Annotated in this window: 39 protein-coding genes (1 of these 39 cut by a window edge); 32 read left to right on the plus strand and 7 right to left on the minus strand. The window is 67.2% G+C overall.

Going from position 1 to position 45,750, the window contains the following annotated elements; genetic code table 11:
• Window positions 1–533, minus strand: the start of a protein-coding gene (locus tag LF262_RS14235; RefSeq protein WP_235781061.1) for an MFS transporter. 808 nt of this gene lie to the left of the window's left edge; the window shows 533 of its 1,341 coding nt (coding positions 1–533); the start codon lies at window positions 531–533; the stop codon falls past the left edge of the window.
• A 163-nt stretch (window positions 534–696) separates the two neighbouring features.
• Here LF262_RS14235 and LF262_RS14240 point away from each other — a divergent pair, with 163 nt between their 5' ends.
• Both LF262_RS14240 and LF262_RS14245 read left to right on the plus strand, forming a co-directional pair.
• On the plus strand, window positions 697–1,602 hold the full coding sequence (locus LF262_RS14240; protein ID WP_235781062.1) for a PaaX family transcriptional regulator: 906 nt from the start codon (window positions 697–699) through the stop codon (window positions 1,600–1,602).
• 693 nt (window positions 1,603–2,295) lie between these two features.
• Window positions 2,296–3,696 (plus strand): sodium:solute symporter family protein, encoded by a 1,401-nt coding sequence (locus LF262_RS14245; protein WP_235781063.1) that lies wholly within the window; start codon window positions 2,296–2,298, stop codon window positions 3,694–3,696.
• A 496-nt stretch (window positions 3,697–4,192) separates the two neighbouring features.
• Here the strand turns inward: LF262_RS14245 and LF262_RS14250 are convergent, their stop codons facing one another.
• A complete protein-coding gene (locus tag LF262_RS14250) occupies window positions 4,193–5,356 on the minus strand; it encodes an XdhC family protein (RefSeq protein ID WP_235781064.1) in 1,164 nt (387 codons plus the stop codon).
• Entirely contained in the window at window positions 5,353–5,937 is a 585-nt protein-coding gene (locus tag LF262_RS14255; RefSeq protein ID WP_235781065.1) for a PadR family transcriptional regulator, read from the minus strand. The genes LF262_RS14250 and LF262_RS14255 overlap by 4 nt, the downstream gene beginning before the upstream one ends.
• A 109-nt stretch (window positions 5,938–6,046) precedes the next feature.
• Here LF262_RS14255 and LF262_RS14260 point away from each other — a divergent pair, with 109 nt between their 5' ends.
• The 12 genes from LF262_RS14260 to LF262_RS14315 all read left to right on the plus strand — a co-directional run bounded on the left by LF262_RS14260 (window position 6,047) and on the right by LF262_RS14315 (window position 20,743).
• A complete protein-coding gene (locus LF262_RS14260) occupies window positions 6,047–7,594 on the plus strand; it encodes a class I adenylate-forming enzyme family protein (RefSeq protein ID WP_235781066.1) in 1,548 nt (515 codons plus the stop codon).
• The gene (locus LF262_RS14265; protein ID WP_235781067.1) at window positions 7,591–9,996 is read left to right on the plus strand and encodes a xanthine dehydrogenase family protein molybdopterin-binding subunit; all 2,406 of its coding nucleotides are present in this window, start codon (window positions 7,591–7,593) and stop codon (window positions 9,994–9,996) included. Before LF262_RS14260 ends, LF262_RS14265 begins: the two co-directional genes overlap by 4 nt.
• 1 nt (window position 9,997) lies before the next feature.
• A complete protein-coding gene (locus tag LF262_RS14270; RefSeq protein ID WP_235781068.1) occupies window positions 9,998–10,777 on the plus strand; it encodes an enoyl-CoA hydratase/isomerase family protein in 780 nt (259 codons plus the stop codon).
• An 11-nt stretch (window positions 10,778–10,788) separates the two neighbouring features.
• The gene (locus LF262_RS14275; RefSeq protein ID WP_235781069.1) at window positions 10,789–11,715 is read left to right on the plus strand and encodes an FAD binding domain-containing protein; all 927 of its coding nucleotides are present in this window, start codon (window positions 10,789–10,791) and stop codon (window positions 11,713–11,715) included.
• Window positions 11,712–12,965, plus strand: coding sequence for a 2Fe-2S iron-sulfur cluster-binding protein (locus tag LF262_RS14280; RefSeq protein WP_235781070.1), 1,254 nt, complete (start codon window positions 11,712–11,714; stop codon window positions 12,963–12,965). The genes LF262_RS14275 and LF262_RS14280 overlap by 4 nt, the downstream gene beginning before the upstream one ends.
• A 52-nt stretch (window positions 12,966–13,017) precedes the next feature.
• A complete protein-coding gene (locus tag LF262_RS14285) occupies window positions 13,018–14,376 on the plus strand; it encodes an MFS transporter (protein WP_235781071.1) in 1,359 nt (452 codons plus the stop codon).
• Window positions 14,373–15,155: an SDR family NAD(P)-dependent oxidoreductase gene (locus LF262_RS14290; protein ID WP_235781072.1), complete on the plus strand. Its 783-nt coding sequence runs from the start codon at window positions 14,373–14,375 to the stop codon at window positions 15,153–15,155. The genes LF262_RS14285 and LF262_RS14290 overlap by 4 nt, the downstream gene beginning before the upstream one ends.
• Window positions 15,155–16,531 carry an aldehyde dehydrogenase family protein gene (locus LF262_RS14295; RefSeq protein WP_235781073.1) on the plus strand — a complete coding sequence of 459 codons (1,377 nt, stop codon included), beginning with the start codon at window positions 15,155–15,157 and terminating at the stop codon, window positions 16,529–16,531. The genes LF262_RS14290 and LF262_RS14295 overlap by 1 nt, the downstream gene beginning before the upstream one ends.
• A 129-nt stretch (window positions 16,532–16,660) precedes the next feature.
• The gene (locus LF262_RS14300) at window positions 16,661–18,109 is read left to right on the plus strand and encodes a UbiD family decarboxylase (protein ID WP_235781074.1); all 1,449 of its coding nucleotides are present in this window, start codon (window positions 16,661–16,663) and stop codon (window positions 18,107–18,109) included.
• A gap of 92 nt (window positions 18,110–18,201) precedes the next feature.
• A complete protein-coding gene (locus tag LF262_RS14305; RefSeq protein ID WP_308190541.1) occupies window positions 18,202–18,897 on the plus strand; it encodes a UbiX family flavin prenyltransferase in 696 nt (231 codons plus the stop codon).
• Window positions 18,898–19,165: 268 nt separating this feature from the next.
• Window positions 19,166–19,792 carry a nucleotidyltransferase family protein gene (locus tag LF262_RS14310; protein ID WP_235781075.1) on the plus strand — a complete coding sequence of 209 codons (627 nt, stop codon included), beginning with the start codon at window positions 19,166–19,168 and terminating at the stop codon, window positions 19,790–19,792.
• Between the two features lie 615 nt (window positions 19,793–20,407).
• Entirely contained in the window at window positions 20,408–20,743 is a 336-nt protein-coding gene (locus LF262_RS14315; RefSeq protein WP_235781076.1) for a tyrosine-type recombinase/integrase, read from the plus strand.
• A 671-nt stretch (window positions 20,744–21,414) separates the two neighbouring features.
• Here LF262_RS14315 and LF262_RS14320 read toward each other — a convergent pair.
• Both LF262_RS14320 and LF262_RS14325 read right to left on the minus strand, forming a co-directional pair.
• Window positions 21,415–22,389 (minus strand): YhfZ family protein, encoded by a 975-nt coding sequence (locus LF262_RS14320; RefSeq protein WP_235781077.1) that lies wholly within the window; start codon window positions 22,387–22,389, stop codon window positions 21,415–21,417.
• 6 nt (window positions 22,390–22,395) lie between these two features.
• On the minus strand, window positions 22,396–23,739 hold the full coding sequence (locus LF262_RS14325) for an MFS transporter (RefSeq protein WP_235781078.1): 1,344 nt from the start codon (window positions 23,737–23,739) through the stop codon (window positions 22,396–22,398).
• 79 nt (window positions 23,740–23,818) lie between these two features.
• On the opposite strand from LF262_RS14325, the gene LF262_RS14330 reads away from it, so the two are divergent.
• The 12 genes from LF262_RS14330 (at window position 23,819) to LF262_RS14385 (ending at window position 38,357) form a co-directional block, all read left to right on the plus strand.
• The gene (locus LF262_RS14330; protein WP_235781079.1) at window positions 23,819–25,279 is read left to right on the plus strand and encodes an FAD-binding oxidoreductase; all 1,461 of its coding nucleotides are present in this window, start codon (window positions 23,819–23,821) and stop codon (window positions 25,277–25,279) included.
• Window positions 25,276–26,274 carry a 4-hydroxythreonine-4-phosphate dehydrogenase PdxA gene (gene pdxA, locus LF262_RS14335; protein WP_235781080.1) on the plus strand — a complete coding sequence of 333 codons (999 nt, stop codon included), beginning with the start codon at window positions 25,276–25,278 and terminating at the stop codon, window positions 26,272–26,274. The genes LF262_RS14330 and pdxA overlap by 4 nt, the downstream gene beginning before the upstream one ends.
• Entirely contained in the window at window positions 26,271–27,545 is a 1,275-nt protein-coding gene (locus tag LF262_RS14340; protein ID WP_235781081.1) for a four-carbon acid sugar kinase family protein, read from the plus strand. Before pdxA ends, LF262_RS14340 begins: the two co-directional genes overlap by 4 nt.
• Window positions 27,546–27,633: 88 nt before the next feature.
• A complete protein-coding gene (locus tag LF262_RS14345; RefSeq protein WP_235781082.1) occupies window positions 27,634–28,410 on the plus strand; it encodes an SDR family NAD(P)-dependent oxidoreductase in 777 nt (258 codons plus the stop codon).
• 37 nt (window positions 28,411–28,447) lie between these two features.
• Window positions 28,448–29,350, plus strand: coding sequence for an NAD(P)-dependent oxidoreductase (locus tag LF262_RS14350; RefSeq protein WP_235781083.1), 903 nt, complete (start codon window positions 28,448–28,450; stop codon window positions 29,348–29,350).
• A 168-nt stretch (window positions 29,351–29,518) separates the two neighbouring features.
• Window positions 29,519–30,460, plus strand: a complete 942-nt coding sequence (locus LF262_RS14355) for an NAD-dependent epimerase/dehydratase family protein (protein ID WP_235781084.1) — start codon at window positions 29,519–29,521, stop codon at window positions 30,458–30,460.
• Window positions 30,461–30,829: 369 nt separating this feature from the next.
• Entirely contained in the window at window positions 30,830–31,996 is a 1,167-nt protein-coding gene (locus LF262_RS14360) for a mandelate racemase/muconate lactonizing enzyme family protein (RefSeq protein WP_235781085.1), read from the plus strand.
• A 703-nt stretch (window positions 31,997–32,699) separates the two neighbouring features.
• Window positions 32,700–33,758: an alcohol dehydrogenase catalytic domain-containing protein gene (locus LF262_RS14365; RefSeq protein WP_235781086.1), complete on the plus strand. Its 1,059-nt coding sequence runs from the start codon at window positions 32,700–32,702 to the stop codon at window positions 33,756–33,758.
• An 81-nt stretch (window positions 33,759–33,839) separates the two neighbouring features.
• Window positions 33,840–35,174: an MFS transporter gene (locus tag LF262_RS14370; RefSeq protein WP_235781087.1), complete on the plus strand. Its 1,335-nt coding sequence runs from the start codon at window positions 33,840–33,842 to the stop codon at window positions 35,172–35,174.
• Entirely contained in the window at window positions 35,171–36,100 is a 930-nt protein-coding gene (locus LF262_RS14375; protein ID WP_235781088.1) for an NAD(P)-dependent oxidoreductase, read from the plus strand. Before LF262_RS14370 ends, LF262_RS14375 begins: the two co-directional genes overlap by 4 nt.
• A complete protein-coding gene (locus LF262_RS14380; RefSeq protein ID WP_235781089.1) occupies window positions 36,097–37,341 on the plus strand; it encodes a four-carbon acid sugar kinase family protein in 1,245 nt (414 codons plus the stop codon). Before LF262_RS14375 ends, LF262_RS14380 begins: the two co-directional genes overlap by 4 nt.
• Window positions 37,338–38,357: a PdxA family dehydrogenase gene (locus LF262_RS14385; protein ID WP_235781090.1), complete on the plus strand. Its 1,020-nt coding sequence runs from the start codon at window positions 37,338–37,340 to the stop codon at window positions 38,355–38,357. Before LF262_RS14380 ends, LF262_RS14385 begins: the two co-directional genes overlap by 4 nt.
• Window positions 38,358–38,440: 83 nt before the next feature.
• Here LF262_RS14385 and LF262_RS14390 read toward each other — a convergent pair whose 3' ends face one another.
• Both LF262_RS14390 and LF262_RS14395 read right to left on the minus strand, forming a co-directional pair.
• Window positions 38,441–39,259 carry an HpcH/HpaI aldolase/citrate lyase family protein gene (locus LF262_RS14390; protein WP_235781091.1) on the minus strand — a complete coding sequence of 273 codons (819 nt, stop codon included), beginning with the start codon at window positions 39,257–39,259 and terminating at the stop codon, window positions 38,441–38,443.
• Window positions 39,259–39,933 carry a GntR family transcriptional regulator gene (locus LF262_RS14395; RefSeq protein ID WP_235781092.1) on the minus strand — a complete coding sequence of 225 codons (675 nt, stop codon included), beginning with the start codon at window positions 39,931–39,933 and terminating at the stop codon, window positions 39,259–39,261. The genes LF262_RS14390 and LF262_RS14395 overlap by 1 nt, the downstream gene beginning before the upstream one ends.
• Window positions 39,934–40,107: 174 nt before the next feature.
• On the opposite strand from LF262_RS14395, the gene LF262_RS14400 reads away from it, so the two are divergent.
• From LF262_RS14400 to LF262_RS14425, 6 genes are read left to right on the plus strand one after another with little or no spacing between them, the layout of a single operon-like run.
• A complete protein-coding gene (locus LF262_RS14400; protein ID WP_235781093.1) occupies window positions 40,108–41,124 on the plus strand; it encodes an MBL fold metallo-hydrolase in 1,017 nt (338 codons plus the stop codon).
• Entirely contained in the window at window positions 41,121–42,149 is a 1,029-nt protein-coding gene (locus LF262_RS14405; RefSeq protein ID WP_235781094.1) for an alcohol dehydrogenase catalytic domain-containing protein, read from the plus strand. Before LF262_RS14400 ends, LF262_RS14405 begins: the two co-directional genes overlap by 4 nt.
• A gap of 28 nt (window positions 42,150–42,177) precedes the next feature.
• Window positions 42,178–42,729 carry a cupin domain-containing protein gene (locus LF262_RS14410; protein ID WP_235781095.1) on the plus strand — a complete coding sequence of 184 codons (552 nt, stop codon included), beginning with the start codon at window positions 42,178–42,180 and terminating at the stop codon, window positions 42,727–42,729.
• Window positions 42,726–43,880, plus strand: a complete 1,155-nt coding sequence (locus LF262_RS14415; RefSeq protein WP_235781096.1) for a CaiB/BaiF CoA transferase family protein — start codon at window positions 42,726–42,728, stop codon at window positions 43,878–43,880. Before LF262_RS14410 ends, LF262_RS14415 begins: the two co-directional genes overlap by 4 nt.
• Before the next feature lie 44 nt (window positions 43,881–43,924).
• Window positions 43,925–44,785: an MFS transporter gene (locus tag LF262_RS14420; RefSeq protein ID WP_235781097.1), complete on the plus strand. Its 861-nt coding sequence runs from the start codon at window positions 43,925–43,927 to the stop codon at window positions 44,783–44,785.
• A 44-nt stretch (window positions 44,786–44,829) separates the two neighbouring features.
• Complete coding sequence (locus tag LF262_RS14425; RefSeq protein ID WP_235781102.1) at window positions 44,830–45,267, plus strand: MFS transporter; 438 nt, start codon at window positions 44,830–44,832, stop codon at window positions 45,265–45,267.
• The last annotated feature ends 483 nt before the right edge of the window (window positions 45,268–45,750 follow it).

Genomic DNA, 45,750 nt, shown 5'->3' on the forward strand with positions numbered 1-45,750 from the left:
GAGGCAAGCATGATGCCGGCCGCAGCGCCGGTGTTGACCCAGCTCGCGAAGAAGGCGCGACGGCGCGAGGGCGCGTGCTCGAGGGAGAGCGTGACGGCACCGACCGACTCGCCCGCGGCCGAGATGTCCTGGAGCACCCGCAGGAGCACGAGGATCACGGGCGCGGCCGCGCCGATCATGGCCGTCGGCGGCAGGCAGCCGATGAGGAACGTCGCCAGACCCATGGAGACCAGCGTGAAGACGAGCATCTGCTTCCGCCCGACGCGGTCGCCGAAGTGGCCGATGAACGCCGCTGCCAATGGACGCACCACGTAGCCGATCCCGAGCGTCGCCATGGACAGGAACTGTCCAAGGAGCGGGTCGATCCCCGGGAAGAAGATCTTGTTGAAGACTAGCGCCGAGGCCGATCCGTAGATGAAGAAGTCGTAGTACTCGAGCGTGCTGCCGACGAAACTTGCGACGGCCGCCTTTCGGGCGTGGCGTCCGGGCGGCGCGACGACGGCAGAGGCCGTCGTGTCGAAACCAGCGGTCATTGCGGAACTCCTGGTGTTGGGGCGGGTAGGGCCGAGCGCGCTCCCGTTGACCTCGTCGTCTGTCCATTCTGTGGCGTGCGCCACTCGGCAGTTCTATGTTTGCGTTAAGTACGGCGTACGTCAATAAATATGCAAAGTTTTTTCGGGCTGAGAAGATGGCCTCGTGCGCTACGACGGAGACGCGCGGGCCGGTGCGGCCGCGGTCGACTTCCCGAGACCCCAGCGAGGGGGCACGAGTCAGCACCTCCTCGTCACGATGCTCGCCGAGTTCTGGCGGTACACAGACCTATGGCTCCCCACTCGCGCGATCGTCCGCCTCGCGGAAGACATCGGGCTGACCCGGTCTGCGGTCACGACAGCTCTGAGCCGACTCAGCACACGGGGGGTCCTCGAGAACGACGGCGGCGGAAGGGCTTCGCGCTATCGCTTCACCGCAGCCGCCCGGGCCAGGCTTGTGATCGGCACGGCTCAGGTTGCCCAGTTCGGCGATCCGAGCGTGGCATGGGACCGGCGCTGGACAGCAGTCGCGTTCTCCATCCCCGAGAAGTCGCGCGACGTCCGCGAGGCCTTCCGCGCCCGCCTAAAGTGGCTCGGCTTCGCGCCTGTCTACGACGCACTCTGGTTCTCGCCTCGGGAGCGCCGGGAACAGGTTCAGGAAATTGCCGAGGGCTATGGCGTTGAGGATTTCATGGCCTTCCGGGTCGAGGACGACGCCTTCGAGGGCCGCCGCCCCGCCATTGTCGACATGACGGAGCTGCCGCGGCGCTACGAGGAGTTTGCCGACGCAACCGAGGAACGCCTCCGCCATCTCCGCGCGGGAAGGCTTGCGCTGCGGGAAGGTTTCCGGGCCCGGATCGAGGTCCTGGACGACTGGCGCGCGTTCCCATGGAACGATCCCGGAATGCCCTACGAACTCCTGCCCGAGGACTGGCCGCTCCTGCGCGCCCGGGAGGCATACGTCGCTGTCTTCGAGGCAACCGCTCCACTCGCCGAACGCCATGTCCTCGAGGTCCTCGGCGAGCTCGCGCCAGAGGCACGAGCCGGCGTCGTCGTCCCGTCGAAGCCGTGAGCGACACGAAGAGGAACCCGGCACCTCCCGATCCCACGTTCACCCGCTACGCCGCTACACCGCTACATCCCGGTGATCACGCGGAGGACGACGGGAACCCCCGCCGCTACACAGCCGCTACAGGCGCTCAACGTTATGCACGGCCGTCCGCCGACGCCAAAGGGGCACCCGCGGAGGTCGCCGGCCGATAGGACAGCGACCCGTCCGCGACGCCGGCGAATGCAAGGGGCGCCCAATACTCCAGCAGGCTGCTGGACGATTACCCGCTCCATTTCTGGCCACCGCGAGGGACCGATCTGCCTGGGAGGCGTCACATGACTCTTCTCCCCCAGGGCACCTGATGGCCAGCAGAACTGCCAAGTGATGGCCAATAGATCTGCCCACCACTGCCATGGAGAGCATGCGGCTGGCGCTCCTGGACAGCTCCGACTAGCACCCCAAGGACCTGAACCCACAAGCGACGGCTGGGACAGGAAAAGGGCCGGGGCGGCCTCGTAGAACCTCTCGTGCTCGGCGACTGCCAGCACCTAGCGGAGCCGGCACAGCTGCACGGGCGCCTTTCGAAACTGGTCGTTGACACCTCTTCCGAGCCTATTCTACTGTTGCGATCATCTGTTTCGTACGATCCACTCCATACTGCGACCGCACTTTTCGTAACGTACCGCTGAGATTCCGGTTCTAGGAGATGACGCAATGAGTTCTGTGTGGGTGGTGCTGGTGATGGTGGCTGGCTACATGGCTTTGCTGGCAGGGATCAGCTACGTCGTTCGAAGGTCGTCGAAGACTGCCGAGGGCTTCACCAACGGCGGGAAGTCCTTCCCCGCCTTCCTCATCGGCTTCCTGCTGATGTCCGAGTTCATCGGCACATCCGCCACCATCGGCACCGCCCAGGCCGCGTACAAGGTCGGAATCTCCGCCGCCTGGAACGTTGTCGCACTCGCGATCGGGTTCGTGCTGTTCGGACTGTTCATCGCCAAGCGGTTCAGAAAACTCGGTCACAACACCATCTCCGGTGCACTGGCGCACACGTACGGCGACGGCACCAGGCTTGCGACGTCGGTTCTGATGACGGTCGCCCTGCTCATCGTGGCGGTCGCGATCTACGCTGCCGGCGGCGCGATCCTGCACGAGCTACTAGACATCAGCCAGAGTTGGGCCACGGTCATCATCGGCGTGCTCGCCACCTTGTACGTGGTCATTGGCGGCATGCGTTCAGTCGTGTACACCAACGTCCTCCACGCGCTCCTGAAGCTGGGCACCGTCGCGCTGCTGGTCTTTGTGGGTCTGCACCGTGTCGGGGGCCTGGACCAGCTCAGCAGGAAACTCCCAGCAACCGCCTTCTCACTCGACGGTGTTGGCTGGGCACAAATCGTCGCCTGGCTGATCGCCGGGATCGGCGCGATCTTCGCCACGCAGTACGTCGTCCAGGCCGTCGTCAACGTCGACTCACCCCAGCGGGCCCAACAGGCGTCCTTCTACTCCGCGCTGCTGCTGATCCCGTTCGGCATCCTCGCCGCGGTGGTGGGCATGTGCAGCACGATCCTGTACCCGAAGATCAAATCCATCGACGCCCTGCCGGCGCTTGCCGTGGACATGGACCCTGTGGCGACCGGTTTCGTGATGTGCGGCCTCACCGGCGCGATCCTGGGCAGCATCGCGGCGCTGATCCTCGGCACATCGACGCTGATGATGCGTGACTTCTACCGTCCGTACTTCAACCGCAGCGGTGACGACCGCAAGGACCTCGTCTTCCTTCGGATCGCCACCTTCGCTGCCGGTGTGATCCCCATCCTGCTGGCGCTCTACGCCAGCGACATCCTGTCGGTCACCTTCCTGGCCAAGTCCCTCCGCGCCTCCTTGGCGGTGCTCGTCGTGCTGATGTTCTTCAAGCCGAGCTACGGCAGCAAGAAGGCGGCCATGTGGTCGATCATCCTGGCCGTCCCCGCCACAATCGGCTGGTTTCTGGCCGGTGACCCGTTCGGCGTGGACAACGCCTACATCGCTGTCGCCACGCCGCTCGTGGTGATGACCATCGGTCACCTGGTGCGCGGATCGCAGCCCGAGGCAGCAAGGGCTCACGCCACGGAGGCATAGGCGACCGCCTCGAATGCCAGCTGGCCACGGAGTAGGCCACGCCGCGGCTGCGGAGGGCCTCCCCCGATTGCGGTCGTTCCCCGAGCGGCCCTGAGAACTGCAGCGAGCGGGATCCGTCGACGGAGGGGAGCCATGAACGTCGCAGCGCCGAGCTTTCAGGACTTCTCGCCGGCCGAGCGGGACCGCAAGTGGGACGACGCCGCGGAAACGGGTACACGGAGGACGAGCCGAACGAGAAAGTACGGCGTACGCCGATCAGACGTGCCTTCTCCATCTCCGCCGCCGCATCCCTGAACCACACCTCCGCGGAGCGCGCACATTCAGGGCAAAGGCACGGGCAGACTGTCTTCTCCCTTGCAGGAACCGGCTGCATGATCCTGTTCACCATGCTCCACGCCGCACCTTCTACCAGTGGCCAACAGCCTCAGCGGCTTGGCCAACACGTGGTGGCGTCTTCTTGGCTAACCAATGATCCAGGCCCGTCTCTTGGCCCGAATCAAGGCTCACTTCTCATCAGATGACCTGCTGGGACGGCGGGCCTTGGTACGGGAGAGTCTCCGCCTCGGCGTCTGTGGATGGGCGCGGAGAGACTACTCAGCCGCTGACCGGTGCCGCCCCAGGTGCAGGCGATGATCTCGGCAGCGATAGAGACGGCGGTCTCCTCCGGGGTGCAGGCCCCCAGGTCGAGGCCGATGGGTGATGAGAGCCGGCGCAGGTCGGTCTCGCTCGTGCCCAATTCGCGCAGCCGGGCCATTCGGTCTTCATGGGTCCGTCTGCTTCCCATGGCGCCGATGTATGCGGCCTCGGTTCGAAGAGCTGTCCGGAGCAGTGGGATGTCGAACTTCGGATCATGGGTCAACACGCAGATCGCGGTGCGGGCGTCGACAGGGGTGCTGGAGAGGTATTCGTGGGGCCAAGCGACAATTACCTCATCGGCTTCGGGGAAGCGGCTCGAGGTCGCGAACACGGGGCGCGCGTCGCAGAGGGTCACGTCATACCCGAGGAACTTGCCGATGCGGACCATCGCACCGGCGAAGTCGATGGCCCCGAAGACGAGCATCCGGGGAGGGGGGGCGAACGAGGCGACAAAGACGGTGAGGTCCTCGTTCCGGCTCTCACCGTCGCGTCCCAGACGGATCGCCCCTGTTCGGCCGGACTTCAGGAATCCCCGCGCTTGGACCGACACGGCGGCGTTGAGGCGCTCGGGCCCGAGGGACCCCAGGGCGGATCGGCCGTTCACGACCAGATGGCGCCCTGCCCTTGCATCGCAGCCGACGACAGTCGCCGTGCTAACCGGTTCACGCGCCTTTATTGCTGATGCGAGCCTGGGGAATTCGGGGAACGTCCGAGGGTCGATGAGCTCGACGAATACCTCGATGGTGCCCCCGCAGGTCAGGCCCACCGCGAAAGCGCTGTCGTCCTGCACCCCGTAGGTTTCCGTCGCCGGCTCGCCGGTGTCGAGGACCTGGCGGGCCAGCTCGTACACCGCGCCTTCGACACACCCGCCTGAAACGCTCCCTACCACCTCTCCCGTCGCCGACACGGCCATCGCCGCTCCCGCGGGGCGCGGGGAGGACTGCCAGGTCCTGACCACCGTCGCCAGTGCGAACGGCTCCCCCTGCCTGAACCAGGAGTCGCACTGCTCGATGACCTCCCTCATCGGCCCTTCCTCCCCGTCCTGCTGCCTTCGCCTGCGCTCCCGCCGGAGGAGGCGGCCGACTGCTCGGCCTCGAAATCCTGCCAGAACAGCAAGGCGGCACGCTCGAGCTCGAGCCCGAGGCGCAGCGGGATCATTCTGGCGGCGACATCGGCACGGTCTCCAAACCGGTCCTCCATGTCCTCGTACACGCGGATGCGCTCCCGGTGCTGGACCACTTGGTCCTTGGCCAGCAGCAGTAGGTCAGCAGGCTGGGCCAACTCGCTGAAAAAGAGCTTGAGCTCGGCGATGTCTCTGACCTGCATCTGCTCTCGGGTCGGCTGAGCGAGCCAGCGTTGGACCTCCCGGCGGCCCGCTTCCGTGATCGTGTAGGTCTGGCGGCGCCGGCCGTCCTGCTCGATAGTGACGGCAAGAAGCCCGGCCGCCACCAATGACTTGGGCTCGGAATACAGCTGGGCGTGGGGGAAAGGCCAGAAATAGCCAACCGAGTGGCTGATCGCGCGCTTCAGGTCATAGGACGTGCTTGGTCCGCGCATTGCGATCATTCCTAGGACGACGTAAGAGGTCGGGCTCAGCTTCACCATTGACGCAGTATGCAGCATGCCGTAACGTCCCATCCATCCGAAGCAGACCGTCTGATTTAGACTGTAGCGGATTTTCGGCCAAGTGATCAACGTGGATCAGGAGAAGAGCGTGGACATCGCCACCACTCTGAGATGGGCTGCAGAACGCTATCCCCGCAGGTGCGCCGTGGGAGGTGCCCGGCCACTGACCTATTCCGAGTGGGACGTCAGGACCGATGGCCTAGCCTCGTCGCTGATCGCTCTGGGTTGCGTTCCCGGCGATCGGGTCGTGCTCATGCTGAGCGGGGGGGAGCCGCTGGCATCGCTGCATCTGGCTGCGCAGAAGGCCGGCCTGACGTCTGTGCCCTTGTCGACGCGGTTCTCGGCCGTCGAGATGGCCTATTGCGTGGCGGACTGTTCCCCGGCGCTAATCATCGCTGACGACGCGACATCGGAGCTGGTCGAGCAGGCGTGCGCCTCGCTTCCGGGGCCCCCACCCGTCATCGGCATCGATGAGCTTCGGCATGCCGACCCGAAGCGGTTGCCCGACGCTCCTGCCGGATCCGACTACAGCCTCATGCTCTACACCTCTGGGACAACCGGCAAGCCGAAAGGGGTTCCGCGGACCCACCGGGCCGAGCACTCGGCCGCCGTGGCACACCTGCTGCAGACGGGACAGCCTCCGGGGGCGGTGAGCCTCGGGGTGATGCCGTTGTTCCATACGATGGGGATGAGGTCGCTCCTGGCGAGCATCGTATGCGGCGGAACCTGGGTTCCCCAAGCCAAGTTCGACGCCGAGGAATCAATCGGCCTGATCATCGACCACGGCGTCGACTCTCTCTACCTAGTGCCCACCATCTACTGGTCCCTGCTTCAGACCGGCAGGCTGGACCAGGCCCGGAGCGTGCGGCGGCTGGCTTACGCGGGGGCCCCCATGAGCCCCACCCTCGCAGGGCAGCTCGTGGAGTCCGTCAGGCCGGAGCGCTTCATCAACCACTTCGGCAGCACTGAGATCTACACCTTCACCATTGGCCCTGATGGTGCGCGCAAGCCCGGTTGCGCCGGACGAGCGGGTATCTTCTCCAGGGTCCGTCTCGTGGACCCTACGCCCGGGGCCGATCCGGACGCGCTCGTTGTCCCAGGCGAGCAGGGACAGATTGCCGTCAGCATGGCCAGTCCCGAAGCTTTCGCCGGCTATTGGAACAGGCCGGACGCCGACGCCAAGTCCATCCGAGACGGCTGGTACTTCCCGGGAGATCTGGCGGTGGAGGATGATGACGGCGACCTATGGGTCTCGGGCCGGGTGGACGACATGATCAATTCCGGAGGCGAGAATCTCTTCCCGGAGGACATCGAAAGCGCCCTTGCCGGCTGCCCTTACCTCGACCAGGTCATTGTCGCCGGGACGCCGCACGAGAAGTGGGGCTCGGCGGTGACCGCCTTCTTCGTCCCGGCCGACCGGAACGCCCCACGTGAGGCGCTCGCCCTGGTCCAGTCCTGGGTCAGGCAGGAGTCGGGCCTTGCGCCGCTGAAGCGGCCGAAACGATATGTCGCGGTCGATGCCATCCCAACTTCCGCTGTCGGCAAGATTCTCCGCCGCCGACTCGTCGGGGGCGACTACCAGATGCTCGCAGACAGCGACGAAGAAAATACCACCTCCCGCAGGAGCACCCGATGACCGATCTCGCCCGCATCGAGGACCCCAAGCTGCTCACCGGCCAGGGACGATTCCTCGACGATCTGGACCCGCTGCCCGGCACCCTGGTCGCGGCGATCGTCCGGAGCCCCCACCCCCACGCCCGCATCCTCGGCGCCGACCTCGAGCGCGCCCGCCGCCATCCCGGAGTCGCCGCCGTGATCGGCCCGGAGGACGTCCTGCGCGGCCTGAAGCCCTTCCCCCTCTCGGTCAAAGTGCCGATGCCCTACTACCCGACGGGAACGGACAAGACCCGATACGTCGGCGAGCCCGTAGCCGTCGTGGTCGCCACGGACCGGTACACCGCCGAGGATGCCGCCGAGCTCGTGGAGATCGATTACGAGCCTCTCGACGCGGTCGTGGGCACCTATGATGCGCTCGGGCCCGACGCGCCGCGTCTGCACGAGGGAGCCGAGAGCAACACAGCCACCGACAGGTCCTTCACCTTCGGAGACGTGGACGATGCATTCGCACTCGCCCAACACACGGTCCTCGGCCGCTACTCGTTCCCGCGTTACTCCTCCACCCCCATGGAGTGCTACAGCGTGATCGCCGACTGGGCCGAGACCGCCGACGGGCCCGAAGTCACGACGTGGGCCAACTTCCACGGTCCCTTCTCCATGGTCCAAGTGGCCGCCGGGGCCCTGAACATCCCCACCTCCCGTCTCCGGCTGATCGTTCCGGCTGATATCGGCGGAAGCTTCGGCATCAAGGCCGCGCTCTACCCCTACGTGGTGCTGATGGCCCTTGCCAGCAAGCATGCGGGTCGGCCGGTGCGCTGGAGCGAGGACAGGCTGGAACACCTCCTCTCCAGCTCCTCTGGTTCAGACCGGGAGATGACCTTCGAAGCAGCCGTGGACGACCGCGGCGTCATCTCGGCGCTGAAGGTGGACTTGATCGACAATGTCGGCGCCTACCTCCGCCCGCCCGAGCCCGCAAACCTGTACCGCTGCTTCGGCAACATCACGGGCGCATACCGGATCGAACGAGTACAGATCCGTGCCAGAGCGGTGGTGACGAACAAGGCACCGACCGGGCTCAACCGGGGCTTCGGCGGCCAGCAGCTCTACTTCGGACTCGAACGGCTGATCGACGACATCGCCCGCGTCCTCGGCCGCGACCCAGTCGAGGTGCGCCGGGCGAACTTGATCCGCGCCCACGAGTTCCCCTACGCCACTCCCAGCGGGGGCATCTACGATTCAGGAGACTACCAGCGTGCTCTGCAGATGATGCTGGACGCCGCGGGATACGGTGAGCTGCGCAAACAGCAGCAGGCCGCGCGCGAGCGGGGCGAGCTGTTCGGAATCGGGGTGGCTACGGTCACCGATCCGTCGGCCACAAACATCGGATACGTCGGCCTGGCGACCCCGGTCCACAATCGCGGCCACGGAAAGTCCGGATCGACCGAACACGTACGGGTCAGCGTCGACCCGCAGGGCATTGTCACCGTGTTGCTCGGCACCGTCCCACAGGGACAGGGGCATGCGACAGTAGCCCGCCAAATCGTCGCAGACCGGTTGGGCCTGCCGCCGGACCGGGTCAGGCCGCGGGTGGAAATGGATACCGCGACCACACCGTGGACGATCACAACCGGCAGCTACTCCTCAAGGTTCGCCCCCCTGCTCACCAGCGCCCTGATCCAGGCGACAGACCGCTTGGCCGAGACGATCCGGGCCGCTGCTTCGGTGCTGCTGCAGGCTGCGCCCGACGACTTGGAGTTGGCCGAGGGCATGGTGCGGGTCTCGGCCGAACCGGGCCGTAGCGTCTCTTTCCACCATGCCGCAGGGTTGATCCACTGGGACCCGGGGGCGCTGCCCGAGGGCATCCCGGCGCGGATGTACGAGGAAGCCGCGTTCACCCCGCCCCAGTCCAAGTCGCCCTCTCGAACGGACCAGATCAACTCCAGCCTCTGCTACGGCTTCGTTGCCGAGCTCGTTGCCTGCCGCGTCGACCTGGACACACTCCAGGTCTCATTTGAGGCGGTCGCCTCCGTCCACGACTCCGGAACGATCCTGAACAAGGTCCTCCTCGAAGGCCAGGTCCACGGTGCCCTCGTCCAGGCCCTCGGCGGTGCCCTTTACGAGGAGATGTCTTACTCGGATTCGGGGCAGCCCACGGCGACGACCTTCATGGACTATCTGTGCCCGACCACCGCCGAGTCTTCGTTCCCCTTGACCAGCGAAGCCCTTGAGACTCCCTCGCCGCTGACCACCCTGGGAGCGAAGGGATGCGGCGAGGGGAGCTCCATGAGCTTCCCAGTCGCGATAGCCAATGCGGTAGCCGACGCGCTCTCCCCGCACGGGATCAGCATCAACTCCCTGCCCCTGCACCCAAATGTCCTGCACAAGCTGCTCGCAGCCAACGCCCTCGAGAAAGGGAACTGAGATGCCGCTCACCGGAGGCGAAATCCGAATCGCGCGTAGCCACGACGGCCGCGTCGCCAACCTCACGCTCAGCCATGGGCGTTTCAACGTGATCACTTGGGAGACCCGCCAAGCCATGGCGGACAGGTTCGCCGAAATCGATGCCGACCGCGACATCAGGCTCGTCGTCATCCGGGCCGAAGGCGAGCACTTCTCCTCCGGCGGAGACATCGCCGGCTTCATGGAAGTCGACCCGGTCGACCTCACAGACCTAGGCCACAACATCACCGCCCCCGCCCGGAGCCCGAAGCCGGTGATCTCCGCAATCGACGGCTACTGCTTCGGAGTGGGCCTGGAGCTCGTGCTCTCCACAGACATCCGGCTCGCTACCGCTGCAGCCCGCTTCGCCCTGCCGGAGATGAAACTCGGGATGATCCCCGGAAGCGGAGGGACCCAGCGGCTGTCAAGGCTAATCGGCCTGTCCAGGGCCAAGTACCACATCCTCACGGGCGAACGCATCACCGGCCAGCAGGCGCTCGATTGGGGAATGGTCGCGGTTCTGGCCCCGGATGCAGAGGCACTTGAGGCCGAAGTGGGCGCACTCGTGGACAAGATGCTCGGCTACTCCCCCATCGCAATGCGCACCGCGAAGGAAGTCCTGGACAAGGGCAGCGACGGGCCCCTTTACACAGGCATCGAGCTCGAGCGCAAAGCCTACTCCATGCTCCGCGCCAGCGAAGACTTCGCCGAAGGCGTCGCGGCGTTCGGCGACAGGCGCACTCCGAAATTCCAAGGGCGTTGAGGGAAGGCATCGTGAAAGCAGCACCCTTCGCGTACGTCCGCCCCGGAACGACTGCAGAAGCTCTCGAGGAGCTCTCCCGCGACGGGGCCAAGGTCATCGCCGGCGGCCAGTCGCTGGTGCCCGTCCTGGCCATGCGCCTGGCCCGTCCGGCAGCGCTTGTGGACATCAATGCCATCGAAGCCCTGCAGGTCTTGGAAGACGAGACGGCAGGCGTGCGGATCGGTGCCACCGTCCGCCAGCGGGAGGCGCAGCGGAATCCGGCGACCTCCCGGGTTCCGCTGCTGAGGATGGCCCTGCCCTGGATCGGGCATCGAGAACTGCGCAGCAGGGGAACCGTCTGCGGCAGCCTCGCCCATGCCGATCCGGCGGCCGAACTGCCCGCAGTGGCGTGCTCCCTGGAAGCCGCCATCACGATCGCAGGCCCAGGCGGTGAGCGGACCGTTGCCGCCGAAGGGTTCTTCACAGCAGCAATGACCACATCTGCCGGCTCCGAGGAACTGATCACGTCGGTCCGCTTCCCGCACGCCACCGAGCAGCAGGGTTTCGGGTTCGCGGAGATCGGACGGCGCCACGGCGACTTCGCCCTTGCAGGGGTCGCGATACGCGTCGAGGCACAAGACCCGGCCCGTCCCTCGGCCCGTATCACCTGCTTCGGAGTCTCCGACACCCCCGTGGTGCGGGACGACTCGACCCGACTCTCAGAAGCGGTTGCCGCAGCAGGGCCTGACACCCCCGAAATACAGATCCGCACGCTGCTGGCAGCAAGCGCCCACGACTTCGCCACCGAGGTCGTGGACACCGGCGGCGACGAACACGGCAGCCGAGCCTACCGCCAGCAGCTCATCGCAGCCCTGAGCAGCCGCGAACTGGCCCGCGCCTACATCCGGGCCACACGAGACGGGACAGGCCGCACCGGACCCGACCAGGAGAAACCATGAGATCTGCCCGAACCGTAGACCGCATCGAGGCCGGCGACATGGTGCCGGTCGAGTTCACCGTCAACGGAACACCAGTCGCGCTGCACATCCCGGCCCGTATGACCCTTTCGGATGCGTTGCGCGACAACCTGGGCCTGACCGGCACACATATCGGCTGCGAGCACGGCGTCTGCGGGATGTGCACAGTCCTCATCGACGGGGAGGCAAGCCGATCCTGCCTGCTGTTCGCCTGCCAGGTTGACGGCGCCGAGATAACGACGGTCGAGGGACTCGGCCGCCCCGACGACCTCCACCCCCTGCAGGAAGCCTTCGGCCGGCACCATGCCTTGCAGTGCGGTTTCTGCACCCCAGGGTTCCTCATGAGCACCTACGACCTCCTCGACCACGATCCCGAAGTCCCCACCGACGAGCTCTCCGCAGAACTGTCGGGGGTGATCTGCAGGTGCACGGGCTACCGCAACATCGTCGAGGCGGTGCAAGACGTGGCCGAGGCCCACCGTGGAGGCCTGCCCGGCCCGAAGAACTGCGGCCGACAACGCACGCTCGTCGGGCGTGCGGCCGCCGGCTCCACCGCCCCGGGCCGGGAGGAGACAGAACAGGGCCCCTCCGAGGGCAGGCAGGCTGTCCCCGAAAGAATCCAGCTCCCAAGCGGTGAACCGACCATCTCCGTGGAGGTCACAAGTCAACTGCAATCACCGCCTGGGGACGTGGCAAGGGTCTTCGAAGATGTCCGGCTGCTGGCCCGATGCTTGCCGGGGGCCGAACTGACTGAGGAACTTGGCGAGGACTGGTATCGCGGACGCGCCCGTGTCGCCCTCGGACCCATCAAATTGTCCTTCGACGGCTTTGCCCATCTTCTCGAGCACCAAGCCGACCGGATCCATCTCCTCGGCCAAGCCAAGGACACCAGCGGCGGCCGAGCCCAGGCCGATATCCGCCTGCTCGCAGTCCCCGACGGGACCGGAACACGGCTGCAGGCCCAAGCCCGCGTCTATCTCGTCGGGCGCATCGCCGGCTTCGGCCGGTCCCTGGCCGCGGACGTCAGCCGCCGCATGTTCGGCGAATTCGCAGCCGCTGTGGACCAGGCGGCCCGGGGCCAAGAACCCGAAAGCAACCCCAAGGCGCCAAGCGCGCTCCGAATACTGATGGACGCCCTCCTAGACCGGGCACGCGGGCTCCGTCATCGTCGCCATGGAATCCGTCATCAGCCCGAGGACCCCCACACGGAAGGGCAGCATGATGCCTCGTAGGAACGGTAACCCACCCTCCCACTCTCCTCTTCCCGCTGCCTTCGCTGCCGTGATGGGCTGGGCCTTCGACCTGTTCGACCTGTTCCTGCTGCTGTACGTCGCAGGACCCATCGGACACCAGATCTTCCCCGCCGACAGCGAGACCTTCAGCCTCGCCTTGGTCTTCGCCTCCTTCGCAGTCAGCATCCTGATGCGCCCCGGGGGCGCAGCATTCTTCGGCGAACTGGCCGACCGCATCGGCCGGAAGAGGATCATGGTGACCGTGCTGGCCGGCGTCGGGCTCTCCACAGCGGCAATGGGCCTAGTCCCGACCTACTCCACGATCGGGGCAGCGGCTCCGGTCATCTTCCTCGTACTGCGGATCGTGCAAGGGCTCTTCGTCGGAGGGGTCACCGCGACGACCCACACCATCGGCACCGAAAGCGTCCCCCCACGCTGGCGCGGCCTCATGAGCGGACTCATCGGCGGCGGAGGGGCAGGAATCGGCGCCACCATCGCCAGCCTTGCCTTCATCGTCATTAGCCAACTCTTCCCCGGACCGGCCTTCGACACCTGGGGGTGGCGGGTGATGTTCTTCACTGGGCTGATCGGTGCGCTCCTGAGCCTTTTCGTGCTCCGTAAAGTGGAGGAATCGCCCATGTGGCTCGAGGCACAGGCTGCGGCTAGAGCATCCGGAGCCGCAGCGCCCACCCAGAAGATGCGGTTCAAGGACCTGCTCAGCGGCAAGTATCGCATCATCACCCTGCTCAACATCGGTGTCGCGGCTGGAGCCGGCGCCCAGTACTACCTCACCTCAGGCTTCCTGCCCACCCTCCTCGGGCCCGTCGTCCAAGTCCCTGCTGGGCCACGAGGACTGATCCTGCTCGCTGCAAGCGTCATAGTGATCATCTCCGCCACCGCTGCGGGAGAACTGAGCGAGCGAATCGGCAGACGCAGGACCATGCTCCTGATCGGGGGCGTCAACGTCATCGCGCTGCCAGTCCTCACCTTGGTCATCGCAGGGACCAGTCCCTCGGCGACAGAGGCGATCCTGGCGCTGAGCTGCCTGCTCGCCTTCCTGGCCAATGCGGCGTATGCTCCGGTGCTCGTCTTCCTGAACGAGCGCTACCCCACAGCCATCCGCTCGCGCGGCACCGCAATCACTTGGAACACCGGCTTCATGATCGGCGGCCTGCTGCCGACCTTCGTCAACCTCCTCAGCCCCACCGTGAAGGACGTCGGAACCCAGCTTGCTATCTTCCTCGTGGTCTCGACGCTCGTCTTCATCCTCGTCGCCTTCCTCAGCCCAGAGACACGCGGCGGGTTCGAAGCCCTCGGGGCCGTCGACACCCAGGCAGCAGACGCTGGCACCGCTCCCGAGGCGCACCCGGCCGACCATAAGACCCACGACAACACATGGAGACGCGAATGACATCCGATCCCTCCCCCTTCTCGGACCGCACCGTCCTCCTCACCGGAGTCGGCGGCGACATCGGGGCAACCTACCTCTCCGGACTAGTGCAGGCCGGAGCGAACGTCGTCGCCACCGACCTGCCGGGGCTCGGTGAAGCCGGTCGCGCCCTCACCTCCGCTGCCAGCGACACTGGGCCGGGACGAGCAGTCTTCGTTGAATGCGACATCACTGACGAGAAGGGTGTCCGACGCGCAGTCGACACCGCGATCGGAGAATTCGGCCACCTCGACAGCGTGGTGAACAATGCTGCAATCTACCGCACCCTGGGAGGAAAACGACCGCTGGTGGAACTGGCGGAAGCAGACTGGGAGCTGGTGCTGCGCGTGAACGTCGTGGGCACCTGGCAGGTCATCAAGGCAGCTGCTCCCCACCTGGCCGTCACAGGACAGGGTCGCATCGTCAATATCGCCTCCGTCGTCTCCCGGAACGGGGCGCCGGGGTTCGCTCACTACGTCGCATCCAAAGCCGCCGTCGAAGGACTCACCCGCTCAGCGGCCCGAGAACTGGGTGTTGACGGAACGACCGTGAACTCCGTCTCTCCCGGACTCGTAGACGATGCAGCCACTCGTGAACTCAACAGCGAAGAGTATCTGCGCACAGCCGCCATATCACGTGCTATCCCACGAGCCATGGTCCCCGACGACCTGGTCGGTGCAGTGATGTGGCTGGCCGGGCCGACCTCAGGCTTCGTCACCGGCCAGACTCTCATCGTTGACGGAGGAGGCGTGTTCGCCTGATGAACGCCTTCCACCCCGTCAACCCCGCCACCCTCGCTCCACTGCCGACCTTGGAAGGAGCGAGCGATGCTGACGTCACCGCTGCCGTGAGCACCGTCGCGGAGGCAATGGACAGCGCATGGCCCCGGGACCACGCGCGGCGGGCAGCGGCCATGCAGCGCTGGGCGGACCTTCTCGAACACCAATCGGAGGGCTTCCGCAACGCGCTGATCGAGGAAACAGGCAAGACCGCGGCCGAGGCACAAACAGAGATCCACGGCGCCGTCGATGCGCTACGTTTCAATGCCGGCCTCGCTCGCCTGCCCCTAGGCCGATCCGGAAGCCTCCCCGACGGGTCCGAAGCCCATCTTGTGCGCGAACCCGTCGGCCCCACCGTCTTCATCACTCCCTGGAACTGGCCAGTCCTGCTGCTCCTGCGCGACTTGGCACCCGCATTCGCCGCCGGAGTCACCGCGATCGTCAAACCGGCAACGCAGACGGCAAACGTGACCTCCCGGCTGATCGAGCTGGGGCACAGGGCAGGAGTTCCACGCGAGGTCCTCGTCCAGGTCAACGGCGAGGCCGAAGTCGGCTCAGCCCTCGTCCGCCACCCCGGCACGCGCGCAGTCGCCATCACCGGTTCGACAGCCGCCGGACAGGCCGTTATGCGGGACGCCGCGGAGACCATGACCAGGCCCTTGCTCGAACTCGGCGGCAAGGCCACCATGATGGTCCTTCCCGACGCAGACCTTCCCGCAGCATTGGAACGGGCCGCACAGGCTTCAATCACTACCAGCGGTCAGATGTGCATGGCATGCACTCGGGTACTCGTCCACCAAGACCAGGCGGACTATGCGGAACACGTGCTGCGAACCGTCCTCGGAGCGATGCGGCCCGGAGATCCACGTGACCCGAAAACCCATCTGGGCCCGCTCATCTCTGCCGCGGCCGCAGAGAAGGTGGAGGGATTCGTCGACTTGGCGCGCCGCACCGGCCGCGTCAGTGTCGGCGGCCACGCCGTGCACCCGCAGGACCTGCCCGGCAACTTCATGTCACCGGCACTCGTCACCAGCCTAGATCCAGCCTCCCCGGTCATTCAGGAAGACATCTTCGGACCCGTCCTGTCACTCGAGACCTTCGCCGACGAGGCCGAGGCCGTGGCCCTCGCCAACGGCACTCCCTTCGGCCTGGCCGCCGCTGTCTGGACCGGGAACCTCTCGCGAGGGCTGGGCCTCGCCCGTTCGATCAACGCCGGGACCGTATGGGTCAACGGCTACAACCGCTCCTACGCGGAAATGCCCTCAGGCGGGGTCCGAATGTCAGGCCTCGGCCGTACCCGCGGTGTCGAAGGCGTCGAACAGTTCACTGAGCTCAAGCACATCCACTTCTCGCTATGACCGAGATCTCGTTATTCCCCAGACCTCGCACGACCATCAAGCGTCCAAAAAGCACGAGACCAGATCCCCGGCCATCGGCAGTGGGAAGAAACACCAAGACCCTGGTCGGACGGGAAGGAGCAGATGAAAATGAGTTCAAAGCTGCCCATTGAAGCCAGCAGAAGAGAGCCTTCGAACCGCCTCCCAGTCGGATCGAGTCTGCGCGGCTGGCTCGACCACCTCCAGAAAACGGGACGACTGGCCCTGGCCAGTCCAGACGTCGAGCTGCGCTTCGGCGTCGCGGGAATCGCGAACCGCCTCGACGGCACCAGTGCCTCAATTTTCCCTCAACCCAGCGGGCACCCCGTCCCCGTCGTCTCTGGCCTCCTGTCCCAACGATCCTGGATGGCCGAGGCCACCGGCGTCCCCCAGAGCGAGCTGATCGGCACCTTCGAACGAGCATGCCAGAACCCGCTGCCATGGACCGAAGTATCGGAAGCTCCCTGCCAGCAGATCGTCCACCGCCAAGTCAACCTGACGGAGCAGCTCCCCATCCCCGTCCACAACGAATACGACCATGGCGCGTACATCACAGCCGGGCTGCTGATTGCCCGCCGCCCCGATACCGGTGTCCAGAACGTCTCGATCCACCGACTCCAGGTCAGCGGCCCCGACCGGCTCGGAGCACTGCTACTGCCGCGGCACACTCTGTCGTTCTTCCAGGAACAGGAACGTCTGGGGGCCGACCTCGACATCGCCATCGTGATCGGAGTCGATCCCCTGACGCTGATGGCGTCCCAAGCCATCGTCCCGATCGACCAGGACGAACTCGAAGTCTCCGGCGCCCTGCGCGGTTCGCCCCTCCCCGTAGTCAAGTGCATCACCAATGACATACGCGTCCCTGCCGAAGCAGAATTCGTGCTCGAAGGCAGGCTGCTAGCCCAGGTCCGCGAGCCGGAAGGTCCCTTCGGTGAATTCCCGCAGTACTACGGCCAGCGGGCAGAACGCCACGTCGTCCAGCTCGACGCCCTCACACACCGCAAGTCACCGATATACCACACCATTGTCGGAGGCGGACTGGAGCACCTCCTGCTCGGCGGGATCCCGCGCGAGGCGTCGTTCCTATCGCATCTCCGCCGCAGCTTCCCCTGCCTGAAGGACCTCCACCTCTCCCAGGGAGGAACATGCCGGTACCACCTCTTCCTCCAGCTCGACAAGCCCAAGGCAGGAGAGGCGAAGAACCTCATCCTCGCAGCATTCGGAGCCCACTACGACATCAAGCACGTCATCGCGGTGGACACCGACGTGGACGTGCATGACCCCGGACAGGTGGAGTGGGCGGTCGCCACGCGGTTCCAAGCCGATCGGGACCTGATCCTCGTCGGAGGCGCCCAAGGCTCGAAGCTAGACCCGTCCAGCATTGACGGCCTGAGCGCCAAGATGGGCCTGGACGCCACCGTGCCCATCGAGGCACCCGAGATGAAGTTCACCCGCATCCGTGTCCCCGGGCAAGAAGAACTCGATCTTGACCGACTGGTGACCCCCGCCCCCCAGGACTGGATCCGACGAACAACCGAACCCGAAGAAGGACCCCGATGAAACCGACAAGCGCCAGGGCGACCGGCACGCCCAGCCCACACCATGCCGCCCTTTGCCAAGCCCCACGGCGGCCCACGCACCAGGCGAACTGAATGAACACGACATTGCCTGAGCGGGCGCCCCGCCTGATCGTCGGAATCTCTGGAGCCTCAGGGGCGGTCTACGGTGTCCGGCTGCTCGAGAAGCTCCAGCACACGCCCATCGAGACACACCTCGTCATCACCAAGTCCGGACGCCTAGCCCTGAGGCAGGAGACCGACCTCCGTCCGGGGGACCTCGAGAAGCTCGCCGACGTCGTGCACCCGAATCAAGATGTGGGCGCGACGATAGCAAGCGGATCCTTCCGCACCATGGGAATGATCGTCGCCCCCTGCTCCATCAAGTCAATGTCCGAGATCGCCTCTGGGATGACGTCCTCCCTCCTCGGCCGCGCAGCCGACGTCGTACTCAAGGAACGGCGAAGGCTCGTCCTGATGGTCAGGGAAACCCCACTCCACCGGAATCACCTGCAGACAATGGCGAAACTCAGCGAGATCGGGGCCATCATCGCCCCCCCTGTACCTGCCTTCTACAATCGGCCGAGCACCGTCGCCGACATCATCGACCACACCGTCGGACGCGTTCTGGACCTTTTCGACATCGACCTCGGCATCGTGAAGAGATGGGACGGGATCAACACTGGCCGCCCCACGCCCGGTCCCACCGATACAGAGGATCCCTCTGCCCTTCCGAGCAGTCGGACCCTCATCCCCAGCCATCCTGAACGCCCGCACCGCCGCTATTCGTGAAAGCCGCTCTTTCCAGCTTGCGGAAGAGGGACTGATGGGAGAAACGACAGCCACTCCGGCTCTCCAAGGAGTGGTTGACAACACCACGGCGCCAAGATTTCACTTTTGCTCGCAGCCACCGCTCGTTCCGAAAGGAGGATGCCAGCGGTGTGACCTAGACGTCCTCATCGTCCGCTCTAACTACTCCGTCACTGCACTATCGAGTTCGATCCAATCGTAAGAACTGCTCGCGGCCCAGGTGTGCCGACCCGAAGGAGCGCAAGTGAACGTGCCTGTCGCAGGAATCCTCCTCGCTGCTGGCGCCGGAAGCCGCTATGGCCTGCCGAAGGCGCTGGCTGCAACCCCCGGGACCGGCAGCTGGCTCGAGCGCGGGATCCGGCTCATGTTAGACGCGGCCTGTTCCCCCGTGGTGGTGGTTCTGGGGGCCGAGTCTGATCGGGCGCTGGCCCTGCTCTCCGCCACGCGCTTGAGCGCCGACACGCGAGTCGTGCCGCTTGTCGTCACGGACTGGTCCGAGGGCATCGGCGGGTCGCTTCGGGGCGGCTTCGAAGCCCTAGGCAAGCTGCGCGCGGAGCCGAGGCCGGTCGCCGCTCTCGTGACCCTCGTGGACCTTCCTCGGCTTGCGCCGGAAGCCCTAGCACGCCTGGCGAACGACCCCATCGTCCCCTCCTCACTGCGCCGCGCAGTCTACGGAGGGATCCCCGGCCACCCCGTACTCATTGGCAGCGACCACTGGGCGGCGCTTGGAAGCCAGCTCGCCGGAGACGTCGGCGCCAGCCCCTACCTGCGCACACACGGCACCGAGGCGGTCGATTGCACTGGGCTCGGCGGTGAGGATGACATCGACGTGCCCGAACGCCACCACTCAATTCTGCAAGATTCACACTCGCACTAATTAATGCCGCGACCTGACGATCAAAGTCACTGTCAAAGGGTCCGATCAATGGTCCTTTTGACGGGACAAGGCCACCGGGAAGGCGCTGCCGATCCAGACCTGGAGGCCGACCAGCAAGCGCAGAACCCGCGTCGCCCCAAGGGTTCGGGATTTCGGGAGCCCCTCGTGGCGCCGCGCCGTGCTGGGCAAGCAGCCCAGCCAGCTCTCGGTCCAGTGGGCTGACCACGGCTGCTTCCCCGCTTCAGCTGACGCCCGATGCATTGCCTCCGCTTGTGCCCGCTGCTTGAGTATGAAGCAGGGCATGCCAGACATCAGCAGGAAATCTTTACACTCGGATGAGATCTCTCACCGCGGGTACCTCAGTCACGAGCAGGTCCCAGTTTTGGCGCGCGCGTGCGGCCCGCACGCCGACTTCATCACGTTCCTCGCCTACACAGGCCTGCGCTGGGGAGAGATGGCCGCCCTCCGCGTCAGGTCCATGGACACCGCCAAGCGGCGCGTCGACGTCAAAGAGTCCCTCACCGACGTGCGCGGCGAACCCATCCGCGGCACCCCGAAGACCCACGAGAGACCGTACCGTACCCGGCATTCCTCGACCAGGCCCTGCGGCAGCGCATGGAAGGCCGGGGACTCGACGAGCCGCTCTTCTCCACCAGCCGGGGCTACGAGATGCGCGGGAACAACTTCCGCAAGCGCATCTTCCAGCCGGCCCTCAAACGGGTCCACGACGCCGACCCGCTCTACCCGACCGTCACCCCTCACGACCTACGCCACACCGCAGCATCGCTCGCGATCTCCACCGGGGCCAACGTCAAGGCCATCCAACGCATGCTCGGACACGCCTCCGCCGCCATGACCCTGGACGTCTACGCCGATCTCTTCGACGACGACCTCGACCACGTCGCCGCGAAACTCAACGACGCTGCCGCCAATCTCGGGTCCATTCTGTGACCACCGTGTCCACGGGAAGCTCGACGGCCAACCGCGACACCGCAACCGGAGACCCTCTCCTGATATTTGGGGTCCAAAATGTGTCCACGAGCCCGCACTAGGGCCGCCCGAGGCGCTGGTTAAACGACGAAACCCCACGCGGACGTGGGGTTTCTTAGTGGCTCCGACCGGCGTCGATCCGGTGATCTTTCGATTTTCAGTCGCACGACGCCATCATCACAGGACATCATCACCGGGGTCATATTCCCGGGTTTTGCGCAGACGAAGACGGGATGCGTGATCACCTGGATCACAGATCGCGGCTGCGATTGTGTCCATTCGTGCCCACGGTGGAACGACCCGCACGAAGGGATCTACCGGAGTGAGCGTTAGAACACGGACCTGTTCCTAAAGCGGTCAGGCGCCCATCCAGCATTCGCCCGCTACGGCGCTACAGCGCTGCAGCCCCAAGATCACGCGGACGAGGACGCGATACCCAACCGCTACAAGGCCGCTACAAACGGCCGTGGCACGAAACCCTTCGCGCGGGCAGCGGCCGCCCGCGATGGGGCCCCACCGTCGGCCTCACTAGGCCGTCCTTTCAGCTCCTGGCTGAGCCGCTGGCTGGGCTCCCTCGACTCTGGCCATCCGGGCGGCCGCTCTACAGCGGTTGGCTTCGCAGTCTTCGTCTCTCAATAGAGGGGCAGCACGTCGCCGGCGACGACGTCGCGCTGGAGTGCGAGGACGCGTTCGGTGTCGATTTCGGCCAGGACGCTCTGGGTGGCTGCGTCGTCGGCCCTGGAGATGATGGCTCCCGCGTCGATCCCGCTGCTGAGGGCGCGGGCCTCGGAGTTCTCGAGGGGCCAGGTCACCAGACCGCGGTCATCCAAGGAGAGGCCGAGCGCCGTGCGGTGCCATACGGCGGCGTCGATGATCCCCAGGGTCAGGGCCGAGGGAACCTGGGCGTAGCTGACGTCGACGTACCGGTAGCCGGGGAACTCGGCCTTGGAAAGGAGTGCGTGGTCGATGGAGAAGGGATCCACGCCGATCCGCAGGTCCTCGCCGAGCTCGTGCCGAGGGGCCTTGGCGATGACGAGGACGGAGTCGGGGGCATAGTAGGTGCCGGCGGGGAGGACTATCTGTGTGACGACCCCGGAGTGGGAGGCGGTCAGCGAATCGGCCGCGCCCAGGGACATGAGTGCGAAATGGGCGATGCCATTCTCCACGGCTGCGGCGCGCTGTTCGGAGCCGTGCCCGTAGAGGAGGGTCGAGGGGATGCCGAGCCGGTCCAATTCGGCCCTGAGGCCTGTGGCGAGGCCCTGGAATTCCCAGCTGTTGGGCAGGGGAAGCAGGGCCGTCAAGGTCGGGAGCCCCGCTGTGCGCCATAGCTCGCCGCTCTGCCGGCTGACCAGGGCGGTCCCTTGGCGCGGCTTCGAGTCAAGGACGGCCCAGCCGCTGCTCTGGAGATCTTGGAGTGCCTTCTGGACGGTCCCCGCGCCGACCCCTATGGTCGACCGCAGGTCGTCCACGTTGGGCAGGCGACCGCCGATCTTGGTTCCGAGGATCGTGCGGGCGATGCTGGCTGTGGCCCGTTGCTGAGCGGTCTCCGCCCGGGGCGACGAATTTGTCGGCCCCGGGCGGAGATCGGTGGCTGCATTGGGTTCCATGGCCTTTCAGACTACCGTCGCTATCTTCTTCGAGCGACCGAAGGCGGCCATCAGCGCAGCTCCGGTGATGCAAACGCCAGCGCTGACCGTGAAGGTGAGGGCCCATGAGCCGGTGTTGTCCAGGATGGCGCCGACGATCGCGGGCGCTGCGATCCCGGCCAGGTTCGCGAGGGCGTGGACGAATCCCATGACGCCTCCCAGACGCCGGCTGGGAACGATGTCGGAGACGATCGCGAAGTATTGGGCCCCGGTGAGGTAGAGGACGAAGACGACGGCGGCCATCAACGCCACGGCAGCGGCGGTGGACGTGGCGAGCCCGATGAGGGCGAAGAGCACTGCGGTGACGGCTAGGCCGGCGACGATCATGACCGCGCGGGCGACCGCTGGCTTTCCAGTGCGGTTGGCGATGCGGTCGGTGACCAGGCCTCCCACGACGAATCCGACGACCCCCAGGACCCAGGGGATGGTGCCGGTGATGGCGAGGTCCTTCAGGTTCACGCCGCGCTCCTGGGTGAGGTAGACGGGGAACCAGGTGAGGAAGGTGTAGAGGACCCAGGCGTAGCCGAAGAACGCAATGGCGGTGGACCAGATGATCGGCTGCTTGAAGTAGTGGCCCATGGAGGGGACGTCCTCCTTGCTGTCAGCGGCAGGGGCCTCGGCCGTCTCGGCAATCCGCTCGCGCTGTTCGTCGACGTCCTCCTGGCGCGCCCAGGGGTGCAGGTCGGGGCGGTCGCGGACAACGGCGAACCACCCGAGGGTGCAGAGGAGGCCGATGGCACCGAGCGCGATGAAAGCCAGGCGCCAGTCGCCGATCGTGAGCAGCCAGACCACCAGGGGTGTGCCGATCGCGCCTCCGAGCGGCGTGGCTCCCTGGACGATGCCCATGGCCGTTCCCATCTGACGCTGGGGGAACCAGTTGTGCATGGTCTTCGTGGAGACGGAGCCCTGCGGGCCCTCGCCGAAACCGAAGAGGATGCGGATGAAGAGCAGGGACAGGAACCCCGTGCCCGCGGCGGTCAGGGCGGTGAAGAGGGACCACCAGGCCACGGCGACGCCCATGATCGACCGGGGGCCGAAGCGGTCGGAGAGCCATCCGCCGAGGAAGGCGCAGGGGACGTAGCCGAAGAAGAAGGCGCTGGCGATAAGCCCGAACTCGGCCTTGGACAGCCCCAGTTGCGCGATCATCTGGGGTCCTGCCACCCCCAGCGCGGCGCGGTCCGCGTAGTTCAGGACCAGCACGAGGGCCGCCGCAGCCAGGATCACCCACCGGAGCCGGAACCTGCGGGCGGGCTTGGGGGGCTGGTTGTACGTGGCGCCGAGTGGCTTGTGGAGGTCTGGCCTGTGCGACATTTTCTCACCTCTCTGTGATGTGCATTACTATCAATATACAGTATGCTGTAGATAACGGAAGCGCGGAACGGAGAACATCATGAGCAGTCCCACCCAGACGGAGCCCGAGACCCGAGCAGCGGAGAAGCTGCTGAGCCAGCTCAGAGACGTGGTCCCCGACGCGCGGATCGATGAGACTCCCTCGGAGAGGGATTCCCGTTCCCGGGACCGTTGGCCCGAGGCCGGCAAGTGGTCCGAAGCAGAACAGGACCGTCACCGCCCCTGGGCGGTGGTCAGGCCGGCCAGCGTGGAGGAGGTCTCTGCGGTCATGCAGGCCGCCCACGCGGCCGGAGTCCCGGTGGTGCCGTTCGGCGCGGGCTCCGGAGTGGTGGGCGGGGTGGTGAACGAGGGCGCCTTCATCTCCCTGGACCTCGGCGCACTGACGGCCCCTCCCGTGTTCGACGACGCGCGCGGCGAGGTCACGGTCGGCGCAGGCGTGCTGGGCGCAGACCTGGAGGCGGCGGCGCGGGAGCGCGCCCGCCGCATCCCGCACTATCCCCAGTCCCTTGCCCTGGCGAGCGTCGGCGGGCTGGTGGCCACCCGCTCATCGGGGACTTTCAGCAGCAAGTACGGCAACATCGAGGACCTGCTGGTGGCCCTGGAGGTGGTCCTGGCCGACGGGTCCATCGTCAGGACTCGGGCCGTGCCGCGGTCCTCGACCGGGCCCTCGATCGCCCAGCTCTTCGTCGGAAGCGAGGGCACGCTGGGCGTTATCACCTCGGTCACGCTGCGCACATTCCCCGTCGCGCAGGAGTCCCGCTTCCGGGGGGTGGCGTTCCGCGACCTGGCCGATGGGCTTGCGACCGTCCGGAGCATCCTGGATGAGGGGGTCACCCCGGCCGTCATCAGGCTCTACGATGCCGACGAGGCCGAGCACCTGTACGAGCGCGCGGGCCTGGCCGCCGACGGCAAGGTCCTCCTGATCCTCGGGTTCGACGGCAATGCCGCGGTCGTGGCCGCCGAGGAGGAGGTGTCCCTCGCCGTCGCCGCGGGCCACGGGGGCGAGGACCTGGGCGTCGGTCCAGGCGAGACCTGGGAGCGCACGAGGTTCGACGCGAGCTGGCTGGAGCGCGGCAATGCCGGGAAGGGCATGATCGCCGACGCCATCGAGGTCTCCGGGGCCTGGCCGGAGCTGCACGGGCTCCACAAGAGCGTCCTGTCCGCGATGCGGCCCCATGTCGACCGGGCCTATGCCCACTACTCACACTTCTACCCCAACGGAGGCGCCGCCTACTTCATCTTCTTCGCCTCCGGCAGCAACCGCGAGCAGGCGCTGGAGAACTACCGGAACGCCTGGGACGCCGCACTGCGGACCGTGCTTGAGGCCGGAGGGTCCGTGAGCCACCACCACGGAGTCGGCGAGGCGCGCAAGGATTGGATGGCCCGGGAACACGGTTCCGCCCTCACCGTGCTGAAGAAGCTCAAGGCGGCACTCGACCCCACGGGGATCCTCTCCGCCAACAAGCTGGGCCTCAGCTCCGGTGAAAGGACAGGACGATGACGACCAACGCACCCGTCGCGTTGACGATCGGAGACCCTGCCGGCATCGGCCCCGAGCTGAGCCTGCGGATCGCCTCCGAGCCCGCCTTCATGCCAGAGCAGCCGCTGGTCCTCATCGGCTCGTCAGCGCTCCTGCGCCGGGTCGCCGATCAGGTCCGGCTCGACGTCGAGCTCCGCCCGGTCCAGGACCCCGCGGAGGCGTCCGTCGAACCCGGCGCAGCCTACGTCCTGGACATCCCCATGGACGCGGGCGCGGTCGTCCCGGGAGCAGTGTCCGCATCCTGCGGCCAGGCCGCCGTGGACGCGATCACCGCCAGCGCCCGCCTGGCGCTCGAGGGCAGGGTCGCGGCCGTCTGCTCGGCCCCGGCCAACAAGGAGGCGTTCAACGCCGCCGGCCACCACTTCGAGGGCCAGACCGAGATCTACGCCAACCTGACCGGCACCGACGCGTTCCACACCATGCTGATCGGCGGGCCGCTGCGGGTGAGCCTGGTCAGCGCCCACTGCTCCATGCTGGAGGCTGTCGCCCGAGTGAAGGCCGACCGCATCAAGCGCATCCTGGGCGAGCTGCACTCCGCGATGCGGCAGCACTTCGGCGTTTCCGAACCCAGGATCGGCATCGCCGGCCTGAACCCGCACGCCGGCGAGAACGGAGTGTTCGGCACCGAGGAGATCGAGCACGTCAGGCCCGCCCTGGAGAAGTGCCGGGCAGAAGGCATGGACCTCAGCGACCCCCTCGCAGCCGACAGCCTCTTTGCTGCCGCGGAAGCCGGCCGGTACGACGCGGTCCTGGCCATGTACCACGACCAGGGCACCATCCCCCTGAAGCGGTACGGATACGTCACCTACGCCGCCGGGCTGCCCATCATCCGCACGACCGCGGGGCATGGTACGGCCTTCGACATCGCCTGGCAGGGCAAGGCCGACCCCGCGCTGCTTTCACGCGCCGTCGCCCTGGCCGGCAGCCTGGCCAAGACTGCCGCCGCGGCGCCATGACCGGGATCGCGCCCGCCATCGGCATCGTCGCGGACGACATCACCGGAGGAGCCGCGATCGGGGCGGAGATCGCCTCGATGGGCCACGCCGTCGACGTCGTCCGCCTCAGCCCGGCATCCCAGAGGCCGACACCGCCCCATACGGTGATCGTGGAGACCGGCAGCAGATACCTGCCGCCCGACGAATCCGCACGAAGGGTCCAGGAGGCCGTCGCGGAAATGCGCCGAGACGGGCTGCCCGTGCTCATGAAGAAGATCGACAGCACCCTGAAGGGGAACGTTGCCACCGAGCTGGCTGCCTTCGCCGACAGCCGGCCCGGTCCCCTGCTGATCGCCCCCGCATGCCCGGAAGTGGGCCTGGCACTGGTGGGTGGCCGGCAGATCACCCGGCGGGGCCCGGGCGCCGACGTCGCCGACCTCCTCGCGGCGTCGCTCTCCGGGAGGATCCACATCCTGGACCTCGAGACCGTGCGCCGGGGCAGGGACGCCGTCGCGGGCTGGCTCCGCCAGCATGCCGGATCGACGGTTCTGGCAGACTCCGAGACCCAGGCCGACCTCGACGAGGCCGCAGCCGGCGCTGCTGCCGCCGGTGTCCTCTCCTACGCCGGAACATACGGCCTCGGCAGAGCCCTCGCCGCCGCCTTCCTCGAGCCGGGCGCCGCGGCCGCGCAGTTCTCTCCCCCGCCGGTGGACCGCGTCCTGGTGCTGGCCGGATCCGCCTCCGACGTGACGGCCCGCCAGATCCGCGAGCTCGTCCTCGCGGGGGCGGAGGAGATCGTCGTGGACATCGAGGCGGTCCTCCAGGGCCAGATTAAGCCCGAGGCAAGGCGGGCCGGGCTCCTTGCCTCGGCCTCCGAGGCTAAGGTCATCGTGGTCCACACCGCCCCGGGCCTCACACAGGAGCGCGTCCGTCGTCATTGCGGACAGCATGGCTGGACCGAGCGGGACCTCGCGCTCTCCCTCGCCCTGCCCTTCGCAGAAGCGGCGCGTGCCGCAGAGGGAGCCGCGGTCTACTTCATAGGGGGCGAGACAACGGGTGCCATCGCCGAACTCCTGGGACTGCAGGCCCTCACCGTCCACGGCGAATGCACCCCGGCCGTGCCCTGGGCCACCACCAGCACCCCCAGCCCCTGGCCTGTGTTGCTCACCAAGCCCGGCGCCTTCGGCACGGACCGCGCACTGGCAGAGGCCGCCGACCTGCTCCTCCGCCACCATCCCGGCCAGCGCCGCGGACCCGTCCACGCGGGACACATCAGCCCACTGCCGGGCTAGGCCCCCGGCGCACACCTACCTTCCCGACCCGCCGCGCCGACTGCCCTTCCGCGGGCGACGTACCCGGCCCTCATCCACGAGGACAGACATGCCCCCTCCCTTCATTCCAAGCTTCCGCCTCGACGGGAAGACCGCCGTCGTGACCGGTGCCGGCCGAGGCCTCGGCCGGCACACCGCCCTCGGGCTGGCCGAGGCCGGGGCCCGTGTGGCCCTCGTCGCCCGGAGCGAATCCGATCTGGCGGACACGGCGGCCGAAGCGCGCTCCCACGGGTTCCACGTCCAGGCCTTCCCAGCGGACGTGACGGACGCGCAGGCGGCCGACGAGCTGCTCGGGCAGATCACGCAGAGCCTGGGTGCACTGGACATCCTCGTCAACGGAGCCGGGACGAACATCCAGCAGGCAGCTCTGGACGTGGACGAAGCATCATGGGACACCGTCCTGAACGTGAACCTGCGCGCCGCCTTCTTCCTCTGCCAGGCCGCCGCACGCAGGATGATCGAGGCCGGAACCCCGGGGCGGATCGTGAACATGGCCTCCCAGATAGGCGAAGTCGGCTTCTACAAGCGGGCCGCCTATGCCGCCAGCAAGGGTGGGCTGGTGCACATGACCAAGGTCCTCGCGCTCGAATGGGCACCCCATGGGATCAGGGTCAACTGCGTCGGCCCCACCTTCATCGACAGCCCACTCGCCCGGCAGATGTTTCAGGATCCCGAAATCGCCGAGGAGGTCATGAAGCGCATCCCTATCGGCCGGCTAGGAAAGCCGTCCGAGGTGGCCGCGGCCGTCCTGTACCTCGTCTCCGAAGGAGCAGACCTAGTCACCGGGCACCACCTGCTCGTCGACGGCGGCTGGACCGCCCAGTAGACCACCACCAGGCAGAACCAACAGCAAAGGAGCTGAAATGAAGGTCGGAATCATCGGCGTCGGCAACATGGGCCGACGCATGGCCGAACGCCTCGTCGCAGCCGGACACGAGGTCCACGCCTACGACCCCCGAGAGGAAGTCTCACTCTCCCTGCCCGAGATCGGCGCCATTCCGGCATCCTCGCCCGCCGTGGTGGCCGAAGAAACCCAGGCGGCCATCCTCATGGTGCTCAACTCTACCCAGGCAGAGCAGGCGATCTGGGGCGAGCACGGGTACGCCGCCGCCGCTTCCGTCGACTCGGCCCTGAACATCATGAGCAGCCTGCCGCCTGCCTTCGTGGCCGAGACCGCCAGGAGGGCGGAGGGCAGATTCCGGCTCGTCGACTCCCCGGTCAGCGGCGGAGTCGAAGGCGCCGCCGCAGGGACTCTGACCATCATGGCCTCAGGTGACAAGACTGCATGCGAGGCCGTCCGGCCCCTCCACGAAGCGCTGGGCAAGAGCGTGATGTGGCTTGGTCCTCAGCCGGGGCTCGGCGCGACCATGAAGGCCGTCAACCAGGCCATGTACTTCACCGCCATGGCCTCGGCCGCCGAAATGGTGGCAACCGCAGTAAAGGCCGGACTCGACCCCGACACCGTCGTCGACGTCGTCGGGATGAGCAGCGGGGACAGCTGGGCACTGCGCAACCGCGTCCCGCTGAGCTGGCGCAGCGACTACACCAGCGGCGGAGCCCTCGCCGTCGCGCTTAAGGACATGGACGCCGCACTCGAGCTGGCCGAGCATCTCGAAATCGAGGCGCCGATCACTAGGGCAGCCGCCCAGATCGTCGCCGAAGCCGCTCGGCGACACCCAGAGGGAGGAGACGACCCCCTCATCGTCGAAGCCGTCGAGGCCCGCAGCGGGCTCAAGCTCTCCGAACGAACCCGGAAGAGCTCCTGACCCCGTACTTCAACCCGAATCCACTGAGCCGCGTCCGGGGCCCGTGCCAGACCGACGGCTCCGCGCAACGCCACGCCGCCGCTCGAAGAGGAAGGGCCGCCCCGTCACCTGTCGCAACGAAGGCAGTTCCGAAGTCCATCCATTTCCGATCCTTCAAAGGAGGCCATCATGCGAGTGCTCGTCTTCGGTGGTGCAGGTTTCGTAGGAGCGCGCGTCTGCGAGGAGCTGGCTGCGCGCGGGGACGAGGTGACGACGTTCGACCACGTGAAGAGGGATGATGCTCCCTGGCCGCAGATCGTCGCCAGCATCGACGAGCGCACCGACGTGCGCGCGGCCATCCGGTCCGCGCGCCCGGAGCGGATCGTCAACCTCGCGTATCTCGTGGGTCCCCCTGCAGAACAATCACCGGCCGCTGCGATCCAGGTCAACGTCCTCGGCTCGGCCCTGCTGCTCGAGGAGGCCGCGGCGGCCAAGGTCGCACGGGTCGTGTACGCGAGCTCGATCGCAGTCTACGGAACGAGACCTGAGCGTTTCGGCGACCGCGACGTCATCGAATCAGACGGCATCCCCGCGCTCGATCACGCCAACTCCTACGGCGCGACCAAGAGCCTGGCAGAGTACTTCGCGATAGCCGAGCGTGCGCGGACGGGGCTGGAGACCTGCGGCATCCGATTGAGCATCGTCGTTGGTCCCGGGCGGGAGCGCGGCTTCACCGCGTGGATCTCGCAGATCATCGCTGCCAGCCGCGAGGGACAGCCGGCAACGGTGCCGGTATCGCCGGAATTCCCGATGAGCCTGATCTCCATCGACGATGCGGCAGCCGCGATCGTGGCCGCAATCCGGCACGACGGTCCCCTGCGTCCCGTCTACAACTCTGGTGGCAGCGACGTGACCGCCGCCAATGTGGTCAGCGCGCTCGGGGCCGGGGACCTCGTCCGGTGGGCACCCAACCCCGAGGGCGAACGCGCCGCCAGTTACGTGCACCGCATCTCGCACGCGGTAATCAAACACGATCTGGGCTTCGTTCCAATGCCGATCTCGCAGTATCTCAGCGCGCAGCGCGACGGACCCGCGAAGGCCGGACACGAAGAGCCAGCCACACCCGGGTGAGCAGGGACGGCGCACGCGGACGCCAGCCCCGGACGACGCTCGCCCTTCGACGCAACACTGCGAAAGGGCAATTGTCCCCGCGCTGACATCCGTAGGAGCGAACGCAGGCGGGGAAACGCACGATGGTTTGGCGGGCCTGCGCCAGGTCGCAGTCACCGCCATCGCGGCGGGACAGCCGCGGGCGACCCCACGGCGCCCAGGGACAGACGCTGAGCCGCCTCTGGGCCTACATTCCTGCAGCAAACAATGAAAGAATGCGCATCCGGCTGTTCGGATGCGTCGGCGGGGGCCTCTGCGCCCCAATGGAAGGGATATCCCAAATGCCACGATTCATCCATCTTCTCCCCTGGCCACAGGGTGGGTGCTGCAGTGCGTAGGACGAAGATCGCCGAAGTCTCGACCCATCTGGTCGGCAACTACGCCTTCGTCCGCATCCGCACCGAGGACGGCGCAGAGGGTATCGGTCAGAGCGGAAACTTCGGCTTCCCGCAAGTGCTCGAACCGATGCTTCAGCCGCTGCGTCCGTCGCTGCTCGGCCAAGACCCCGACGAGATCGGCCGGCTCCACCGCGAGATCACCCGCGCAGTATCGGTGCGCGGCCAGGCGCTCACATCGACGGTGGGCGCGGTCGATCTGGCGCTATGGGACCTTAAGGGCCGGCGGTTCGAGACGCCCGCCTACAACCTAATGGGCGGGCGCCAGCGCGAACGCGTACGGCTGCACCTGCTCACCGGCATGAACGCGTGGCCCCGTACCGCAACTGCCGACGGCCTGCTGGCCGAAGCCGCCGATGCCGTGGCGGACGGTTTCACCGCCATCAAGGTCGACCCCTTCGTGGAGGGCGAGGACGGATACCATCTGCAGACCAGCGCCACCCGCATCCGCAAGGCCGTAGAGCTCGTCGAGGCGATGCGCGACCTCGTCGGACCGGACGTTGATCTGGGCGTCGAATGCCATCGCAAGCTGACCGCAGCAGAGGCTGTCCAGTTCGCCGATCAGCTCGAACGGTCCAACATCTACGTCCTCGAGGATCCGCTGCCCCCGGACAGCATGACCGAGCAGTTGCGCGTGGCGAAAGCCATCCGCGTACCGCTGGCTCTCGGGGAGCGGCACGACTCGATCTATGAGTTCGAGGACCTGCTCGAGGGCGGTGCACCGGACTTCCTGCGCCCGGACGTCGGTCACATCGGGGGGCTCACCGCGGGGATGAAGATCGCCACGCTGGCTGAGGCGCGGCATCGGCAGATCATGGCGCACAACTTCCTGAGCCCCTATCTCACCGCTGCGACGCTGCAGTGGTATGCAGCCATTCCCAACGTCAGCACCCTCGAGTGGAATCCGCTCGACGAGGAGCCGAACCGCGCGGCGATGCTTACAGCGCCGCTGCCGCGGAACGGCGGCTGGCTCGAGGTCCCTGAGGCGCCGGGTCTGGGCGTCACCCTGGCGCCAGGGTACCTCGAACACGGACCGGCCTTCTCCGCTCCACCTGCACCGGGGTCGGTTCGTGGACTGGACGGGGCGATCCACGCGGTATGAGTTCGAGCCGCGTCCCACCGGCTTCATCACCGGAGCCCCGGGATCGGCGGGGCCGCCGCTGCGAGGTTGAACGGGCGAGACCGTTCTGCTTCGTCCACGAGCTCCGGGGCTCACCGCGGAGCGGTTGCGCGGCCGGTCGCCTCGGCGGAGCCCGGCACTGCCGACACGACGTCATCGTCGCGCAAACTCGTCGATGAGTTCTGCATCGAACCGGCCAGCCTCGCCAGCCCACATGGCGCGGGGAGTTCGAGCCGTTGGTCGGGTTGTGCCCTGCCTCCTCGGATGTGCCGGCCTATGTCGCGAGCGGGCACGCCATTCCAGCGCTCTTGAGGCAATCCAATAGGGAGTCCGCGGAAGCGGCGCGGGTCGGCAGCCTTCGTCCCGGACGAAGATCAGGAGCAGGGTCCTCGATATGCGCCACGTTCTCCCGCTGCCAGATCGCGGGGGCGCAGGACGAAGTGTGGGACGAATCCTCACGGTGGCCCGGAGCTGCTCCCCTCTCATTGCGGAGAGCCACGGAAGGCCCAATGCGCTGAGGCTGTCCCCGCAAGACAGAGAAGAGCTTCGGCCTCAATCAGGTGCATCAAAAAGTTTATGATGCATTCTTGCGGTAGCAGATGCATTGTCTGTATGCTTGATGTGAATTGGAACACAAACATCGATTGTGAGGTTGGTCAATGGATACCACCGTCAAGGGCGAAGCGTGAGGGCCCTGCGTCTGCACCGGGTCGAGGCGGCGCCCTCGATCGACTCGGTGGAGCTCCCGACCGCCTCTGATGGCCAGGTTCTCGTACGCGTTCGCGCCGCCGGGATCTGCGGCTCGGACCGGCATATCGTCGCCGGGCACAATCCCCTTCCGGAGTACCCGAGGACACTCGGGCACGAGGTCGCCGGAGACGTGGCCGCCGTGGGAGCGGGCGTTGCGTCCATCGGCGTCGGCCAGCGGGTGGCAGTGAACTTCCTGGTCAGCTGCCGCTCCTGCGAGTACTGCTCCGAGGGCAGGGCATCGCTCTGCACGAACAGGGTGGGCATCGGGGTCGCGCGCGACGGCGGTCTGGCCGAGTACGTCCTCGTCCCCGAGAACAACGCAATCCCCATCCCGGACAACGTGCCCTATGACCATGCAGCCATCGCAACGGATGCGTTCGCCTCGCCGCTGCACGCCATCCGTCGCTCCGGTGTCCGGGCAGGAGATGCCTGCCTCGTGGTCGGTGCTGGCGGGCTGGGGCTCAGCGCAGTCCAGCTCCTCGTCGCTCTGGGGGCGGGGTCGGTGACCGTCGTGGACACGGAACCGCTGGCGCTCGAGGCTGCCCTGCGGGCCGGAGCAACGACGGCGACGACTGCCGAGGAGCTGAAGGCCCGCGGAACCCGCGACCGGCTGGAGGATCGCGTCCGCCACTCGTTCGACTTCGTGGGATCCCCGGAGACGGTCCTGCTCGCCCTGGACGCAACGGGCCGCGGCGGCCGGGTCAACGTCGTGGGCCTGAGCGACCGGACGCTCCAGCTCGTCCGCGGTGAGGTGCTTGTGCGTGAAGAGAAGACGATCGCGGGCTCCTACTCGTTCGATGCTGCGGAAATACGCGAGGCGCTGGACCTGATGGCCAGAGGCCTGGTCCAGCCCGAGCTGGTCATCGGCGGCCGGATCGACCTCGACCAGGCTGTGGACGCCCTGCACCCGGACGGCCGACACGACCGCAGCACCGGGCGGACCGTTGTCCGGCTCGACCCGGCACCACTCGAGAAGGAGACCGTGCCCGCGTAGCGGACAGGGACCAGCTGCATTTCACCAACCCACCAGACAGCCTGCTCGGGCACTCGCCTTCGGCATTCAATGGAGAATCACATGAGCAACGACGCCACTGCATACACCACAGTCCCCCCGCGGGCCCGACAGAAGACCTCCATGGTCCCCATCGCCCTGGCCACGCTCAGCGGATCGGCCCTGGAATGGTACGACTTCTTCCTCTACGGCACCGCCGCAGCCCTGGTCTTCAACAAGATCATGTTCCCCACCACCGATCCGTACATTGGCACACTGCTCGCCTTCGGCACCTATGCCCTCGGCTTCCTCGCCCGCCCGCTAGGCGGCATCGTGTTCGGCCGCCTCGGCGACCGCATCGGCCGCAAGGCCGTGCTGATCCTGACCCTGGTGATCATGGGCGCCGCGACAGTGGGCATGGGACTCCTCCCCACCTACGCCATGACGGGTCTGGCAGCCCCGGTGCTGCTGATCGCATTGCGCCTCGTCCAGGGTCTCGGCGCCGGAGCCGAGTTCGGGGGGGCCGCCATCCTCGCCGTCGAATTCTCCAGCCGAGGCCGCCGTGGACTCCACGGCTCCTGGCCCGCCGTCGGTGTCTTTGTCGGCCTCCTGCTCTCCTCGGGGATCTTCGCGATCATGACGACAGCGCTGTCTCCTGAGGCGTTCCTGGCCTGGGGCTGGCGCATCCCGTTCCTGTTGAGCATCCTGGTCGTTGCCACCGCCCTCATCATCCGGGTCAAGGTTTCAGAAACCCCCGCCTTCGAGAAGCTCAAGTCCGAGGACCAGGTTTCCAAGCAGCCCGTGCGCGAGATCCTCCGCACCCAGAAGAAGCCCCTCTTCATCCTGATGGGTGCGCAGGTGGCCCAGAACGGCAACTCCTACGTCTACCTGACCTTCGCCACGTCCTACATCGTCGGTACGCTCGGCCTGGCCAGCAGCCTCGGGCCACTGGGTGTCGCCTTGGGGGCAGCCGTCACCCTGGTGACCATTCCCTTCTTCGGCTGGCTCTCGGACCGCATCGGCCGCAAGCCGGTGATCCTGTTCGGCGCCCTCTCCGGGGCTGCCTTCGCCTTCCCATTCTTCTGGCTCCTGCAGACCAAGTCGGAGGGTCTGGTCCTGCTGGCGCTGGTGATCGGCATCGGCGTGGGCAACGCCGCGATGTTCGGGCCGCAGGGGGCCTTCTTCTCCGAGCTCTTCACCTCCCGGGTCCGCTTCAGCGGCCTGTCCATGGGCCGCGAGATCGCCAGTGCAGCCGTCGGAGGCTTCGTCCCCCTGGTTGCCGTGGCCCTCGTGGGCTGGTCGGGCCACTTCTGGCCGGTGGCCGTGCTGACGATCCTCATCTGCCTCACCGGCGTGCTGGCCATGTCCTTCAGCGCCGAGACGAAGGACCGTTCTGTCGAAGCCGCAGAACTGCGATGACGGAGGCGCGGGGGACGCTCCCCAACGTCGGGATCATCGGCATCGGCCAGATGGGCTCGAACATGGCCGAGAGACTTGTCAAGACCGGCCACAGGGTCAGCGCCTACGACCCGCGGCCTGAGACGGTCCCGCGGCTGGCTTCCATAGGGGCCGCCCCCGCTGGCAGCGCGTCAGAGGTTGCCCGCGAGGCCGACATCGTGCTGCTAATGGTGCTCGACTCCGCCCAGGCAGAAGAAGCGATCTGGGGCAGGGACGGGTTCGCCGCCGGCGCCGCACCAGCCTCAGTCCTGTGCGTCGGGAGCAGCCTTCCCGCTTCCTATCTCGCCGACCTCGCCGGCCGGGCAGCCGGGCGCTTCAGGCTCGTAGACTCGCCCGTCAGCGGCGGCATCGAGGGCGCCAGGGCGGGGACCCTGACCTTCATGGTGGCAGGAGCCGAGGACGCCGTCACCGCGGCCCAGCCGGTCTACAACGCACTCGGGAGGCGGGTGCACCGCCTCGGTACGGCGCCAGGGCTGGCTGCCACCATGAAGGCGATCAACCAGGCGATGTTCCTCTCCAGCCTTGCCTCGGCCGCCGAGATGGTAGTAACCGGTGCCAAAGCCGGGCTCAGCCCGGAGGCCATCATCGAGGTCGTCAGCCACAGCAGCGGGGACAGCTGGGCCCTGCGCAACAGGGTCCCGCTGAGCTGGCGCAACGGCTACGTGAGCGGGGGCTCCCTGACGGTCATGGACAAGGACATCCGCACCGCGCTCGCCCTGGCGGAGGACCTCGGCGTCGATGCGCGGGTGGTGCGGGCAGCAGGCCTTGCCGTACAGGAGGCCTATGACCGCCACAGCGGCAACGGGGACGACCCGATGATCGTCGAGACCATCGAAGCCCGGGCCGGGGCAAGCCTCTGCCGAGGCGAGGCCGCGGGAGAGGCATGAGTCCCTCTTCTCCGTCCGTCGTCGTCCTGAGCGATGACATGACCGGTGCCGTCGCCGCGGCCGGAGAAGCCAGGCGGGCCGGCAGCACAGCGGAGGTCACCTCCTGGGACGCGGTTCCGGAGGTGACGGGGGCGCAGGTCCTCGTGGTCGACACGAACAGCAGGCTCCTTCCCCCTGACGAGGCCCGTCGCAGGGTCCGGGACCAGATACAGCAGGCCCGCGAGCGGTTCGGCGACGCCGTCATGTACAAGCGGATAGACACGCTCCTGCGCGGCAACACCGCGGACGAGGTACGCGCCTGGCGCGAGGCCATCGCAGTTCCGGCCGTCCTGGTCCCGGCTGCGCCGGCCTGCGGGATCACCACCCGAGGAGGCCACCAGCTTCACCGGGGAGCACCGATCGAGGTCTCCCCCGCTGCTCAGGACGCCCCGCGCACCCAACTCCAGGGACTCCTGGCCGCAATGCCCCTCGGGATCGGGGACATCAAGGCCACCACGTTCCGGCTCAGACTCCAAGAAGCGCTGCGCCAAGGCAAGGACGTCCTCCTGGACGCCAGCGACGAGGCCGACATCACCCAGATAGCGCGGGGCGCCGCGCGGGAGCACGCCAGGGGCACACAGTTCGGGCTCCTCGGCTCCTATGGTTTCCTTGGAGCCTGGATCGAGGCCCGCCTCGCGCCGGCCCCCCCGCGGGCCGGTGGCGCCTTGGTCGTCGCCTCCAGCTACCAGCCCTCGACTCTCCGGCAGGTGGAAGCCCTGGCCAGCAGGCCCACAGCTGTGGTCGTGGACGGAACCTCCGGGGAGCCCAAGGACTTAAGGCGCGCCATCGACGGCCTGCGGGACGGGCGGGACGTCGCCATCGTCACCGCCGGTCGGGGAACGCCGGCGAAGCCCAGCGCCGCAGCGGCGCACACCGCCGCCACGATGGCAGGCCAGGTCCTGCGGCAGGCGACCCCCATCGGCCTGGTCCTCCTGGGCGGCGAGGTCTCCTCCGCCCTCCTCCGCCTTCTGGCACCGCGCCGCCTCGCGGTGGCGTGCGAGCCCTGGCCCGCCACCCCGGTCATGAGGCTCGAGGGCGGCGCGCACGACGGCCTGCTCGCCGTCATCCAATCCGGCTCACAGGGCGAGCCCACCCGTACGCTGCACGCGATCGACCTTCTCGCGGCGCTCGGCACAGAGCGGCCGCACACGCGCGGCGCCAACGAAGCAAGACCACCCGAATCCAGAGGAGCACACGCATGAACCCCCTGCCCACCATCGGCATCACCTGCGGGGACCCGGCCGGAATCGGCCCGGAGATCGTCCTGGCAGCCGCAGCCGACCCAGCTGTGCGGCAAGCCTGCCGCCCGGTGCTGATTGGCGACGTCGACCACCTCCGGCGCACAGCCAGGCTGACTGGACTAGGTTCACCCATCGAGGACCTCACGGAGGCGGGCCCCAACGCCATCGCAGTCAAAGACGTGCCCAGCGTTCCCTCGAATCTGCCCTTCGGGGCCGACTCGGCGGAGGGCGGCGAGGCCGCCTACAAGTCGCTAGTGGCCGGTGTGGGGATGGCAGAGGGCGGAGAAGTCGAGTCCCTCGTCACGGCCCCTATCAGCAAGAGGGCGCTGCATATGGCCGGGCGCGGTCATCTCGGCCACACGGAGCTGCTGGCCGAGATGACGGGTTCGCCGTGGTCACTTACCTACTTCACCGTGAAGAACCTCCGGGTGCTCTTCCTCACCCGCCACCTCGCACTTCGCGAGGCTCTGGACAGTATCGACGGCGACCTCATCCTGCGCACCGTCGAACGATTCTGCTCCGTGTCCCACATGGTCGGCCTCGATTCACCACGTCTGGCGCTTCAGGCCATGAACCCCCACGGCGGCGAGGGAGGACTCTTCGGGACCGAAGAGATCGACATCCTGGCCCCCGCAACGGCCAAGGCCCGCGACCTGGGCTTCGACCTCCACGGCCCGATCCCCGCGGACTCCGTCTTCGCCCTCGCCATGCAGGGCTGCTACGACGTCGTCGTCTCCCTCTACCACGACATGGCCGCCGGCATCTGCAAGTCCATCGACTTCCACGGAACCGTCAGCACCACCCTCGGACTTCCGTTCCTGAGGTTCTCCGTGGACCACGGGACGGCCTTCGACCTAGCTGGCAAGGGGACCGCTGACCCGGCGAACATGGTGGCCACCGTCCTGCGCGCAGCAGGGTACTCGTCGTCGTCCGCGGGACACCGAAGCGCCGCAGTGCCTGCTGCGGATGTGCGCTGAGGCGTGTTTGGAGGCGCCGCCGTCTCCCGGAGATGGTGGTGGCGGATCCGATCCCGTAGCGCACTGGCGCACGCAGAGACGGGTCAGCGACCGGTCAGCCGCCTGGCCCGCCGCACGGTGGCGGCGTCGGCCATCGCCCCGGCGGAGTCCGAGAAGGCTCCCTTTCCCTGGGCGACCATGAGCTCGTACTCGTCCACAAGCAGGTTCGCCGCCGCCACTTCCTGGGGCGTCGGAGTGAATACCTGATCCGCGATGGCCGCCTGGCGGGGGTGGATGCATGCCCGGGAACCGAAGCCGATGTCCCGCAGCCGCCCGCAGCTCTCACGGAAGGCCACTTCGTCGGCGTAGTCCGCACTGACCGGAGCGACCGGGGGCAGGAGGCCGTAGGCGCTGGAGTGGACAACGGCCCAGCTGCGAGCCCATCCCATGCCCTCGTCAGAGGCCCCGCGGTGACCGAGGTCAGCCGCGAGGTCGATCTCCCCGATCTGGATCTGCACGCCGCCGGCGGCGATGAGGGCATCGAGAGCGAGGAGCCCTTTGGCGCTCTCAACAAGAAGGCCGACCCCGGGTGCGTCTTCCTCGCCGGCGAAGACCCCCGCGACATCTCTCACCACGGAGGCGTCCTCGGCCTTGGCGATCCAGACCCCACCCGGCATGCGGGAAGCGCTCCGGAGGAGCTGCGCGTCCCGCACCCCCTGGGCGCCAGCGTTGACCCGGACCCAGAGGGATGCCCCCAGGCTCCCCCGCCCGAGGGCGGAGAGCGCGGCCTGGCGCGCAATATCCTTGCGCGCCGGGGCGACGGCGTCCTCGAGATCGAGGATGACCGCCCCGTGCTTTCGGGCAAGGCCCTTCTCGACCAGGCGGGGCTGGTCCGCCGGGACGTACAGATGGGATGCGATCATCAACTGACCACAACCGCTGTCACAGGGAAGGGATCGTCCCCGCGCTCTCCGGAGAGGTGCTCGGCCAGCGCGAGATAGCTGTTTGCGGTATGCTGCCGAGTCGCCTCTGCCACGCGCTCCAAGTCCCCGGCCCGGGCGGCGGCGACAATCTCCCGATGCTCGACCTCGGCCTCAGCACGCCGATAACCCAGGACACGCAGGATGTCCCACGGGTACCTGTGCCACAGCGCGGCGATCTCGTCGCGCAGCCCCTCGTCGCCACAGCGTTCGAAGAAGGCGAAGTGAAAGCGCCGGTTGAGGTCCGAGAAGGCGATCGGGTCATTCGCGCGCTCGGAGGCCTCCATCCGGGCACAGTACTCCTCGACCTCGTGCAGGTCCCGCGGGCTCATCCCCCAGATGGCCCGCTGCATGGCGTACGGCTCCAGCAGCTGGCGAAGGAGGTACACAGTGCGGACCTGCGCCAGGTCGGCGGTGGCCACCCGTACTCCTCGTCGCGGCTCGGAGGTGAGCACTCCCTCGGCCTGTAGGACTCCCAGGGCCTCCCGCACAGGCGTGATGCTCGTGGCGAACTCGGCGGCCAAAGCACTCTGGGCGATATGCGCCCCGCGCGGGAGCTCGCCCGCATTGATCCTCCGACGCAGCTCGGCCGCTATGGAGTCCCGTTTCGTCGTCATCATCGGCGCCTTTCGTGCGAGACCGCGATACTCCCACATTTATACCATCGACCCGCTATAGGCACTACTTTGCTAAAGAATCGATTTTTCTTGACTCTAATGCATTTAACTGGCACTCTGGATGAGACGAACCGCCGCAAGGGGCGGCCTCCGAGAGCGATGGAGCTTCTACTGATGCCGGGTATCGACCGCGTGACCCTGACGATGATCACGGACAACTATGTAGACATGCTCCTGCCCGACCTTCCGAACGTGACCCGGACCGGGCTGGCACACCACTTCGACCCCAAGACCGAGTGCGTGCAGGGCGAGAACGGGATCGCCCTGCATGTCGACGTCCGCTGGGGACGCTACCGCTATCAGGCCCTGTTCGACACCGGGATGTCGCACCAGGTGCTCCTGCACAACATGAAGGTCCTCGGCCTCGAGGCGGACGAGATCGACCACATCGTCCTCAGCCACGGCCACCCCGACCACTACGGCGGGCTCGAGGGGCTCCTGCGCCACCGCCAGGCGCCAACCCCCGTGTCCGCCCACCCGGACGCCTTCGCCCCGCGGTACCTGCGTCTCGCGTCGGGCCAGGTCGCCCCGTACTTCAACTACGGGCTGACGAAGGAGGCCATCCGGGACAGCGGCGGCCTGCTGGTCGAGCACACCGAGCCGTTGGAGATCGGCCCCGGACTCATCGCCAGCGGACCGATACCCCGGGTCGAGGAATTCGAGAAGGCCCCTACAGATCTCTCGGCTCCGAACGCCCTTCTCCATATCAGGGACGGCAAGATCGAGCCCGACATTGTGCCCGATGACCAGGCGCTGGTGATCCAGGTCGGGGACGACGGGATCGTCATCCTCGCCGGCTGCAGCCACGCGGGCATCATCAACACCATCCGCTACGCCAAGCAGATCACGGGCAGGGACCGGGTGGTCGGCGTCTTCGGCGGCTTCCACTTGGGCTTTCCGGGCACACCACGGTCCAAGACCGACAAGACGATCGAAGCCCTCCGGGAGCTGAATGTCGAGGTCATCGCCCCCAGCCACTGCACAGGCATGGAGTCCATCATGGCGATCGGGGAAGCCTTTCCCGACCAGTTCATGCTCAACGTCACCGGCTCCAAGGTCACTCTGCAGGCCGGGACGCAGCCGGTGGTGGACCTCGACGTCGAGGCCCGCCAGAAGATCGGCCTGCAATGAGGGCCGTCCGGCTCCATGCCGTCGGCGAGAGGCCCACGGTAGACGAGCTCCCGGTACCCGCACGAGCCAAAGGCCAGGCGCTGATCCGTGTCGGTGCCGCGGGCCTGTGCGGCTCCGACGCCCACATCGTCACCGGCCGCACTCCCCTGCCCGCCTACCCCCGAGTGCTCGGCCACGAGGTCGCCGGCACCGTAGAGTCCGCTGACGAGGACAGCTCCTTCCGCCCTGGCGACAGGGTCGCCGTGAACTTCCTCGTGACCTGCGGGAGCTGCCGCTACTGCTCGGCAGGCCGCAGCTCCCTCTGCCTGCACCGGGAAGGACTCGGCGTGGTGCACGACGGCGGCTTCGCCGAGTACCTGGTCGCACCCGAAGCCAATCTGGTCCCAGTGCCCGCAGCCGTCCCATTCCGGCACGCTGCGCTGGCCACCGACGCCTTCGCCACCCCGCTGCACGCCATTTCCGCGAGGGCGGGGGTGGGCCCCGACGCGGTCTGCGCGGTCATAGGAGCAGGAGGCCTCGGCCTCGCCGCCGTGCAGCTCCTGCGGGCCCGCGCCGCCAAGAGCATCTTGGCCGTGGACGTCAGCCCGCTGGCCCTGGAGCTTGCGGGCACGGCCGGCGCCACCGAAACGCGGACCTTCGACGACGCCGCTGCACTGGCAGCCGGAGGCGGCCCCGCGGAACTGGGCGCTGACTTCGTCTTCGACTTCGTCGGCAGCCCGGAGACCACCCGGCTCGGAATCGAACTGCTGGGCCGAGGAGGCAAGCTCGTCGTCGTTGGACACAGCGGGGAATCCTGGCGCACCCTGCCCGGCAGTTCCATGGTGCGCGATGAGAAGGCGGTCATCGGCTCCTACTCCTTCGACAACTCGGAAATCCGGGAAGCCCTAAACTTCATGGGCCGCGGACTGCTCGATCCGGAGACCTTGATCGGACGGACCACCGACCTCGACGGAGCCGCCGGAGCGCTGGCCCCCTCCGCCCCCCGCACCCCGGGACGTACCGTCGTCGTCCCCTCCCCGGAATGACTGCACCAATACTGAAAGGACGACGTCCATGACTGACTCACGCGAATTCTTCATCGGCAACGGCTTCTCGCGCCTCACCGGACCCCTCGCCGACAATGTGGCCAAGTTCGACGAGACCCTCGACAGGGCCCGCGAGGAAGCCGGCTTCGAGCCGAAGGGGAATCTCAACACCCCCGTGATTACGGCCGAGTTCCCGGGATCTCCGACGGACCTGCCGATCAACTTCCTCGCGCTGCCCAACCGGCAGATGGACTACTGCCTCATCCGGATCCAGCCGGGCCACGGCTTCCCGGAGCACGTCCACGGCTACGGCGACGAGATCTACCTCGTCATCTCCGGCCAAGGCAAGGTGCGGATCGATGGCGTGCTCTACGATGCCGGGCCCATGGATGTCTTCCACCAGCGGACCGGCATCGCACACGAAGTGTTCAACCCTTCCGGGAATACCGAAGACTTCTGCGTCTTCGCCGTCAACACCCCTGCCGTCCAGCACAACCTCCGCTCCGCCTACTGGGGTATCCCCGTGCAGAGCGCGATGACGGACGGCGAGGGCCGGTACCACCACGGAGAAACACCGTGACCCTCCCCCTCGCCGGCATCACCGTGGTCGCCGTGGAGCAGGCGGTCGCAGCACCCCTGGCGACCCGCCACCTGGCCGACCTCGGCGCCCGGGTCATCAAGGTCGAGCGGCCAGACGGCGGGGACTTCGCCCGCGGCTACGACCGCACCGTCAACGGCCTCTCCAGCCACTTCGTCTGGCTCAACCGCAACAAGGAGTCCATCACCCTGGATCTGAAGGACGCCGAGGGCCTGGAAGGACTGCGGCGCCTCATCGGGCAGGCAGACGTCCTCGTTCAGAACCTTGCACCGGGCGCCTTCGAACGGCTCGGGCTCGGCATCGACCAGCTCCTCCGGGACAATCCGAGGCTGATCATGTGCAGCATCTCCGGATACGGCGACGGTGGCCCGCTGCAGCACCGCAAGGCCTACGACCTCCTGATCCAGGCCGAAGCCGGGCTGCTGTCCGTCACCGGCACCGAGGCGGAGCCCGCCAAGTCCGGGATCTCGATCGCGGACATCGCCGCTGGCATGTACGCCTACAGCGGCGTCCTGTCCGCACTGTACGAGCGCGAGCACACCGGGAAGGGCAGGCACCTCTCGGTGGCCATGCTCGATGCCCTCGCCGAATGGATGGGATACCCCTACTACTACGGGCACTTCAGCGGCCACCGTCCGGTGCGCGCAGGGGCCCATCACGCGGCCATCGCGCCTTACGGGCCGGTGGAATGCCTCGACGGGTCCGTCCTGCTCGCGGTGCAGAACGAACGGGAATGGCAGCGACTCTGCCTGGAAGTCCTGGGCGAGCCGGAGCTGGCGCACGACCCGCGGTTCAGCGAGGTGAGCCGACGGGTTGCGCACCGCGCCGAACTCGACGAGCTCATCGGGCGGCGGCTGGGCAAGCAGCGTGTTGCCGACGTCCAAGAACGGCTTGAGGCAGCGAAGATCGCGTACGGCACGATGACCGACGTTTCCGACCTCGCTGCCCACCCGCAGATCGTGGCCCGTGAGCGCGTGGGCACGGTGCTCACCGAGCAGGGGCCGATCCCCAGCTTCTCGCCAGTCGTCACAACGGAGGACTGGGAACCGCGAAGGGACCCCGTCCCTGCATCCGGGGAGCACACCCACCAGATCGAACGATGGCTCGGCACAGTCGAAGTACCCGCCAACTGACAACACCCCCCGAACGAGGGTTCGTCCGCTGCAAAGGAGCAAAAATGGACACACCCAAGCACCATCCGGAGCGGTCCGCCCGGCGGGCAGCCGGCGCAGCCGCCATCGGCAGCACCGTCGAGTGGTACGACTTCGCGCTCTACGGCGCGGCGGCGGCCCTCGTCTTCAACAGCCACTTCTTCAGAGCCGACAACCCCTCCTCCGGCCTCATCGCCGCCTTCGCAACCTTCGCTGTCGGCTACTTCGCGCGGCCCTTCGGAGGCCTCCTCTTCGGCCACCTGGGCGACAAGATCGGCCGCAAGCCGATCATGATCCTCACCCTCATCCTCATGGGGGGGAGCACCACCCTCATCGGCCTCCTCCCGGACTACTCCATGATCGGGATCGCCGCACCCGGCCTGCTCGTGCTCATGCGCGTCGTCCAAGGCCTCGGAGCCGGCGCCGAGTACGCCGGCGCCATCACCCTCTCCGCCGAATCCGCTCCCGTGAGGAGACGCGGGTTCTACGCGTGCTGGTCCGCCTCCGGGGTTTGGATCGGCAGCGCCCTCGGCCTGCTGTCCTTCCAGGCAATGCTCACCATCACCGGGGACAGCTTCTACACCTGGGGCTGGCGCATCCCGTTCCTCCTAAGCGTCATCCTGCTCGCCATCAGCCTCTACATTCGCCGCCGCGTCTCCGAGACGCCTGAATTCAAGGAAACGCGAGACGCCGGCGAGGTCGAGCGGATCCCCCTGGTACGGCTGTTCAAGACCGAGAAGCGGCGCCTGCTCATCGCCCTCGGATCCAACTTCCTCCTCTCCGGTTTCGCGTACGTGCCGCAGGTCTGGGCGCTCTCATACCTCACCAACAACCTCAAGGTCGCCGCGCTGCTCGCGCTCGGACTCAATGCCGGGATGTTCCTCTGATCAGCGCCGCGGGCGTCCCCTTCTTCGGTTCCCTCGGCGACCGCATCGGGCGCCGCCGCCTGTTCATGGCCGGGGCAGTTCTTGGAATCCTCTGGCCCGTGCCGATGTTCCTGCTGATCGACACCCGCCAGCCAGTGCTGATCCTGATCGCCCTGGTCGTCTGCTTCGGCGGTGCAGTGGGCGCGGCGATGGCCGCCCAGGCCGGCTTCCTCACCGAACTGTTCCCCGCCGAAATCCGCTACTCCGGCGTCGCATTCGCCAGGGAGATCAGCGGCGCAGTCCTCGGCGGCACCGCTCCCGTCATCGCCACGATCCTCTACGCAGCGACCGGCAGCTGGTGGTCCATCGCAGGGCTCATGGTTGCCAACGCCGTCATCACCCTGATCGCGGTCTACTTCTCCAAGCACTTCCGCACCGAGAACAGCCTGGACGTAGAAAGCGTCCCGAAGAACGAAGGGCAACGTCTGGCAGCGACCGGCTGACAGCCACCAAGTGCCGTGTGGTGGGAAGATCTGAGCCACCGGCCTACTACCCCTTGCATAGCCTCTACCAGCTCAACGGACCCCCAGTGCACTGGTCAGATGGGTGAGCCATTGAGGCTTCCTGAGAAAGGTCCCGCGGATTCGCGGTCCGACCATCAGATCCTCCTGGACGCCATCGCAATGGGGGGACCAGATTCCCAACGACGCGCATCAATCGCACAATCGGCCAATGGCAAGGTCGGCGCCGTTAGGGAAGCCGCGGGCCGTCAAGCCATGGAGACCCAAGCGCTCAGACATCGATGCGCACACACAATGGGAGCACGCGGGGCTACTTGAGCAGCCAGACTTCCTGGTCTGGCTGGGGTTGCAATCGGAGAGTATTCTCCAGATATTTGGTGCCCAAGGTGTGCCCACAGGCCTCGCGACGAGGCCTGTGGGCACAGGTTAAACGACGAAACCCCACGCGGACGTGGGGTTTCTCTA

The organism is Sinomonas notoginsengisoli (assembly GCF_021554725.1).
In the GTDB taxonomy this organism is placed as follows: domain Bacteria; phylum Actinomycetota; class Actinomycetes; order Actinomycetales; family Micrococcaceae; genus Sinomonas; species Sinomonas notoginsengisoli.

Coding starts and splice junctions, on each gene's coding strand:
- LF262_RS14245 (WP_235781063.1), top strand. CDS start 2,296: ATGAGTTCTGTGTGGGTGGTGCTGGTGATGGTGGCTGGCTACATGGCT.
- LF262_RS14250 (WP_235781064.1), bottom strand. CDS start 5,356: ATGAGGGAGGTCATCGAGCAGTGCGACTCCTGGTTCAGGCAGGGGGAG.
- LF262_RS14255 (WP_235781065.1), bottom strand. CDS start 5,937: ATGGTGAAGCTGAGCCCGACCTCTTACGTCGTCCTAGGAATGATCGCA.
- LF262_RS14265 (WP_235781067.1), top strand. CDS start 7,591: ATGACCGATCTCGCCCGCATCGAGGACCCCAAGCTGCTCACCGGCCAG.
- LF262_RS14270 (WP_235781068.1), top strand. CDS start 9,998: ATGCCGCTCACCGGAGGCGAAATCCGAATCGCGCGTAGCCACGACGGC.
- LF262_RS14280 (WP_235781070.1), top strand. CDS start 11,712: ATGAGATCTGCCCGAACCGTAGACCGCATCGAGGCCGGCGACATGGTG.
- LF262_RS14285 (WP_235781071.1), top strand. CDS start 13,018: ATGGGCTGGGCCTTCGACCTGTTCGACCTGTTCCTGCTGCTGTACGTC.
- LF262_RS14290 (WP_235781072.1), top strand. CDS start 14,373: ATGACATCCGATCCCTCCCCCTTCTCGGACCGCACCGTCCTCCTCACC.
- LF262_RS14295 (WP_235781073.1), top strand. CDS start 15,155: ATGAACGCCTTCCACCCCGTCAACCCCGCCACCCTCGCTCCACTGCCG.
- LF262_RS14300 (WP_235781074.1), top strand. CDS start 16,661: ATGAGTTCAAAGCTGCCCATTGAAGCCAGCAGAAGAGAGCCTTCGAAC.
- LF262_RS14305 (WP_308190541.1), top strand. CDS start 18,202: ATGAACACGACATTGCCTGAGCGGGCGCCCCGCCTGATCGTCGGAATC.
- LF262_RS14315 (WP_235781076.1), top strand. CDS start 20,408: ATGGAAGGCCGGGGACTCGACGAGCCGCTCTTCTCCACCAGCCGGGGC.
- LF262_RS14320 (WP_235781077.1), bottom strand. CDS start 22,389: ATGGAACCCAATGCAGCCACCGATCTCCGCCCGGGGCCGACAAATTCG.
- LF262_RS14325 (WP_235781078.1), bottom strand. CDS start 23,739: ATGTCGCACAGGCCAGACCTCCACAAGCCACTCGGCGCCACGTACAAC.
- LF262_RS14330 (WP_235781079.1), top strand. CDS start 23,819: ATGAGCAGTCCCACCCAGACGGAGCCCGAGACCCGAGCAGCGGAGAAG.
- pdxA (WP_235781080.1), top strand. CDS start 25,276: ATGACGACCAACGCACCCGTCGCGTTGACGATCGGAGACCCTGCCGGC.
- LF262_RS14340 (WP_235781081.1), top strand. CDS start 26,271: ATGACCGGGATCGCGCCCGCCATCGGCATCGTCGCGGACGACATCACC.
- LF262_RS14345 (WP_235781082.1), top strand. CDS start 27,634: ATGCCCCCTCCCTTCATTCCAAGCTTCCGCCTCGACGGGAAGACCGCC.
- LF262_RS14350 (WP_235781083.1), top strand. CDS start 28,448: ATGAAGGTCGGAATCATCGGCGTCGGCAACATGGGCCGACGCATGGCC.
- LF262_RS14355 (WP_235781084.1), top strand. CDS start 29,519: ATGCGAGTGCTCGTCTTCGGTGGTGCAGGTTTCGTAGGAGCGCGCGTC.
- LF262_RS14370 (WP_235781087.1), top strand. CDS start 33,840: ATGAGCAACGACGCCACTGCATACACCACAGTCCCCCCGCGGGCCCGA.
- LF262_RS14375 (WP_235781088.1), top strand. CDS start 35,171: ATGACGGAGGCGCGGGGGACGCTCCCCAACGTCGGGATCATCGGCATC.
- LF262_RS14380 (WP_235781089.1), top strand. CDS start 36,097: ATGAGTCCCTCTTCTCCGTCCGTCGTCGTCCTGAGCGATGACATGACC.
- LF262_RS14385 (WP_235781090.1), top strand. CDS start 37,338: ATGAACCCCCTGCCCACCATCGGCATCACCTGCGGGGACCCGGCCGGA.
- LF262_RS14390 (WP_235781091.1), bottom strand. CDS start 39,259: ATGATCGCATCCCATCTGTACGTCCCGGCGGACCAGCCCCGCCTGGTC.
- LF262_RS14395 (WP_235781092.1), bottom strand. CDS start 39,933: ATGACGACGAAACGGGACTCCATAGCGGCCGAGCTGCGTCGGAGGATC.
- LF262_RS14400 (WP_235781093.1), top strand. CDS start 40,108: ATGCCGGGTATCGACCGCGTGACCCTGACGATGATCACGGACAACTAT.
- LF262_RS14405 (WP_235781094.1), top strand. CDS start 41,121: ATGAGGGCCGTCCGGCTCCATGCCGTCGGCGAGAGGCCCACGGTAGAC.
- LF262_RS14410 (WP_235781095.1), top strand. CDS start 42,178: ATGACTGACTCACGCGAATTCTTCATCGGCAACGGCTTCTCGCGCCTC.
- LF262_RS14420 (WP_235781097.1), top strand. CDS start 43,925: ATGGACACACCCAAGCACCATCCGGAGCGGTCCGCCCGGCGGGCAGCC.